Consider the following 56,208-nt stretch of genomic DNA (forward strand, 5'->3'; position numbering starts at 1 on the left):
TCAAGCGTCACTCGCAGGCCGGGATGGTGATGGTCAATTTGCCGACCGCTGGCGTCGATTACCACGTTCCGTTCGGTGGCCGTAAAGGTTCATCCTATGGCTCACGTGAGCAAGGCCGTTATGCGCAAGAGTTCTACACGGTCGTGAAGACCAGTTACATCGGTTCCTGATAAGGCAATACCCCTGTAGGAGCAGTCTTCGGCAGCTCCTACAGGGAAGACCAAAGAAGATTCACCCGCGCATAAAAATAATCAGTGGGAGTACATCTACATGCAATCGTCCAAGCCGACTCACGTCCGCTATTTGATCCTGCTCATGCTGTTTCTGGTGACCACGATCAACTACGCCGACCGCGCCACGATCGCCATCGCCGGCTCCAGCCTGCAAAAAGATCTGGGCATTGACGCGGTTACCCTCGGCTATATCTTCTCCGCATTCGGTTGGGCCTATGTGGCCGGGCAAATCCCCGGTGGCTGGCTGCTCGATCGCTTCGGCTCGAAAAAAGTCTATGCCCTGAGCATTTTCACCTGGTCGCTGTTCACCGTGCTGCAAGGCTTTGTCGGTGAGTTCGGCATGTCCACGGCGATCGTTGCGCTGTTCATGCTGCGCTTTCTGGTCGGTCTGGCTGAAGCGCCGTCGTTCCCCGGTAATGCGCGCATCGTGGCGGCATGGTTCCCGACCGCCGAGCGCGGTACGGCTTCGGCGATCTTCAACTCGGCGCAATACTTTGCCACCGTGTTGTTCGCTCCGCTCATGGGCTGGATCGTTTACTCCTTCGGCTGGGAACACGTGTTTATCGTCATGGGCGTGTTCGGCATCGTTTTCTCTGGCATCTGGCTGAAGGTTATTCACAGCCCGCGTCAACACCCGCTGGCCAACGAAGCGGAAGTGCAGTTCATTGCCGACAACGGCGGCATGGTCGACATGGACGTCAAGCAAGGCAAAAAGGCTGATGGCCCGAAGTGGGATTACATCCGTCAGTTGCTGACCAACCGCATGATGCTCGGTGTGTATCTGGGTCAATACTGCATCAACGGCATCACCTATTTCTTCCTGACCTGGTTTCCGGTGTACCTGGTACAAGAGCGTGGCATGACCATTCTCAAGGCCGGTTTCATTGCCTCGCTACCGGCGATCTGCGGTTTCATCGGCGGCGTGCTCGGCGGGGTGATTTCCGATTACCTGCTGCGCAAAGGCCACTCGCTGACCTTCGCCCGCAAGGCACCGATCATCGCTGGCCTGCTGGTTTCCAGCAGTATCGTCGCCTGCAACTATGTTGATGTGGAATGGATGGTGGTTGGCTTCATGGCTCTGGCCTTCTTCGGCAAAGGCGTTGGCGCACTCGGTTGGGCAGTGGTCTCCGACACTTCGCCAAAACAGATCGCCGGCCTGAGCGGTGGCCTGTTCAACACTTTCGGCAACATCGCTTCGATTACCACGCCGATCGTGATTGGCTACATCATCAGCTCCACTGGCTCGTTCAAATGGGCGCTGGTGTTTGTCGGTGCCAACGCACTGGTGGCGGTGTTCAGCTACCTGGTCATCGTTGGCCCGATCAAACGCGTGGTCCTCAAAGAGCCGCCAACCAATGGCGGTACTGAAGCCACCGGTAAATTGTCTCAAGCGCATTCCTGAGGAGCGGTGTCATGCAGTTGATTGAACATTCCGACTCGCCGCGCCACATTCGCCTGCACGAGCGGGACAATGTGGTGGTCGTGGTCAACGACCAGGGCGCACCGGCCGGCACTGAATTTGCCGATGGCCTGGTGACGCTGGAATTTGTGCCGCAGAGCCACAAGGTCACCCTCGAAGATATTCCCGAGGGCGGCCAGGTGATTCGCTACGGTCAGGTGATTGGCTACGCGTTGCAGCCGATTCGCCGTGGCAGTTGGGTCAAGGAAGATCAACTGCGCATGCCGACCGCGCCGCCGCTGGACAGCCTGCCGCTGTCCACCGAGGTGCCGGACGCGCAGGCACCGCTGGAAGGCTTCACGTTCGAGGGTTATCGCAACGCTGACGGTACCGTCGGCACGCGCAATATTCTCGGCATTACCACCACGGTGCAGTGCGTCACCGGCGTGCTCGATCACGCGGTGAAACGCATCAAGGAAGAACTGCTGCCGAAGTACCCGCATGTCGATGACGTGGTGGCGCTGACTCACAGTTATGGCTGCGGCGTGGCGATCACTGCCACTGACGCCTACATCCCGATTCGTACCGTGCGCAACCTGGCGCGCAACCCGAACCTCGGTGGTGAAGCGCTGGTGATCAGTCTGGGCTGCGAGAAGTTGCAGGCCGGGCAGGTGATGCACGAGGACGACGCTTCGGTCGATCTCAGCGATCCGTGGCTGTATCGCTTGCAGGATTCCAGTCACGGTTTCACCGAGATGATCGAGCAGATCATGGCGCTGGCCGAAGTCCGACTGAAGAAGCTCGACCAGCGCCGTCGCGAAACCGTGCCGGCGTCCGAGCTGATCCTGGGTATGCAGTGCGGCGGCAGCGATGCGTTTTCCGGCATCACCGCCAACCCGGCGCTGGGTTACGCCTCGGATTTGCTGTTGCGGGCGGGGGCGACGGTGATGTTTTCCGAAGTCACCGAAGTGCGCGATGCGATTTACCTGCTGACATCGCGCGCCGAAAGCAAAACCGTCGCCGAGGAATTGGTGCGTGAGATGGACTGGTACGACCGTTATCTGGCCAAGGGTGAAGCGGATCGTAGCGCCAATACCACGCCCGGTAACAAGAAGGGTGGGCTGTCGAACATTGTCGAGAAGTCGCTGGGGTCGATCGTCAAATCCGGCAGCAGCGCAATCAATGGCGTGCTTGGCCCTGGCGAGCGCTTCAAGCAGAAGGGGCTGATTTTCTGCGCGACGCCGGCCAGTGATTTTGTCTGCGGGACGTTGCAGTTGGCGGCGGGGATGAACCTGCATGTGTTCACCACCGGGCGGGGTACGCCGTATGGGTTGGCGATGGCGCCAGTGGTGAAGGTTTCGACGCGGACGGAGTTGGCGCAGCGTTGGCCGGATCTGATCGACATTGATGCCGGGCGGATTGCTACCGGGCGGGCGACCATCGAGGAGTTGGGTTGGGAGTTGTTTCACTATTACCTGGATGTGGCGAGCGGCAAGCAGCAGACGTGGGCGGAGAAGCACAAGTTGCATAACGACATTACGTTGTTCAATCCGGCGCCGATTACTTGATGGTTTGGGGGGAGGGCAAAGCTACCCTCACCCCAGCCCTCTCCCGGAGGGAGAGGGGGCCGATCCGGGAATATTTAAGAAGTACATCGACCTGAAAGTGCTTTGCCGAATCCATAATCGACTCGGTCTTGCAGGTCGATGTATGACACAAGACACCTCGGTCAGTCCCCTCTCCCTCGGGGAGAGGGTTAGGGTGAGGGGCTTTTCAAGCTTTTGGCTTATCATTAGCCCCCTAACGACGCTCACCCAAGGCTCCCCGGCATGCTGGCAATCTTCCTCGAAACCCTGAACATCACCGCGCCGGTGTTTGCCATGCTGTTTCTCGGTGTGCTGCTCAAGCGCATCGACTGGATCAACGACAACTTCATCCACACGGCCTCGTCGCTGGTGTTCAACGTCACCATGCCGGCGCTGCTGTTCCTCGGCATTCTGCATGCCGACCTGCACGCCGCGTTGCAACCGTCCCTGCTGATCTACTTTTCTCTCGCCACGCTGGTGAGTTTTGCCCTGGCCTGGGGCTGGGCGATTTTCAAATGCCCGCGCGAAGATCGCGGCATCTACACCCAGGGCGCGTTTCGCGGCAACAACGGCGTGATCGGTCTGGCACTGGCGGCGAGCATGTACGGCGATTACGGGATTTCCCTCGGGGCGATTCTCGCGGCGCTGGTGATCCTTTTCTACAACACCCTGTCGACCATCGTGCTGGCGGTATACAGCCCGGTGATCAAGTCCGATCCGTGGAGCATCTGCAAAAGCGTGTTCAGCAATCCGCTGATCATCAGCGTGATTGCGGCGGCGCCGTTTGCCTATTTCAAGATCGGTTTGCCGGGCTGGCTGGAAACTTCCGGCCAGTATCTGGCGCAGACTACCTTGCCATTGGCGCTGATCTGCATTGGCGGCACGTTGTCGCTGGCGGCATTGCGCAAGAGCGGTAGCATGGCGCTCAGTTCCAGCCTGGTGAAGATGATCGGTCTACCGGTGCTGGCGACGCTGGGGGCGTGGTTGTGGGGCTTTCGTGGGGCGGAGTTGGGGATTCTGTTTCTGTACTTCGGCAGCCCGACGGCGGCGGCGAGTTTTGTCATGGCCCGGGCGGCGCAGGGCAATCATGAGCTGGCGGCGGCGATCATTGTGTTGACCACGTTGATGGCGGCTATTACCACCAATATCGGGATCTTTGTTTTGCAGTGGGGTGGGTGGATCTGATTTTGATGTTGTGGTGTTGCTCAGGGCCTCTTCGCGAGCAGGCTCGCTCCCACAGGTGAAATGCATTCCAATGTGGGAGCGAGCCTGCTCGCGAAAGCTGTTTCACGGGCGCTGAATCACTCTGGCTTTTGGTAGGTATCAATCACTTCCTGAGCTGCACGAAACGCATCGATCGCCGCCGGCACGCCGGCATACACTGCGCAATGCAGCAGCGCCTCACGAATCTCGTCGACCGTGCAGCCATTGTTCAGCGCGCCGCGCACATGGCCTTTCAACTCTTGCGGGCACTTCAACGCGGTCAGCGCGGCGAGGGTGATCAGGCTGCGGGTTTTCAGCGGCAGACCTTCGCGATTCCACACGCCGCCCCAGGCATGTTCATTGACGAAATCCTGCAACGGCTGGGTGAACTCGGTGGCGTTGCCTAGCGCGCGATCAACAAACGCATCGCCCATTACCTGGCGACGTACTTCTACCCCGGACTTCTTCGATTCGGTCATGGCGTATCACTCTTGTGGTGTTGGCGGCGCCAAGCGCGGATCGACGTGAACAGCAGAAACGTCAACAGCGTCGGCAAGACATAAAACAGCATCAGCCGCTCAAGCTTGCCGGCCAGCGGCATGCCGGTGGTGAACGACACCACGTGCAGCCCGTACGCCAGGTACAAACCGAGCAACAGCAAACCTTCGGCGCGCGTCACGCGGTAGCCGGAATAGAACACCGGCAGGCACAGTGCGGCGACGCCGAGCATCACCGGCAGGTCGAAATCCAGCGCGTTCGGGGACACCGACAGCGGCGTCGGTGCGATCAATGCGGTCAGGCCGAGCACCCCGAGCAGGTTGAACAGGTTGGCGCCGATCACGTTGCCGACGGCGATGTCGCGTTGTCCGCGCAAGGCTGCGATCAATGACGTAGCCAGTTCCGGCAGCGACGTGCCGACGGCGACCACAGTCAGGCCAATCACTCGCTCGGAGAATCCCAGGTCGGTGGCCACCACGACAGCGGCGCCCAGCAGCAGATGCCCGGCAAACACCAGCATCGCCAGACCGATAACGATCATCAACAGGCTGCTGAACCACGAGGCATGCGCCGTTTCAGGATGTTCCGAATGCGGTCGCGTCGAATGCCGTGACTGGCGCAGCAGTAAACCGAGATACAGCGCCAAAGCCGCTAACAACAGGATGCCGTCGAAGCGCCCGATCTCTTCATTCCATGCCAGCACGAATACCAGCAGGCTGGCACCGATCATCAGCGGAATATCCAGGCGCACCAGTTGCCGCGAGACGCGCAGAGGAATGATCAGCGCGGAAAGCCCTAGGGTGACAAGGATGTTGAAGATGCTGCTGCCGACCACACTGCCGACGGCGATGTCCGGGTTATGCGCCAGCGCCGCTTGCAGGCTGACGGCCATTTGCGGTGCGCTGCTGCCGAGGGCGACGATGGTCAGGCCGATGATCAGCGGTCGCACATGCAGGCGTGCTGCCAGACGTACCGCTGCGCGCACCATCAGTTCGGCGCCGAAGATCAGCAGGCACAGGCCAGCGAGCAGTTCGATCACGCTGATCAGGGGTAAATCGGCTAATCCGAAAATGGTCAGCGCTCCATCAGTCGTCGAGGGCCTGCACGCGAACCCGCGCGGTGCCGCTGCGCAGCATGCCGAGTTGTTCGGCGGCCTCGCGGGACACATCGATCAGGCGCCCACGGGTATGCGGGCCACGGTCGTTGATGCGGACCACAACGGATTCATCGTTTTTCAGGTTAGTGACCTTCACCCGTGTGCCAAAGGGTAGCTGGCGGTGGGCGGCGGTCAGGGAATTCTGGTTGAACGGCTCGCCACTGGCGGTCCGTTTACCGTGGTGCTTGGCACCGTAATAAGAGGCGACACCGGTCTGGTCGTAACCGTGCGGGTCGATGATATCGGTACTGGCGCAACCGGCCAGCAAGGAGAGCAGGGCGAAAAGGCTGAGCAGTCGCTTCATTCAAGGTTTCCCAAAAACAAATGTAGGAGTGAGCCTGCTCGCGATAGCGCAATGTCAGACACCGGAAAAGTGACTGTCAAATCGCTATCGCGAGCAGGCTCACTCCTACAGGGGATGGAGCCAGGCTGTTTGTCTGGCTCCATTTTCATCAGCCTTCGAGCTTGCTTTTCAGCAGTTCGTTCACTTGCTGCGGGTTGGCTTTGCCTTTCGACGCTTTCATCGCCTGACCGACAAAGAAGCCGAACATCTTGCCGCGTTTGGCTTCATCCGCCGCACGATACTGTTCAACCTGCTCGGCGTTGGCCGCGAGCATTTCGTCGAGCACTGCAGAGATCGCGCCGCTGTCGGTAACCTGTTTCAGGCCACGTTTCTCGATGATTTCGTCCGCGCTGCCTTCACCGTTGGCCATCGCTTCGAACACCACTTTGGCGATCTTGCCGGAGATGGTGTTGTCCTTGATGCGCTGCAGCATGCCGCCCAGCAGTTCAGCGGAAACCGGCGACTCGTCGATGTCCACGCCTTGCTTGTTGAGCAGGCTGCCCAACTCGACCATCACCCAGTTCGCCGCCAGTTTCGCGTCGCCGCCGATGGCTGCAACTTTCTCGAAGTAGTCCGCTTGCTCACGGCTGGTGGCCAGCACGTTGGCGTCGTAGGCCGACAGACCGAACTGGCTCTGGAAGCGCTCGCGTTTCTGCGGTGGCAGTTCCGGCAGGGTGGCGCGCACCTCGCCGAGGAACGACTCTTCGATGACTACGGGCAGCAGGTCCGGATCGGGGAAGTAACGGTAGTCGTTGGCTTCCTCTTTCGAACGCATCGGACGGGTCTCGTCCTTGTTTGGATCGTACAGACGGGTCTGCTGGATCACTTTGCCGCCGTCTTCGATCAGCTCGATCTGACGCTGGATCTCGGTGTTGATCGCCTTCTCGATGAAGCGGAACGAGTTGACGTTCTTGATCTCGCAGCGCGTGCCGAACTCAACCTGACCTTTCGGGCGTACCGATACGTTGCAGTCGCAACGCAGCGAACCTTCGGCCATGTTGCCGTCGCAAATACCCAGGTAACGCACCAGTGCGTGGATCGCCTTGACGTAAGCCACGGCTTCCTTGGCGCTGCGCATGTCCGGCTCGGAGACGATTTCCAGCAGCGGTGTGCCGGCACGGTTCAGGTCGATGCCGGTGGCACCGTTGAATTCTTCGTGCAGGCTCTTGCCGGCGTCTTCTTCCAGGTGCGCGCGGGTGATGCCAACACGCTTGACCGTGCCGTCTTCCAGGGCGATGTCCAGGTGGCCCTTGCCGACGATCGGCAACTCCATCTGGCTGATCTGGTAGCCCTTCGGCAGGTCCGGGTAGAAGTAGTTTTTACGGGCGAACACGTTGTGCTGACCGATCTCGGCGTCAATCGCCAGACCGAACATCACCGCCATGCGCACCGCTTCCTGGTTCAGCACCGGCAGAACGCCGGGCATGCCCAGGTCGATCAGGCTGGCCTGGGTGTTCGGCTCAGAGCCGAACGTGGTGGAACTACCGGAAAAGATTTTCGACCGGGTAGTGAGCTGAGTGTGAATCTCCAGCCCGATCACGACTTCCCATTGCATGTGTGTCTCCTCAGAAGCCGGTTGGGGTGCGGGTGTGCCAGTCAGTGTTGAGCTGATACTGGTGGGCAACGTTCAACAGGCGACCTTCCTGGAAATACGGCGCGAGCAACTGCACGCCCACCGGCAGACCGTCGACAAAACCGGCCGGCATCGACAGGCCCGGCAGGCCCGCGAGGTTGGCGGTGATGGTGTAGACGTCTTCCAGATAGGCAGCGACCGGGTCGCTGTTCTTGGCGCCGAGTTTCCAGGCCGGGTTCGGCGTGGTTGGGCCGAGGATGATGTCGACCTCATTAAAGGCAGCCATGAAGTCGTTCTTCACCAGGCGACGGATCTTCTGCGCTTTCAGGTAGTAGGCGTCGTAGTAACCGGCGGACAGCGCGTAGGCACCGACCATGATCCGGCGCTGCACTTCCGCGCCGAAGCCTTCGCCACGGGAACGCTTGTACAGGTCGATCAGGTTTTCCGGGTTCTCGCAGCGATGGCCGAAGCGCACGCCGTCGAAACGCGACAGGTTCGAGGAAGCCTCTGCCGGGGCGATCACGTAGTACGCAGGAATTGCGTGCTGCATGTTCGGCAGGCTGATTTCCTTGATCACCGCACCGAGCTTCTGCAGCTCTTTAATGCTGTTCTGGATCAGCTCGGCGATGCGTGGGTCGAGACCGGCGCTGAAGTATTCCTTCGGCACGCCGATGCGCAGGCCTTGCAGCGAGTCGCCCAGGCTGGCGGAGTAATCCGGAACCGGCTCATCGATGCTGGTGGAGTCGTTCTGATCGAAGCCAGCCATACCTTGCAACAAAATTGCGCAGTCTTCGGCGGTGCGCGCCAACGGCCCGCCCTGATCGAGGCTGGAGGCGTAAGCGATCATGCCCCAGCGCGAAACACGACCGTAGGTCGGTTTCAGGCCGGTGAGGTTGGTGAAGGCTGCCGGCTGACGGATCGAACCGCCAGTGTCGGTGGCCGTGGCCGCAGGCAACAGACGAGCGGCTACTGCCGCCGCCGAACCGCCGGACGAACCGCCCGGCACGTGTTCCAGGTTCCACGGGTTTTTCACCGCGCCGTACCAGCTCGACTCGTTGGCCGAACCCATGGCGAATTCGTCCATGTTGGTCTTGCCCAGGGTCACCGCGCCGGCAGCCGCCAGCTTCGCGACCACGGTGGCGTCGTACGGGGCTTTGAAGTTGTCGAGCATCTTCGAGCCGCAGCTGGTGCGAATGCCCTGGGTGCAGAACAGGTCTTTGTGAGCGATCGGCGCACCGAGCAGGGCGCCGCTCTCACCGTTGGCGCGGCGTGCATCGGCGGCTTTCGCCTGCTCGAGCGCCAGCTCTTCGGTGAGGCTGATGAAACTGTTGAGCTGCGGATCGAGCTGGGTGATGCGCGCCAGCAGGACTTTGGTCAGCTCTTCGGAGGAAAACTTTTTATCGGCGAGACCGCGGGCGATCTCGGCCAGAGTCATTTGATGCATTGCAGGCTCTTTCCCTTTAGTCGATGACTTTCGGAACCAGATACAGGCCGTTTTCGACCGCTGGTGCGATGGACTGGTAGGCCTCGCGGTGATTGGTCTCGGTCACAACGTCGGCGCGCAGGCGCTGACTGGCTTCCAGCGGGTGGGCCAGAGGCTCGATTCCGTCGGTATTAACAGCCTGCATTTCGTCGACCAGACCGAGAATGCTGTTGAGAGCGGAAGTAATGTGTGGAAGATCGGCATCATTGAGGCCAAGGCAGGCCAGATGAGCGATTTTTTCCACGTCGGAGCGTTCTAGCGCCATCGGGATTCTCCTGTGGAAAACAGAACGGACGGCGTCCGTGTGTTAGATTGTCGGAACACTACCGCACTTCTACGGTCATAAGGCCGCGATTGTGGGGCTTGGTGCACAGAAAAGCGGCCAATTTAACATATTGGCGCCTTGCCCAAAATCCCTGTCGTTGTTAGAGTTTGCCGCACTTTTTTACCCACGCGTTGCCTAGGGTCCCTTTCCCATGTTCAAGAAACTGCGTGGCATGTTTTCCAGCGATCTTTCCATTGACCTGGGCACTGCCAACACCCTTATTTACGTGCGCGAGCGCGGTATCGTCCTGAATGAGCCATCGGTTGTGGCCATTCGGACACACGGTAACCAGAAAAGTGTCGTTGCTGTCGGCACCGAGGCCAAGCGCATGCTCGGCCGTACGCCGGGCAACATTGCTGCCATTCGTCCGATGAAAGACGGCGTGATCGCCGACTTCAGCGTCTGCGAAAAGATGCTGCAATACTTTATTAACAAGGTTCACGAAAACAGCTTTCTGCAGCCTAGCCCTCGTGTGCTGATCTGCGTTCCATGCAAATCCACCCAGGTTGAGCGTCGCGCCATCCGTGAATCGGCCCTTGGTGCCGGTGCCCGTGAAGTATTCCTGATCGAAGAGCCAATGGCCGCTGCGATCGGTGCCGGCCTGCCGGTCGAAGAAGCGCGCGGTTCGATGGTCGTGGATATCGGTGGTGGTACCACTGAAATCGCGCTGATCTCCCTGAACGGTGTGGTCTACGCCGAATCCGTCCGCGTTGGCGGCGACCGCTTCGACGAAGCGATCATCACTTACGTGCGTCGTAACTACGGCAGCCTGATCGGTGAATCCACCGCTGAGCGCATCAAACAGGAAATCGGCACGGCCTACCCGGGCGGCGAAGTTCGCGAAGTCGACGTTCGCGGTCGCAACCTGGCCGAAGGCGTTCCACGCGCATTCACCCTGAACTCCAACGAAGTGCTGGAAGCTCTGCAAGAGTCCCTGGCAACCATCGTTCAGGCTGTGAAAAGTGCTCTGGAGCAATCGCCGCCGGAACTGGCTTCCGACATCGCCGAGCGTGGCCTGGTGCTGACCGGTGGTGGCGCGCTGCTGCGTGATCTCGACAAGTTGCTGGCCCAGGAAACCGGTCTGCCAGTGATCGTTGCCGAAGATCCGCTGACCTGTGTGGCTCGCGGCGGTGGCCGTGCATTGGAAATGATGGATAAGCACACCATGGACCTGCTCTCGAGCGAATAAGTCGCCGAGTGCAATACGTGGGTGAGCGCGCAGGCAGCACTTTGCAGTGCTGCCTGTTGGCGTTTATCTTCTGTCAGTCTTCATCCAGGCCGGTTTGATGCCGTATGAATAAACAGAACATTTGCCTGGGAGGAGCGGCTTATTAAACCGCTTTTCGCCAAGGGCCCTTCGTTGGGCGTGCGCCTGTTGGTGCTGGCCGTGCTATCGATCGCGCTGATGGTGGTCGATGCCCGCTTTGACCTGCTCAAGCCTGCGCGCAAGCAAGCGTCGCTGGTGCTGATGGATGCCTACTGGATCACAGACCTGCCGGGTCGCTTGTGGGAAGGTGTCGCCAGCCAGTTCGGCAGCCGCACCGAGCTTGTCGCCGAAAACGAAAAACTCAAGACCGAAAACCTGCTGTTGCAGGGCCGCATGCAAAAGCTTGCCGCCCTTACCGAGCAGAACGTTCGGCTGCGCGAGTTGCTCAATTCTTCTGCACTGGTCAACGAAAAGGTCGAAGTGGCCGAGTTGATCGGTATGGACCCCAACCCGTTCACCCATCGCATCATCATCAATAAAGGTGAGCGCGACGGCGTGGTGCTCGGTCAGCCGGTGCTCGATGCGCGCGGTCTGATGGGCCAGGTGGTCGAGTTGATGCCTTACACCTCGCGTGTCTTGCTGCTCACTGACAGCACACACAGCATTCCGGTACAGGTCAATCGCAACGGGCTGCGGGCCATTGCCAGCGGCACCGGCAACCCTGAACGCCTGGAATTGCGCCACGTCGCCGACACTGCCGATATCAAGGAAGGCGACCTGTTGGTCAGTTCCGGCCTTGGCCAGCGTTTCCCGGCAGGCTATCCGGTCGCGACCGTGAAGGAAGTGATCCACGATTCCGGTCAGCCGTTCGCCATCGTCCGCGCCGTGCCGACCGCCGCGCTGAATCGCAGCCGTTACATGTTGCTGGTGTTCAGCGACAACCGCACCGCCGAAGAACGTGCCAACGATGCGGCGCAAGCGCAGGAAAATCTTGATGCCTTTGGCGGCGGTCCGATTATTCCGGCCACTGTACCGAAAACCGTGACCCCGCCTGCCGCAGCGGCTACGACGCCCGCGACGCCTGCCGCACCGACCGCCGCCGCTAGCGCCACACCGGCCAAACCCGCGGCAAGCAAACCGCCAGCGGCTGCCAAACCACCGGCAGCGACGCCAGCGGCGGCCAAACCTCCAGCTGCCCAGCCGGCTGCGCGACCTGCGGCCAAACCGCCAGTCAACGCACCAGCGACAACCGGGAGACAAGAATAATGGTCGGGGCTACCGCATCGCGTAACGGCTGGATTGTCTGGCTGACGTTTGTTGTCGGCATACTCCTGAGCGTGTCGCCATTGCCGATTTTCATGGAAATCCTGCGCCCGCTATGGCTGGCCTTGCTCCTGACATTCTGGGCTTTGTATATGCCGCACACAGTGGGCATGGTCACGGCGTTTTGCCTGGGCCTGGCCGAAGACGTGCTGCAGGGCGATCTGCTCGGTCAGAACGCGCTGATCCTGACACTGATCACCTTCCTCGTATTGTCATTGCAGCAACGCCTGCGGATGTTCCCGATGTGGCAGCAGTGCCTGGTAATTCTGGTGATTTTCGGCCTCGCGCAACTGGTGCAATTGTGGCTCAGTGCCTTGACCGGTAACCGTCAACCAACCCTGGCGCTGGTACTTCCGGCGCTGGTCAGCGCCTTGCTCTGGCCTTGGGTCAGCTTTGCCCTACGCGGATTGCGCCGACGTTACAAAATCAATTGAGCCGGTGAAGCAGGGCACTGAACAGGGAGATGTTTTGATGAAGCCGCTTTACCTCGCCTCCGGATCGCCGCGTCGCCGTGAATTGCTCACGCAGATCGGCGTTCCGTTCTCCGCCATCAGTGCGGATATCGACGAAACCCCATCACCCGAAGAGTTGCCCTCGGCCTATGTCGAACGCTTGGCGCGCGGCAAAGCCGAGGCCGGACGCCGCACGGTCGTGTCCACTCAGCCATTCTGCGTGCTGGGTGCTGACACTGCCGTGGTGCTGGACGGCAAAATTCTGGGCAAACCGGTGGACGAAGCCGATGCATGCGCCATGCTGATGATGTTGTCCGGCAAGGAGCATGAAGTGCTGACCGCCATCGCCGTGCTTGAAGACGAGCGCTGCGAGTCGCGGGTGGTGCGCAGTCTGGTGCGGTTTCGCGCGATCAGCATTGAGGAAGCGGCCGCTTACTGGGCCAGTGGCGAGCCACGGGACAAGGCCGGTGGTTATGGCATTCAGGGGCTCGGCGCGGTGTTTGTCGCGGGCCTCAATGGCAGTTACTCGGCGGTGGTCGGGTTGCCGATTTGCGAAACCGCAGAACTGTTAGGCCATTTCGGCATACCCTGTTGGCAAAACCTGAACGCGCAATAAGCGTCGTACGAATCCAGATGCGGCCATTATCGTGAACACGCCTGAACGAGATCCTGCCATGAGTGAAGAGATTCTGATCAACATCACGCCGATGGAGTCGCGCGTGGCGGTGGTCGAAAACGGTGTGCTGCAAGAAGTCCACGTTGAGCGCACACAAAAGCGCGGGATTGTCGGCAACATCTATAAAGGCAAGATCGTCCGCGTGCTGCCGGGTATGCAGGCAGCGTTTGTCGACATCGGCCTGGACCGCGCGGCATTCATTCACGCCGCCGAAATTTCTCTACGTGAAGGTCCTGCGGTCGAAAGTATCAGCGCGCTGGTGCACGAAGGCCAAAGCCTGGTGGTGCAAGTCACCAAGGACCCGATCGGTTCCAAAGGCGCGCGCTTGACCACGCAACTGTCGATACCTTCGCGTTATCTGGTCTACATGCCGCGCACCGCCCACGTCGGCATCTCGTTGAAGATCGAAGACGAAGCCGAGCGCGAACGCCTCAAGCAGGTGGTCAGCGATTGCGTGGCCAAAGAAGGCATCAAGGAGGCCGGTGGTTTCATTCTGCGCACCGCCGCCGAAGGCGCTGGCGCCGATGAAATCCTCATGGACATCCGTTACCTGCGGCGCCTGTGGGACCAGATCAACGAACAGATCAAAACCATCTCCGCGCCTAGCGTGATTTACGAGGACCTCGGTCTGGCGCTGCGTACGCTGCGTGACCTGGTCAACCCGAAGATCGAGAAGATTCGCATCGATTCCCGGGAAACCTTCCAGAAAACCACACAATTCGTCGCCGAACTGATGCCGGAAATCGCCGATCGTCTGGAACACTACCCGGGTGAGCGACCGATTTTCGACCTCTATGGCGTCGAAGACGAAATCCAGAAAGCCCTCGAACGCAAGGTGCCGCTGAAATCCGGTGGCTATCTGGTGGTGGATCCGGCGGAAGCCATGACCACCATCGATGTGAACACCGGAGCTTTCGTCGGCCATCGCAACCTCGAAGAAACCATCTTCAAGACCAATCTCGAAGCGGCTACCGCGATCGCCCGGCAAATGCGCCTGCGCAATCTGGGCGGGATCATCATCATCGACTTCATCGACATGGAAGATGAAGAGCATCAACGCCAAGTGTTGCGCACCCTGGAAAAACAGCTGGAGCGTGATCACGCCAAGACCAACATCATCGGCATCACCGAGTTGGGCCTGGTGCAGATGACCCGCAAGCGTACCCGCGAAAGTCTCGAGCAAGTGCTGTGTGAACCGTGCAGCAGTTGCCAGGGGCGCGGCAAGTTGAAGACTGCGGAAACCATCTGTTACGAGATCTTCCGCGAGATCCTCCGTGAAGCCCGCGCCTATCAGGCCGAGGGTTATCGGGTGTTGGCTAACCAGAAAGTGGTGGATCGCTTGCTTGACGAAGAATCCGGTAACGTCGCCGAGCTTGAAGGGTTTATCGGTCGCACCATACGCTTCCAGGTGGAAACCATGTATTCCCAGGAACAATATGACGTGGTGCTGCTCTGATCCCCTGCGTCACTTTTTTTCCACCGCGGCTGGCCTCAGCTTTTCGCAGTATTTTTGCCATGGGAGCCAACTGACATGGAGCGTCTGACACGCATTCTGGCCACACTCACCCGCTGGGGGCTGGGCCTGTGCGCGTTGGTTCTGGTGTTGATGGCGTTGTACGTCAGTCTCGGTCGTGAGCTGACCCCGCTGGTGGCCGAATATCGCGCCGACATCGAAGACAAGGCGAGTGCCGCCCTTGGCATGCCGTTGCAGATCGGCGAACTTGAAGGCAACTGGAGCGGTTTTGCGCCGATCCTGCTGGCCCATGATGTGATGGTCGGCGCTGGCGCCAATGCGTTGCGTCTGGATCGAGTGCGCGCGGTACCGGATCTTTGGGCCAGCCTGTTGGCGCGCGAAGTGCGCATTGCCCATCTTGAACTCAACGGCCTGAAAATCAGCCTCAAGGAGGCCGAGGACGGCAGTTGGGCGCTGGAAGGTCTGCCGGTGCAGAACGATCAGCCGCTCGACCCGCAGCAACTGTTCAATCGCTCGCAAATGATTCAGCAACTGTCGGTGCTCGACAGTCAGGTGACCCTGCAACCGCTGGATCATGCGCCGCTGACTCTCACCTATGTCGGCCTCAATCTGAAAACCGGCGCCAGCCGTCAACGGCTCGATGCGCGTTTGACCTTGCCGGATGGCCAGCCCGTTGCACTGAGCCTGCGCACGCGGATTCGCCCGGAGCAATGGCAGGACAGTGTGGTGGACGGTTATGCCAGCCTGCCGCAAAGCGACTGGTCGAAGTGGCTGCCAGAACGTCTGACCCAGCAGTGGAATTTTTCCGAAATCAAAGCCGGCGGCGAACTTTGGGTCAATTGGGCCAAGGGCACGCTGCAGAGTGCCGCGTTACGCTTGAATGCTCCGCAACTGACCGGCGCCTATGCCGATCGCAAGCCGATCCAGATCAATAATCTGGCGCTTAACGCCTACTACGAGAACAGTGATGAGGGTGCGACCATTACCCTTGATTCACTGGCGATGAGTTTTGGCGAAAACCGTTGGGAGTCTCATGTCCAACTGAAGCAGACGCGCGCGACCGACAAGGTGGACGAGCTCTGGCACTTGCAGGCGGATCGTCTCGATCTGACTCCGATCACCCCGTTGCTCAATGCGTTGGGGCCGTTGCCGCAAGGTTTCGCCACGGCCGTTGACCATCTGAAAGTCACCGGTGGCCTGCGTAACGTGTTGCTGGATTTTCGCCCCAATGCCACCGATGGCAACAAATTCAGTTTCGCCAGCAATCTGGACAATGTTGGTTTCGATGCCTATCACGGCGCTCCGGCAGCACGAAACGTCAGTGGTAGCCTCAGCGGTAACCTGGACGGTGGCGAGTTGCGCATGGACAGCAAGGATTTTGTCCTGCACCTCGACCCGATTTTCGCCAAGCCATGGCAGTACATTCAGGCCAATGCGCGGCTGACCTGGAAGCTCGACAAAGACGGCTTCACCCTGATCGCTCCGTACCTGAAGGTGCTTGGCGAGGAAGGCAAGATTGCCGGCGATTTCCTGATACGCCTGCATTTCGACCATAGCCAGGAAGACTACATGGACCTGCGGGTCGGTCTGGTCGATGGCGACGGTCGCTACACGGCCAAGTACCTGCCTCAAGTGCTCAGCCCGGCGCTCGACGAGTGGCTGCGTACGGCCATCCTCAAAGGTGCAGTCGATCAGGGCTTCTTCCAGTATCAGGGTTCGCTGAGCAAAAATGCCGGGGAGGCCGATCGCAGCATCAGTCTGTTCTTCAAAGTGCACGACGCTGAACTGGCGTTCCAGCCGGGCTGGCCGCACGTGAGCAAGGTCAGTGGCGACGTGTTCATCGAAGACAGTGGTGTGCGGATCGTGGCCGACAAGGGCCAGTTGCTTGACACTCAAGTCAGCGATGTCTTCGTCAATATTCCCCATGTGCCGGCCGGACAACATACGCATATGTTCCTCGATGGCGCCTTTGCCGGTGGGTTGGGGGATGGCTTGAAGATTCTTCAGGAAGCGCCGATCGGCACCGGTGAGACCTTTGCCGGATGGGAAGGGACGGGTGATCTGCAAGGCAAGCTCAAACTGGACATCCCGCTGGACAAGGGCGGCGACCTGCCGAAGATTCTGGTCGACTTCAAAACCGCCAATGCGCGCCTGAAACTCGCCGAGCCGAAGCTGGAGCTGACCCAACTCAAGGGAGATTTCCGCTTCGACAGCGCCAAAGGACTCAGCGGGCAGAACATCGCCGCGCGGGCGTTCGACAAACCGGTGACCGCGCAGATCTTCGCTGATGGCAGCCCCGGCAAGCTCAAGACCCGGGTTGCCGCATCCGGTCAGGTCGAAGTGAAGAAACTCACCGACTGGCTGGGCGTGACGCAACCATTGCCGGTTTCCGGGACCATTCCTTATCAGTTGCAATTGAATCTGGACGGCTCCGACAGCCAGTTGATGGTCAGTTCCAGCATGAAGGGTGTGGCGGTGGATCTGCCGGCACCGTTCGGTATGGCGGCAGATGTCGGACGCGATACCGTGTTCCGCATGACTTTGCAGGGGCAGGAGCGGCGTTATTGGGTCAACTACGACCAACTGGCCAATTTTACCTTCGCAGCACCGCCGAGCAATTTTGCCGAGGGCCGTGGCGAATTGTTCCTCGGTGCCGGCGAAGCGGTGCTGCCGGGCGCCAAAGGCTTGCGGGTTCGCGGGGTGCTCTCGGAACTGGACGTCGCGCCGTGGCAGGATCTGGTGAACAAATATGCCGGGCAGGATCCGGGCGGCAGCGCCAAGCAATTGCTCAACAGTGCTGATTTCAAAGTCGGCAAGCTCACGGCACTCGGGACCACGCTGGATCAGGCATCGGTGCAGGTCAATCGCAAACCAGGCGCATGGAATCTGGCTCTCGATAGCCAGCAGGCCAAGGGCTCGGCGAGCCTGCCGGACGCCAAGGGCGTGCCGATTGCGGTCAATCTGCAATACGTGAAACTGCCAGCACCAGACCCGACGGTGCAGGCTGACGAGAATTCGCCAGACCCTTTGGTTTCGGTGGATCCGACGAAGATTCCGGCGCTGGATATCACGATCAATCAACTGTTTCTCGGGCCGGATCTGGTCGGCGGCTGGTCGCTCAAAGTACGACCGACCGCGAAAGGCATCGCCCTGAACAACCTCGACATGGGCCTCAAAGGCATCTTGTTGCAGGGCAATGGCGGCTGGGAAGGTGCGCCGGGGGCGACCAATAGCTGGTTCAAGGGCCGGATTGGCGGCAAGAATCTCGCCGATGTCCTCAAGGGTTGGGGCTTTGCGCCGAGCGTGACCAGCGAAGAATTTCATATGGACGTCGATGGCCGTTGGCCGGGCTCGCCGGCCTGGCTGGCGACCAAGCGCTTCTCCGGCACCCTTGATGCGTCGTTGAACAAAGGTCAGTTTGTTGAAGTGGAGGGCGGCGCGCAGGCGTTGCGAGTGTTTGGCCTGCTTAACTTCAACTCCATCGGCCGGCGTCTGCGTCTGGACTTCTCCGATCTGTTCGGCAAAGGCTTGAGCTACGACCGGGTCAAAGGCCTGTTGGTGGCAAATAACGGTGTGTATGTCACCCGTGAACCGATTCGCCTGACCGGTCCTTCGAGCAACATTGAGCTGGACGGTACGCTGGATCTGGTCGGTGATCAGGTGGACGCCAAGTTGCTGGTGACCTTGCCGGTGACCAACAACCTGCCGATTGCGGCGCTGATCGTCGGCGCACCGGCGGTCGGCGGCGCGTTGTTCCTGATCGACAAGCTGATCGGTGACCGCGTGGCGCGCTTTGCCAGTGTGAAATACACCGTCAAAGGCCCATGGAAAGAGCCGAAAATCACCTTCGACAAGCCTTTTTGAACAGCCAGCCCCTGAACCGATGGAGTAGCATGGCCGCATATCTCTTGCGGAGTTCGCCATGTCTTTAGCGGTGATTCAAATGGTCAGCCAGAGCGATGTGCTGGCCAATCTGGCTCAGGCCCGGCGCCTGCTCGAACAGGCAGCGGCCGGTGGCGCGAAGCTGGCGGTGCTGCCGGAAAACTTCGCCGCCATGGGCCGTCGCGACATCGCTGATATCGGCCGCGCCGAAGCATTGGGCGAAGGGCCGATCCTGCCGTGGTTGAAACAGACCGCCCGCGACCTCAAGTTATGGATAGTTGCCGGCACCTTGCCGTTGCCTCCAGTGGATCAGCCGACGGCCAAAGCCAACGCCTGCTCGCTGCTGGTCAATGAGCATGGCGAAATCGTTGCCCGCTATGACAAGTTGCATCTGTTCGATGTGGATGTGGCGGACAATCGCGGCCGTTATCGCGAATCCGATGACTATGCTTATGGCAGTGGCGTTGTCGTTGCCGATACGCCCGTGGGGCGAGTCGGTCTGACCGTGTGTTACGACTTGCGCTTTCCCGAGCTGTACAGCGAATTACGTGCCGCCGGTGCCGAGTTGATTACCGCACCGTCAGCCTTTACTGCGGTGACCGGCGCAGCGCATTGGGATGTGCTGATTCGCGCTCGCGCCATCGAGACACAGTGTTATGTGCTTGCCGCAGCACAAGGCGGAACCCATCCGGGACCGCGAGAAACGTTCGGCCATGCGGCAATCATCGACCCGTGGGGCCGGGTGCTGGCGAGTCAGGATCAAGGCGAAGCGGTGTTGTTGGCCGAGCGCGATAGCAATGAACAAGCGTCCATCAGGGCGCGAATGCCGGTGACGCGTCATCGGCGGTTTTTCTCGCAGGGCGCACAGCGGCCTGCCTCAGAACACGAATTTAAGGCGTAAACCTATGAGCGAGTTGTTGTCCTCAGTCAGTGATCACCTGTTGGCGCCCGGCGGCGTGACGATCGAGAGCCTGCAAGGCGTGCTCGGCGACCTGGCCGGCCCCGGCATCGACGCCGCCGACCTGTATTTCCAAGGCCAGATTTCCGAATCCTGGGCGCTGGAAGACGGCATCGTCAAGGAAGGCAGCTTCAACCTTGATCAGGGTGTCGGCGTCCGCGCGCAGTCCGGTGAGAAAACCGGTTTTGCCTACAGCAACGCGATCACCCTCGAAGCCCTCGGCGCAGCGGCCCGTGCCGCGCGTTCGATCTCCCGGGCCGGGCAGAACGGCACAGTCCAGGCGTTTACCACTCAAGATGTTGCACAGTTATACGCGCCGGATAACCCGCTGGAAGTGTTGAGCCGCGCCGAGAAAGTCGAGCTGCTCAAGCGCATCGATGTCGCCACCCGCGCACTTGACCCGCGTATCCAGCAGGTCAGCGTCAGCATGGCGGGTGTGTGGGAGCGGATTCTGGTGGCGTCCACCGACGGTGGTCTGGCCGCCGATGTGCGTCCACTGGTGCGTTTCAACGTCAGTGTGATCGTCGAACAGAATGGCCGTCGCGAGCGTGGCGGGCATGGCGGCGGTGGGCGTACCGACTACCGTTATTTCCTCGCCGAAGACCGCGCCATGGGCTACGCCCGTGAAGCGCTGCGTCAGGCGCTGGTAAATCTGGAAGCGATTCCTGCACCGGCCGGTACGTTGCCGGTGGTGTTGGGTTCGGGCTGGTCCGGTGTGCTGTTGCACGAAGCCGTCGGCCACGGTCTCGAAGGCGACTTCAACCGCAAGGGCAGTTCGGCCTACAGCGGCCGCATGGGCGAAATGGTTGCCTCGAAACTTTGCACTATCGTCGATGACGGCACCTTGAGCGGCCGTCGCGGTTCGCTGAGCGTCGACGACGAAGGCACGCCAACAGAGTGCACCACGCTGATCGAAAACGGCGTACTCAAGGGCTATATGCAAGACAAGCTCAACGCGCGGTTGATGGGCGTGGCCCGCACCGGTAATGGTCGTCGTGAATCCTACGCGCATCTGCCGATGCCACGCATGACCAACACTTACATGCTCGGTGGCGAAAGCGATCCGGCAGAAATCATCGCGTCGGTGAAGAAGGGCATCTACTGCGCCAACCTCGGCGGCGGTCAGGTCGATATCACCAGCGGCAAGTTCGTGTTCTCCACCAGCGAGGCGTACCTGATCGAAGACGGCAAGATCACTGCGCCGGTCAAAGGCGCGACGTTGATCGGCAACGGCCCCGAGGCGATGAGCCGGGTGTCGATGGTCGGTAACGATCTGGCGCTGGACAGCGGTGTGGGCACGTGCGGCAAGGATGGGCAATCGGTGCCGGTAGGTGTCGGTCAGCCGACGCTGAAAATCGATGCGATCACCGTGGGTGGCACGGGCGCATAAGAGGAGGTGGAGCTTCGGGTGGCGCGCAGGGCGACCACCCGGTGGCGAATATCAACGCAGACCGCGTTGAGTCTCGTCCAGCTCACGGATGTACTTGAAGATTTTGCGGCTGGAAGCAGGAGGTTTGTTTTGCGCAACCTCGTGCTGAGCCTGACGGATCAGGGAACGCAGTTGCTGGCGATCGGCGTCCGGGTACTCGACGACGAATTTCTCCAGCACGGCATCGTCGCCCGCGATCAGGCGATCACGCCAGCGTTCGAGGTTATGGAAACGCTCGTTGTACTGACGAGTCGAGGCATCGAGTTGATCGAGCAGCGTGAGAATCGCGTCAGTGTCCTGATCGCGCATCAGTTTGCCGATGAACTGCAAGTGCCGTTTACGCGCGATGTTCGCGGTGTGCTTGGGCGCATCGGCCAACGCCCGGCGCATAGCGTCGGTCAGCGGCAGTTTTGCGATCAAGTCTGGCTTGAGTGTTGTCAGGCGCTCGCCGAGGTCAACCAGAGCATGCAGCTCGCGTTTGACCTGAGATTTGCTTTTTTCTCCCGTATCGAGGGAGTCGTCGTAAGAATCAACCATGGTGGCAGTCCGCAAAGAAACGCCGCCATGATAACCAGTCGGGGGCCGCTTGTCCGGCCCGGTCGCTCGATGACCCCAGCCGAAAGCAGAATTTGAGTGGAGATGAGCATGAGTGCAGTTCAAAGCGTCGGCCCGCAGGCATTGCCGGCACTGCAGGAACAAGTCGAGCAGATCATCGCCGAAGCCAAGCGTCAGGGCGCCAGTGCCTGCGAAGTCGCGGTGTCGCTGGAGCAGGGACTGTCGACGTCGGTGCGCCAGCGCGAAGTCGAAACGGTCGAATTCAACCGCGATCAGGGCTTTGGCATCACCCTGTATGTGGGCCAGCGCAAAGGCTCGGCCAGCACGTCGGCGACCGGTCCGGATGCGATTCGCGAGACCGTCGCGGCGGCACTGGCCATTGCTAAGCACACCTCCGAAGACGAGGCCTCGGGCCTGGCCGATGCGGCGTTGATGGCCAAGGAACAACACGATTTCGACCTGTTCCACGAGTGGGACATCACCCCGGAGCAGGCCATCGAGAAGGCCTTGCTCTGTGAAGCGGCGGCATTCGACGCCGATGCGCGGATCAAGAACGCCGACGGCACTACCCTTAGCACTCATCAGGGCTGCCGCGTGTACGGCAACAGCCACGGTTTCATTGGTGGCTACGCATCGACGCGGCACAGCCTGAGTTGCGTGATGATTGCCGAGGCCGATGGCCAGATGCAGCGCGATTACTGGTATGACGTAAACCGTCAGGGCACTTTGCTCGCGGATCCGGTAAGCATCGGCCAGCGTGCTGCGCAACGGGCGGCGAGCCGTCTGGGCGCACGTCCGGTGCCGACTTGCGAAGTGCCGGTGCTGTTTTCCGCAGAACTGGCGGGTGGTCTGTTTGGCAGTTTCCTCTCGGCGGTGTCCGGCGGCAGCCTGTATCGCAAGTCGTCCTTCCTTGAAGGCACTCTGGGGCAAAAGCTGTTCCCGGAATGGCTGACCATCGATGAGCGTCCGCACCTGATGCGCGCGATGGGCAGTGCTTCCTACGACGGTGATGGTCTGGCGACGTATGCCAAACCGTTCGTCGAAAAGGGCGAGTTGGTGTCGTACATCCTCGGCACGTACTCCGGACGTAAACTCGGTATGCCGAGCACGGCCAACGCAGGCGGCGTACACAACCTGTTCGTCACCCATGGCGATGAAGACCAGGCTGCACTGTTGAAGCGCATGGGCCGTGGCTTGCTGGTCACCGAATTGATGGGCCATGGCTTGAACATGGTCACCGGCGACTATTCGCGCGGGGCGGCGGGTTTCTGGGTCGAGAATGGCGAAATCCAGTTCGCCGTGCAGGAGGTGACCATCGCCGGCAACATGCGCGACATGTTCAAGCAGATCGTCGCGGTCGGTAATGATCTGGAGCTGCGCAGCAACATTCGCACCGGTTCGGTGTTGATCGAGCGGATGACTGTCGCGGGCAGCTAAACCCCGGCCGTCAGACACAAAAGGCGCGCCACCTCATCGGGTGGCGCGCCTTTTTTATTGGCTCCATACAAAACCAATGTGGGAGCGAGCCTGCTCGCGAAAGCGATTTCACGGCCGACCGCAGTGGTGATCGGCACGACGCCTTCGCGAGCAAGCTCGCTCCCACAAAGGCTGCTCTTGTTTTGGTTCTCATTATCATCTAATAATAAATCTCATTATCGGATGAGCCCCGGATCATGAGTTCTGCCTTGCACGAGCAGCCGTACCTCGAAAGCTGGCGCTGGATGAGTCGCCAGATCCGTTGCGCGATGGATCCCGACGAACCGCGCCTGATCGAACACTATCTGGCCGAGGGCCGGTATCTGGCCTGTTGTACGGCGACTTCTCCCTGGACCATCGCTGAAACTTCCTTCCGTCTGCTGCTCGACACGGCCACCGATATCGCCTTGCCGTGGCACTGGCGCAGCTTCTGTCTCGATCAAGCCTGGCGTCCGCTGCGTGAAATGGAGCGCCTGTCCCTGTGCAAATGCCGGCTCCAACGTTGGCAACGCTATACCTGGCAGCTCGCCACCTGCGAACTGCTGCCCTCGATTCCTCTTATTGAACTGGTGCAAGGATTTTCAGATGACCAAGACACGTATTGAGCGCGACAGCATGGGCGAACTGCAGGTGCCGGTGGACGCTCTCTACGGCGCGCAAACCCAGCGCGCGGTGGATAACTTCCCGATTAGCGGCAAACCGATGCCGCCGCAATTCATCCGCGCGCTGATCCTCGCCAAAGCCGCCGCCGCCCGCGCCAACGTTGAACTCAACCAGATCAGCGCCGCCCAGGGCAAAGCCATCAGCGATGCCGCGCAAGGCTTGCTCGAAGGCGACTTCATGCCGCATTTCCCGGTGGACATCTTCCAGACCGGTTCCGGCACCAGTTCCAACATGAACGCCAACGAAGTGATCGCCACCCTGGCCAGCCGTCTGCTCGGCGAGCCGGTCAACGCCAACGATCACGTCAACTGCGGGCAGAGCAGCAACGACATCATCCCGACCACCATTCACGTCAGTGCTGCGCTGGCCCTGCACGAACAACTGCTGCCGGCGCTGCTGCACCTGGTGCAAGTGATCGAGCACAAAGCCACGCACGTACATCGCCACGTCAAAACCGGCCGCACGCATTTGATGGACGCGATGCCGGTGCGCATGAGCCAGGTACTGAACGGTTGGGCGCAGCAGCTCAAGGCCAACATCAGTCATCTGCAGGATTTGCTGCCAAGCCTGCAATCCCTGGCGCAGGGTGGCACGGCGGTCGGCACCGGGATCAACGCGCATCCTGAATTCGCCGCACGTTTCAGCCGCCAGTTGAGTCAATTGACCGACGTGGAATTCACCCCGGGCAAGGATCTGTTCGCGCTGATCGGCTCGCAGGACACCGCCGTCGCCGTCTCCGGCCAGCTCAAGGCCACTGCGGTGTCGCTGATGAAAATCGCCAACGACCTGCGCTGGATGAACTCAGGCCCGCTTGCCGGCCTCGGTGAAATCGAACTCGAAGCCCTGCAACCGGGCTCGTCGATCATGCCGGGCAAAGTCAATCCGGTGATCCCGGAAGCCACCGCCATGGTCGCCGCACAAGTGATCGGCAACGACTCGGTGATCACCATTGCCGGTCAGTCGGGCAATTTCGAACTGAACGTGATGCTGCCGATCATCGCGCAGAACCTGCTGAGCAGCATCGAGCTGCTGGCCAATTCCAGCCGCTTGCTCGGCGACAAAGCCATCGCCAGCTTCAAGGTGAACGAGTCGCGCCTTAAAGAAGCGTTGTCGCGCAACCCGATTCTGGTGACCGCGCTCAACCCGATCATCGGTTACCAGAAAGCCGCCGAAATCGCCAAGCAGGCCTACAAGGAAGGCCGTGCGGTAATCGACGTCGCCCTGGAACACACCGACCTGTCGCGCAGCCAACTGGAAGAGTTGCTCAACCCCGAGAAACTCACCGCCGGCGGCGTGTAAACCCCGCAACCGCTTTGGAGGCTCACCATGGAGCACTGGAAACGCACGATCGAACGGGCCAATCGCTGCTTCATGCTCGGCGAACTGATCGACGCCCGTGAGGCTTACCTGCAAGCCCTGGCCCTGGCGCAAGTGTTGTTCGAACGCTGGGCGGATGCCGACGAAGCGGTGGCGGCTTGCGTCATCTCCCACCACAACCTGGCCGATCTGCACTTGCGCCTGAATCAGCCGGAGGAGAGCGCCGAATACCTCTGCGCCATCCATCAACGCTTGTTGCAGACCATGCAGGACGAACGTCAGCGCCTGGCCTTGCGTGAAGCGGCGCTGCGCCAGAGCAGCAAGACTTACGTCGAGCTGTTGAATTTCATCAGCGAGCACGGTGAATACCCGCGCACCCAACGCCTGCTGCATCCGGATACCGGCAATGCGCGCTGCGCGCCGGCCCCCCATCACCATGGAGTCCATTGAAATGGCTTTTACCTTGCCTGCCTTGCCTTACGCCTACGACGCGCTCGAACCGCACATCGATGCGCAGACTATGGAGATTCACTACACCAAGCATCACCAGACCTACATCAACAACCTCAACGCCGCCGTAGAAGGCACTGAATACGCCGAATGGCCGGTAGAAAAACTGGTCGCCAGCGTCAAGGATCTGCCGGAAAAACTCCGTGCGGCAGTGATCAATCAGGGCGGCGGTCACGCCAATCACTCGCTGTTCTGGGAAGTCATGGTGCCAAGCGGCGGCGGCAAACCGGACGGCGCGTTGGCCAAAGCCATCGATGAACAATTGGGCGGCCTCGACAGTTTCAAGGAAGCCTTCACCAAAGCCGCACTGACCCGTTTCGGCAGTGGCTGGGCCTGGCTGAGCGTGACCCCGGAGAAAAAACTGCTGGTGGAAAGCAGCGGCAACCAGGACAGCCCCTTGATGAACGGCAACACGCCGATTCTCGGTCTCGATGTCTGGGAGCACGCCTACTACCTGCGGTATCAGAACCGTCGGCCGGAATACATCAACGCCTTTTATAACGTGATCAATTGGCCTGAAGTCGCTGCGCGTTATCAGGCTGCGCTGGTTTAAGTCTTCTATAAAAACAATCCAAGGCTGACTATGGGCACTGAAACGCTGGCGATCGGAAGTGGGCGTATGTTTCGTTACGCAGTGGGATCGCTGTTGCTGTTGGCGGGCATGACTTTGCTGGTCGCCCACGGACTGGAATGGCTGAATCTTGAGCCGAGGCTGTTGCGCGCGTTGCAGGGCGGCGCGATCTGCGCCCTCGGCACGGCGCTCGGGGCTGTGCCAGTGCTGGTGATCCGGCGGATGCCGCAGACACTCAGTGATACCTTGCTGGGTTTTGGTGCCGGGGTGATGCTCGCGGCGACGGCGTTTTCGCTGATCGTGCCGGGCATTGCTGCCGCCGAAAGCCTCGGACTGACACCGTGGGGGGCCAGCGGCCTGATCTGCTTCGGCATCATGCTGGGTGCGTTCGGGCTGTATCTGGTCGATCGCAAGGTTTCCGGCGCGTCCCCGGAAATGCTCGTCGGCACCGTCGAGCATCCGGTGATTCCACCACGGATCTGGCTGTTCGTGTTCGCCATCATTGCCCATAACATCCCTGAAGGCATGGCCGTCGGCGTTTCTGCTGGCGGCGGCATGCCGGATGCGGACAGCCTGGCCATGGGTATCGCTTTGCAGGATGTCCCGGAAGGTCTGGTGATTGCGCTGGTGTTGGCCGGGGCGGGGATGTCGCGGGTCAGGGCGTTTCTGATCGGCGCGGCGTCAGGTCTGGTCGAACCGGTGTTTGCGTTGTTATGTGCGTGGCTGGTCAGTCTTGCGCAGGTGCTGTTGCCATTAGGACTAGCTCTGGCGGCGGGGGCGATGTTGCTTGTGGTGACCCATGAAGTGATTCCCGAGTCGCGACGCAATGGTCATGACAAACTGGCCAGTCTTGGCCTGTTGATCGGGTTTTGTCTGATGATGGTGATGGATACGGCGTTGGGTTGAAGCAGAGCAAAAGACCGCAGCCTGCGGCAGTTCCTGCAGGGAACGTATTCCAATGCAGGCGCTGCAGCAGGCTGCGATGTTTTGACTTTGGCTGTCAGCCGCCTTCGTCGAAGTAGTTGTTGATCAACGCCACCAGTGCATCCAGCGCTTCCTGATCCTTTTCACCTTCGGTGCTCAGATAGATCTTGGTGCCCTTGCCAGCCGCTAGCATCATCATCGCCATGATGCTTTTGCCATCAACCGTGGTCTCTGGTGTACGACCCACTCTGATCGTGCAATCCGGATACTGCCCGGCCACTCCAACAAACTTGGCCGATGCGCGGGCATGCAGGCCCAGCTTGTTGATGATTTCGATTTCCAGAGCAGGCATCGCGGTGTGAATCCTTTAAGTGAGGTCGCGGTGGCGAACCTGGACGTTCTTCAGGGTTTTCTGCAGGGCCTGACCCAGACGTTCGGTCAGGTAGACGGAGCGGTGATGCCCGCCGGTGCAGCCAATGGCAATGGTGACGTAAGCGCGGTTGCTCGCGGCGAAGCGTGGCAGCCACTTGTGCAGGTAGGTGAAGATGTCCTGAAACATTTCTTCGACCTCCGGCTGTGCCGCCAGGTATTCAGCCACCGGCGCATCGAGACCCGATTGCGCGCGCAGTTCCGGCTTCCAGTACGGATTGGGCAGGCAGCGCACATCGAACACCAGGTCCGCATCCACCGGCATGCCGCGCTTGAAGCCGAAGGACTCGACCAGAAATGCGGTCCCCGGCTCCGGCTGGTTCAGCAGACGCAGCTTGATGGAGTCGCGCAACTGGTACAGGTTCAGATTGGTGGTGTTGATCTTCAGGTCCGCGAGGTCGGCAATCGGGCCGAGCAGGGCGGTTTCATCCTGGATCGCCTCGGCCAGTGAGCGGTTGGCGTTGCTCAGCGGGTGACGACGGCGGGTTTCGGAGAAACGCTTGAGCAGGGTTTCTTCGTCGGCATCCAGATACAGGACGTCGCACTGGATGTGTTTGGCCCGGACATCTTCAAGCAGTTCGGGAAAGCGTGTCAGGTGGCTCGGCAGGTTGCGCGCATCGATGGACACGGCTACCAGCGGCTGCGCCAGTTCCGTGTGAATCAGCGCGCGTTCGGCCAGTTCCGGCAGCAAGCCTGCGGGTAGGTTGTCGATGCAGTAATAGCCGTTGTCCTCAAGGACATCCAGAGCCGTACTTTTACCCGAGCCGGAACGGCCACTGACGATGATCAAGCGCATGATTAGTGCCCGTTCTGCTCGTCCAGGACAACCTGATACAACGCTTCATTGCTTGGAGCGCTGCGCAGTTTTTCACGCACTTCCTTGCGATCGAGCATGCTGGCGATCTGGCGCAGCAGCTCCAGGTGCGCATCGGTGGCAGCCTCCGGGACCAGCAAAACAAACAGCAGGTCAACCGGTGCGCCGTCAATGGCGTCGAAATCAATCGGAGCATCAAGGTGCATCAGCGCACTGATCGGTGCAGTGCAACCCTTGAGGCGGCAATGGGGAATGGCGATGCCGTTACCAAAACCGGTGGAACCGAGTTTTTCACGGGCAATCAACGCCTCGAAGACATCTTGCATCTCCAGATCCGGCACTTCGCGGGCGATCAGGTTGGCAATTTGTTCGAGGGCTTTCTTTTTACTGCCGCCCGGCACGTTCACGAGGGAACGGCCGGGGGTCAGGATACTTTCAAGTCGGATCATGGGGTGGGGGGTTATCGACCGGTAGCGCCCTGGAGCAGGCTCTGGGTCTTTTCCTTATGCTTTTTGAGTTGTTTATCCAGCTTGTCGGTCAAGGCGTCGATCGCCGCGTACATATCGGTATGTTCCGCGTTGGCGACCACTTCGCTGCCGGGTATATGCAAGGTGGCTTCGATTTTCTGCTTCAGCTTTTCGACGCACATCGTGACTTGCACGTTGGTGATCTTGTCGAAATGGCGCTCCAGTCGTTGGAGTTTTTCCTCAATGTAGGAACGCAGAGGTTGGGTCACTTCCAGTTGGTGTCCACTGATGTTGACTTGCATACAGCTTCTCCTTCGTTGCCAGTGCATAAAGCGGCAGGCTGGATAGCCTGCCACTGGAACGCTGTAACGTGGCTTACATCAACCGCTTGCGTTCGCTCGAAGGCGCGATCCCGAGGGATTCGCGGTACTTGGCGACGGTGCGGCGAGCCACCTGAATGCCTTGTGCCTCCAGTAAACCAGCGATCTTGCTGTCACTCAACGGCTTTTTCTGATTTTCCGCGGCAACCAGTTTTTTGATGATCGCGCGGATCGCCGTGGACGAGCATTCGCCGCCTTCGGAGGTGCTGACGTGGCTGGAGAAAAAGTATTTCAGTTCATAAATACCGCGCGGGGTATGCATGAATTTCTGCGTTGTCACCCGGGAAATGGTCGATTCGTGCATGCCGACCGCTTCAGCGATGTCGTGCAGGACCAACGGCTTCATGGCCTCGTCGCCGTACTCCAGAAAACCGCGCTGATGCTCGACGATCTGGGTGGCTACTTTCATCAGGGTTTCGTTGCGGCTCTGCAGGCTCTTGATGAACCAGCGGGCTTCCTGCAACTGATTGCGCATGAAGGTGTTGTCGGCGCTGGTGTCGGCACGGCGGACGAAACCGGCGTACTGGGCGTTGACGCGCAGACGCGGCACCGATTCCTGATTCAGCTCGACCAGCCAGCGCTCGTTATCCTTGCGCACGATGACGTCAGGGACAACGTATTCGGCTTCAGTGGATTCGATTTGCGAGCCAGGGCGCGGATTGAGGCTTTGTACCAGTTCGATGACCTGGCGCAGCTCGTCTTCCTTGAGCTTCATGCGGCGCATCAACTGGCTGTAATCGCGGCTGCCGAGCAGGTCGATATAATCGCTGACCAAACGTTTCGCTTCAGCCAGCCAAGGCGTCTTGGCGGGTAGCTGACGCAATTGCAGTAGCAGGCATTCACTAAGGTTGCGCGCGCCGATACCAGCAGGTTCGAATTGCTGAATGCGGTGCAGGACGGCTTCGATTTCATCGAGTTCGATGTCGAGTTCCGGATCGAACGCCTCGAGGATTTCTTCGAGGGTTTCGTCCAGGTAGCCCTGATTGTTGATGCAATCGATCAGGGTCACGGCGATCAGGCGATCGGTGTCGGACATCGGTGCCAGGTTCAGTTGCCACAACAGGTGGCTTTGCAGGCTCTCGCCGGCGGACGTGCGGGTGGTGAAGTCCCATTCGTCGTCATCGCTGCTGGGCAGGCTGCTGGCGCTGGTCTGATAGACGTCTTCCCAGGCGGTATCGACCGGCAGTTCGTTGGGGATACGCTCGCTCCAGTCACCTTCCTCCAGGTTGTCCACCGTCGGCGCGGTTTCCTGATACGAGGGTTCCTGGATCTCGGTGTTGGGCTTCTGTTCGGCGTTGTCGGCCATGGGGTCGGAATTGTCGAAGTCGTCGCCTTCTTCCTGGCGTTCGAGCATCGGATTGGATTCCAGAGCCTCCTGGATTTCCTGTTGCAGATCCAGGGTCGACAATTGGAGCAGGCGGATGGCCTGTTGCAGCTGCGGTGTCATCGTCAGCTGCTGGCCCATTCTCAAGACTAGCGATGGTTTCATGGCAGGGGCTTAACACCTTATTCGCCGGCGCTATGCGCCATCCACTACAGGGCGCCGAAGCGCCAAACTTAAGCAAATTATATGCCTGAAACTGAAGTGTTTGCCTAGAGCGCTGTAACAATTAAAGCGTATTAATTCCTGCTTGAATCGATACAGCGCCCGGGCGGCGCACCGGGCACTGTTACGCTTACAAGCGGAACTCGTGGCCCAGATACACTTCCTTGACCAGATCGTTGGCCAGGATGGTTTCTGCATCGCCTTCGGCGATCAGTTGACCATCGTTGACGATGTAAGCGGTTTCGCAGATGTCCAGCGTCTCACGGACGTTGTGGTCGGTGATCAATACACCGATGCCCTTGGCCTTGAGGTGGTGGATGATCTGCTTGATGTCGCCGACCGAGATCGGATCGACACCGGCGAACGGTTCGTCGAGCAGGATGAATTTCGGTGCCGTTGCCAGCGCGCGAGCGATTTCCACCCGGCGACGTTCACCACCGGACAGGCTCATGCCAAGGTTGTCGCGGATGTGGCTGATGTGGAATTCCTGCAGCAGGCTTTCCAGCTCCTTGCGACGGCCGGCCTTGTCGAGCTCCTGACGGGTCTCGAGGATGGCCATGATGTTGTCGGCCACCGACAGTTTGCGGAAGATCGACGCTTCTTGCGGCAGATAGCCGATACCGGCCTTGGCGCGACCGTGCATCGGCTGGTGGCTGACGTCCAGATCGTCGATCAGCACGCGACCCTGATCGGCCTGTACCAGGCCGACGATCATGTAGAAGCACGTAGTCTTGCCAGCGCCGTTCGGGCCGAGCAGGCCGACGATCTGGCCGCTGTCGATCGACAGGCTGACGTCACGCACGACCTGGCGGCTTTTATAGGCCTTGGCCAGGTGCTGAGCTTTCAGAGTTGCCATTACTGGGGTTTCTCGTCGGTTTTCTTCTTCGGCTGGATCACCATGTCGATGCGTGGACGCGCCTCGGTGACCTTGCTGCCGGTAGCGCGACCAGCGCTGGCCAGTTTCTTCACGGTGTCGTAGACGATTTTCTCGCCCTGAGTGACGTTGCCGTCTTTGTCGACGACCTTGGCCTTGTCGATCAGCACGACGCGGTTTTGCTGGGCATGATATTGAATCGTCACGCCGTAGCCTTGAACCGGTTTGGTGTCGCCCTGGGTTTGCAACTGCTCGAAATAAGCCAGGTTGCCCACGGAGGTCACCACGTCGATATCTCCATTCGGCGCGCGAGTCATAGTGACGGTGTTGCCTTTAACGATCATCGAACCTTGGGTGATGATCACATCACCTTTATAGGTGGCGATGCCGTTCTTGTCGTCCAGTTGGGCGTCGTCGGCCTGAATGCGGATAGGTTGCTGCTGATCGTTCGGCAGAGCCCAGGCGCTCACGCTTCCCAGTGCTGCGCCCAGACTGAGCAAAATAGGGAGGGTTTTAACGAGCCTCATACTGTCCTCTTACGTTCGATAGCAGGTGTATCCTGCTTTCCTTCAGGTACGCTTTCATTCCAACGCCAGTCGATACACCGCCAGCGCCGTCGATTCTAACGGGTTGCTCGGTCTGCGCATATTCCTGCTGCGGGAACACGGTCATGCGAGTGGACGTGATCAGGATGTCACGCTTCTTTTCATCGGTGCGCGCAACGCGTACCGAGTCGATCAGTTCGACTTCGGTGCCGCCTGAGTTCACTTCACCGCGCTCACTGGTCACGTGCCACGGAAATTCTGTTCCGCGATACATGTTCAGGTCGGGTTTGGTCACGAGCGTGACGTCGGTTGCCTTCACGTGCTCGGCTTTTTCGGACGTCATCTCATACTGCACCTTGCCATCCGGCAGGTATTGCAGGGTATGCGTGTTGGTTGCATACCAGTCGATAGGCGTTTCAACCGAGGTGACCGGTGGTTTGTCGAGAAAGCGTTCCGGGCTGATATTCCAATAGCCGACCGCTGCGAAAATCGCAGCGATGCAGCCGAACAGCAGGAAGTTACGAAATTTTTTGCTGAACATGGTTTGGCTCACAGGTACGCGGCGTTGGCCGCATCGAGGCGGCCCTGGGCGCGCAGGATCAATTCGCAGAATTCGCGAGCGGCACCTTCGCCACCACGGGCGCGGGTAACGCCATGGGCGTGTTCGCGGACGAAATCGGCAGCGTTGGCCACGGCCATGCCCAAGCCTACCCGGCGAATCACCGGCAGGTCGGGCAGATCGTCACCGAGGTAGGCGACTTCTTCATAGCTTAGGCCCAGTTGCGCAAGCAGGCCGTCGAGCACGACCAGTTTGTCTTCTCGGCCCTGAAACAGGTGGGGAATCCCCAGGTTTTTCGCTCGACGTTCAACGACGGGTGTCTTGCGACCGCTGATGATAGCGGTCTGCACGCCGGCGTTCATCAGCATTTTGATACCTTGGCCATCGAGGGTGTTGAAGGTCTTGAATTCGCTGCCGTCTTCAAGGAAGTACAGGCGCCCGTCGGTGAGGACGCCGTCGACGTCGAAAACCGCCAGTTTGATCGCTTTGCCGCGTTGCAGCAGATCGTTGCTCATTACATGACTCCTGCGCGTAGCAGATCGGAGAGGTTGAAGGCGCCGACCGGGCGATCTTCCTCGTCTACGACTACCAATGCGTTGATTCGGTGATCTTCCATGATTTTCAGGGCTTCGGCGGCCAGCATTTCCGGGCGGGCAGTCTTGCCGTGGGCCGTCATTACCTGGTCGATGGTGGCGCTGCGGATGTCGATGCTGCGATCCAGCGTGCGGCGCAAGTCGCCGTCGGTGAAGATCCCGGCGAGTTTACCGTCGGTTTCAAGGATGACGGTCATGCCCAGACCTTTACGGGTCATTTCCATCAGTGCGTCCTTGAGCAGCGTGCCGCGTTGGACTTGCGGCAACTCTTGTCCGGCGTGCATGACGTTTTCCACTTTCAGCAGCAGGCGACGGCCGAGGGCGCCACCCGGGTGCGAGAAAGCGAAATCTTCGGCGGTGAAGCCGCGTGCCTCCAGCAGTGCCACGGCCAGCGCATCGCCCATGACCAGTGCTGCGGTCGTCGACGAGGTCGGCGCAAGGTTCAGCGGGCAGGCTTCATGCTCGACATGAACATTGAGATTGACCTCGGCAGCCTTGGCCAGCGGCGATTGCGGGTTGCCGGTGACGCTGATCAACTGGATGCCCAGACGTTTGATCAACGGCAGCAGGGTTACGATTTCATTGGTCGAGCCGGAGTTCGACAGGGCCAGAATCACATCCTCACGAGTGATCATGCCCATGTCGCCATGACTGGCTTCGGCCGGATGGACAAAAAAGGCCGGGGTGCCGGTGCTGGCCAGGGTGGCGGCAATCTTGTTGCCGATGTGCCCGGACTTGCCCATGCCAACCACGACTACACGGCCTTTACTGGCCAGAATCATCTCGCAAGCGCGTACGAAATCGGCGTCGATATGGGGCAACAAGCCTTGTACGGCTTCCACTTCGAGTTGGATGGTGCGTTGTGCCGATTGAATCAGGTCGCTGGATTGGCTCATGTCAGAAATCGTATAGCCCGATGAAAAGGCGGCGATTATAGCGGTTATGTTGCAAAGCCTCACGCAAGTTCGTCGTGCTTTGTCATTACTCGTTACCAAAACCCGGGAAAAGAGCCCGCGCACCTGTCATATCGCCGAACACAGGCTGGTACAAGCCTTGGGCGCGTAGCCTTTGCAGTGATATAGTTCGCCGCCAGTTCGGCCTGCCCGGGATGTACGTACTTTTTAAGTAAAGACAGGCGTCCGAGTGAGAGGCTGCATCGCAAGGAGTTTAGATGAGTGCCGATAACGCCTACGCGGTCGAGCTGAAGGGAGTCTCCTTCAAGCGCGGTGCGCGCAGCATTTTCAATAACGTCGATATTCGCATCCCGCGCGGCAAGGTCACCGGCATCATGGGACCTTCCGGGTGTGGCAAGACCACGCTGCTGCGATTGATGGGGGCACAACTGCGCCCTGCCAGCGGCGAAGTCTGGGTCAACGGCCAGAACCTGCCTGCGCTTTCGCGCAGCGATCTGTTCGATGCGCGAAAGCACATGGGTGTGCTGTTTCAAAGCGGCGCACTGTTCACCGATCTCGATGTTTTCGAGAACGTGGCTTTCCCCCTGCGTGTTCATACCGATTTGCCGGAAGAAATGATCCGCGACATCGTCCTGCTCAAATTGCAGGCGGTCGGTCTGCGCGGTGCCATCGAGTTGATGCCGGACGAACTGTCCGGTGGCATGAAGCGCCGCGTCGCACTGGCGCGAGCGATTGCGCTCGATCCGCAGATTCTCATGTACGACGAGCCGTTCGTCGGGCAGGACCCTATCGCCATGGGCGTGCTGGTCCGCCTGATCCGCCTGCTCAACGATGCACTGGGGATCACCAGTATCGTGGTGTCCCACGATCTGGCCGAAACCGCGAGCATTGCCGACTACATCTATGTCGTCGGTGATGGTCAGGTGCTGGGGCAGGGTACGCCGGACGAGTTGATGAACTCGGACGAGCCGCGTATCCGTCAGTTCATGACCGGCGATCCCGATGGCCCGGTGCCGTACCATTTTCCAGCGACGGATTACCGCGCAGATCTTCTGGGGAAGCGCTGATGCGCAGAATTTCATTAATAGAACGCGTACGCCGGTTCGGCGAGGCGGCGATCGATGCCGTCGCGGTGTTCGGTCGTGCGACGCTGTTTCTGTTTCACGCGTTGTTGGGTCGCGGTGGCATCAGCGGTGGCTTCGGCCTGCTGGTCAAACAGCTGCACTCGGTCGGCGTGATGTCGCTGGTGATCATCGTCGTTTCGGGTATTTTCATCGGCATGGTGCTGGCGCTGCAGGGCTTCAGCATTCTGTCGAGTTACGGTTCGGAGCAGGCGGTGGGGCAGATGGTTGCGCTGACCCTGCTGCGTGAACTCGGCCCGGTGGTGACGGCGCTGTTGTTCGCTGGTCGTGCCGGTTCGGCACTGACCGCCGAGATCGGCAACATGAAGTCCACCGAACAGCTGTCCAGCTTGGAAATGATCGGTGTCGATCCGCTCAAGTACATCATTGCTCCGCGCCTGTGGGCCGGCTTCATTTCCCTGCCAGTGCTGGCGATGATTTTCAGCGTGGTAGGCATCTGGGGTGGCTCGTGGGTGGCTGTCGACTGGCTGGGTGTGTATGAAGGCTCTTATTGGGCGAACATGCAGAACAGCGTGAATTTCACCAGTGACGTGCTCAATGGCGTGATCAAAAGTATTGTTTTCGCCTTTGTAGTGACCTGGATTGCCGTATTCCAAGGCTATGACTGTGAGCCCACTTCCGAGGGCATCAGTCGTGCTACCACCAAGACCGTGGTGTTTGCCTCGCTGGCAGTGCTCGGCCTGGACTTTATTCTGACCGCTTTGATGTTTGGAGATTTCTGATGCAAAACCGCACCCTGGAAATCGGTGTCGGCCTGTTCCTGCTGGCAGGGATCCTGGCTTTGTTGCTGCTTGCTTTGCGGGTCAGTGGTCTGTCTCCGACGTCGACCACCGACACCTATAAACTTTATGCCTACTTTGACAATATCGCCGGTTTGACGGTCAGAGCCAAAGTGACCATGGCCGGTGTAACCATCGGCAAGGTCACGGCAATCGATCTGGATCGCGACAGCTTCACCGGTCGGGTCACCCTGCAAGTGGATAAAAAGGTCGACAATCTTCCGACCGACTCCACAGCGTCTATCCTGACCGCTGGTCTGCTGGGCGAGAAGTACATCGGTATCAGCGTTGGCGGAGAAGACAAGCCGCTGAAGGATGGTGGAACCATCCACGACACGCAGTCGTCACTGGTACTGGAAGACCTTATCGGTAAATTCCTGCTCAATACCGTTAGCAAAGACGCCAAATGAGGAGCTTTTGAATGATCTCTATCTTGCGACGCAGCCTGTTGGTGTTACTGGCGGCCCTGCCGTTGATGGGTAACGCCGTGGCTGCTGCGACTTCGGCACATGATCTGGTTCAGGACACAACCACCCGGTTGCTGGCTGACCTGGCTGCCAACAAAGAGAAATACAAGAAGGATCCGACGGATTTCTACGCGGCACTCAACAACATCGTCGGGCCCGTGGTAGATGCCGAAGGCATTTCCAAGAGCATCATGACGGTCAAGTACTCGCGCAAGGCCACGCCGGCGCAGATGAAGACCTTCGAAGAAAACTTCAAGAAAGGCCTGTTCCAGTTCTACGGTAACGCCTTGCTCGAGTACAACAACCAGGGCATCACCGTCGACCCTGCCAAGGACGAATCGGGCGATCGCACCAGCGTAAACATGACCGTCAAGGGCAGCAGCGGCGCAATCTATCCTGTGCAGTACACGCTGGAGAAGATCAACGGCGAGTGGAAACTGCGCAACGTGATCATCAACGGCATCAACATCGGCAAACTGTTCCGTGACCAGTTCGCCGACGCGATGCAGCGCAATGGCAACGATCTGGACAAGACCATCAATGGTTGGGCCGGTGAAGTGGCCAAGGCCAAAGAAGCCACCGAAAAGAAACCCGCGCAATGAACGAGGCCGCAGTTCGTATGAGTGATGTCGACGAGCTACTGCTCAGCGGAGTGCTGGACTATCGCACCGGCGCTGACCTGCGCAAGCAAGGCCAGGCGCTGATCAAGTCCAGCAAGGCCTCTTCGCTGGTGATCGATTGCTCGGCGGTGAAGAAGTCCAGCAGCGTCGGTTTATCGTTGCTGCTGTGCTTCATGCGCGATGCGAATGCGGCCGGCAAGGCTGTCAGCATCCGTGCGATGCCCGAAGACATGCGCGAAATTGCTCAGGTCAGTGAACTGACCGAACTGTTGGCGCACCCCTGAACCCACATCTATAAAGAAGCCCCCCGTCAGAGTCCTGCCATGCGGGGTTCGCAGGCGCGGGGCTTTTTTGTATGATGTCCGACCCGTGCGCACAGGGCGCCGATTGAGGTTGAGCATGCAGGCCGTAGAAGTGAAGAGCTTCCTTGAAGGAAAGCTGCCCGGAACGTTGGTAGAAGTTGAGGGCGAAGGCTGCAATTTCCTGCTGAACGTGATTAGCGATGAACTGGCGGCGTTGAGCCCGGTGAAGCGTCAGCAGCAGGTCTATGCCCATTTGAACCCATGGATCACCGATGGCAGCATCCATGCGGTCACTATGAAATTTTTCAGCAGCGCGGCCTGGGCCGAGCGCACCTGAGCCTAAGGGCGTCGAGATTCTTATGGATAAATTGATTATTACCGGTGGCGCTCGTCTTGATGGCGAGATCCGCATTTCCGGCGCAAAAAACTCCGCCCTGCCGATCCTGGCCGCCACCCTGCTGTGCGATGGCCCGGTGACCGTTGGCAACCTGCCGCACCTGCACGACATCACCACCATGATCGAGCTGTTCGGTCGCATGGGCATCGAGCCGGTGATCGACGAAAAACTCAGCGTCGAAATCGACCCGCGCACCATCAAGACCCTGATCGCCCCGTACGAACTGGTGAAAACCATGCGTGCGTCGATCCTGGTACTGGGCCCGATGGTTGCTCGTTTCGGTGAAGCCGAAGTGGCACTGCCTGGCGGTTGCGCCATCGGTTCGCGTCCGGTTGACCTGCACATCCGTGGCCTCGAAGCCATGGGCGCGGTGATCGACGTTGAAGGCGGCTACATCAAGGCCAAGGCGCCTGAAGGTGGCCTGCGCGGTGCGCACTTCTTCTTCGATACCGTCAGTGTGACCGGTACCGAGAACATCATGATGGCCGCTGCTCTGGCCAAGGGCCGCAGCGTGTTGCAGAACGCCGCCCGTGAACCAGAAGTGGTTGACCTGGCGAACTTCCTCAACGCCATGGGCGCCAAGGTGTCCGGCGCTGGTACTGACACCATCACCATTGATGGCGTCGAGCGTCTGGGTTCGGCTTTCTATAAGGTCATGCCTGACCGTATCGAAACCGGCACCTATCTGGTCGCCGCTGCCGTGACCGGCGGTCGCGTCAAGGTCAAGGACACTGATCCGACCATCCTCGAAGCCGTTCTGGAAAAACTCCGTGAAGCCGGCGCAGAAATCACCTGCGGTGAAGACTGGATCGAGCTGAACATGCACGGCAAGCGTCCGAAAGCGGTCAACGTGCGCACCGCGCCGTACCCGGCGTTCCCGACTGACATGCAAGCGCAGTTCATCTCGCTCAACGCCATTGCCGAAGGCACCGGTGCCGTGATCGAGACGATCTTCGAAAACCGTTTCATGCACGTGTACGAACTGCACCGCATGGGCGCCAAGATCCAGGTCGAAGGCAACACCGCTATCGTCACCGGTACTGAAGTTCTGAAAGGCGCGCCAGTCATGGCGACCGACCTGCGCGCTTCGGCCAGCCTGGTAATCTCGGCACTGGTTGCCGAAGGCGATACTTTGATCGACCGCATCTACCACATAGACCGTGGTTACGAGTGCATCGAAGAAAAACTGCAGATGCTGGGCGCCAAGATCCGTCGCGTTCCGGGCTGATTGCTGCATTGGGACACAGGGACGTGTCCGTTGAATTCGTTTTGAGTCGAGCCGGTTTCCGGCTCGATGTGTGTCCGGCGCCGATTGCGACCGGACATGAGTACCTTGATAAGGACTGACGTTTCCCATGTTGACCATCGCACTGTCCAAGGGCCGCATCCTTGACGACACCCTGCCGCTTCTTGCCGAAGCGGGCATCGTGCCGACCGAGAATCCGGACAAGAGCCGCAAGCTGATCATTCCCACGACCCAGGACGACGTTCGTCTGCTGATCGTGCGTGCCACCGATGTGCCGACTTACGTCGAGCATGGCGCGGCCGACCTCGGCGTTGCCGGCAAAGACGTGTTGATGGAATACACCGGCCAGGGCCTCTACGAGCCACTGGATCTGCAGATCGCCCAGTGCAAGCTGATGACCGCCGGCAAGATCGGCGCGCCGGAGCCAAAAGGCCGTCTGCGCGTGGCGACCAAATTCGTCAATGTGGCCAAGCGTTACTACGCCGAGCAGGGCCGTCAGGTCGACATCATCAAGCTCTACGGCTCGATGGAACTGGCACCGCTGATCGGTCTCGCTGACAAGATCATCGACGTGGTCGACACCGGCAACACCCTGCGCGCCAACGGTCTGGAACCTCAGGAACTGATCGCCACGATCAGCTCGCGCCTGGTGGTCAACAAGGCTTCGATGAAAATGCAACACGCCCGAATCCAGGCGTTGATCGATACCCTGCGCAACGCAGTGGAATCGCGACACCGCGGCTGATTCACCTGCGCGACGTTAAGTCGCGCCCGTCTATCCGCCTCATAGCCAGAATCTCAGGTGCCCAAGCGGAAACGACTGCTAAGTTAGGGCGCCTGAGTTTTTGCCATTCCTATGAGGCTCTCGCTATGACCGCAACGACTGCAATTCGCCGACTCAACGCTGCTGACCCGGATTTCGCGCATCATCTGGATCATCTGCTGAGCTGGGAAAGTGTGTCTGACGACTCGGTCAATCAGCGAGTGCTGGACATCATCAAGGCTGTGCGCGAACGCGGTGACGCGGCGCTGGTCGAGTTCACCCAGAAGTTTGATGGCCTTGAAGTCGCTTCGATGGCTGACCTGATCCTGCCGCGTGAGCGTCTGGAACTGGCTTTGACCCGCATCACCGTGCCCCAGCGCGAAGCCCTGGAAAAAGCCGCGGCCCGTGTGCGCAGCTATCACGAAAAACAGAAGCAGGATTCCTGGAGCTACACCGAAGCCGACGGCACCGTGCTGGGCCAGAAGGTCACGCCGCTGGATCGCGCAGGCCTGTATGTGCCGGGTGGCAAGGCGTCGTACCCGTCGTCGGTGCTGATGAACGCGATTCCGGCCAAGGTCGCCGGCGTGACCGAAGTGGTCATGGTCGTGCCGACCCCGCGCGGTGAAATCAATGAGCTGGTGTTGGCTGCTGCGTGCATCGCCGGCGTCGATCGGGTGTTCACCATCGGTGGCGCACAAGCGGTTGCCGCGTTGGCCTACGGCACCGAAAGCGTGCCGAAAGTAGACAAGGTTGTTGGCCCGGGCAACATCTATGTCGCCACTGCCAAGCGCCACGTGTTCGGTCAGGTCGGCATCGACATGATCGCCGGCCCTTCGGAAATCCTCGTGGTGTGCGATGGCCAGACCGATCCGGACTGGATCGCCATGGACTTGTTCTCGCAAGCCGAGCACGACGAAGACGCCCAGGCGATTCTGGTCAGCCCGGATGCCGAGTTCCTCGACAAGGTCGCTGCGAGCATCGACAAGCTGCTGCCGACCATGGATCGCGCAACGATCATCGAAACCTCGATCAATGGCCGTGGCGCGCTGATTCATGTGAAAGACATGGCGCAAGCGATCAAAGTCGCCAACCGCATCGCTCCGGAACACCTGGAATTGTCGGTCGCCGATCCGCAAGCCTGGCTGCCGCAGATCCGCCACGCCGGCGCGATCTTCATGGGCCGTCACACCTCCGAAGCGTTGGGCGATTACTGCGCTGGCCCGAACCACGTGCTGCCGACCTCCGGCACCGCGCGGTTTTCTTCGCCGCTGGGCGTGTACGACTTCCAGAAGCGTTCGTCGATCATCTTCTGCTCCGAGGCCGGTGCTTCCGAGCTGGGTAAAACGGCGTCGGTATTGGCCCGTGGCGAGTCGCTGAGCGCCCACGCGCGCAGTGCTGAATACCGCATCAAAGACGAAGACTTTCTACAAGGGCAGGGGAACTGAGCGATGAGCAAATTCTGGAGCCCGTTCGTTAAAGATCTGGTGCCGTACGTGCCGGGCGAACAGCCGAAGCTGACCAAACTGGTCAAGCTCAACACCAACGAAAATCCGTACGGCCCGTCGCCAAAAGCTTTGGCGGCGATGCAGGTCGAACTCAACGACAACCTGCGCCTGTACCCGGATCCGAACAGCGACCTGCTGAAAACCGCCGTCGCCCAGTATTACGGTGTGCAGAGCAATCAGGTTTTCCTCGGCAACGGTTCGGACGAAGTGCTCGCGCACATTTTCCACGGATTGCTGCAACACGATAAGCCACTGTTGTTCCCGGACATCAGTTACAGCTTCTATCCGGTTTACTGCGGTTTGTACGGCATCGAGTTTGATGCGGTGCCGCTGGACGCGCAGTTCCAGATCGATCCGGCCGACTATGCCAAGCCGAATGGCGGGATCATCTTCCCTAACCCGAACGCGCCAACCGGCTGCCTGCTGGCGCTGGACGCGGTTGAGCAGATCCTCAAGGCCAGCCCGGATTCGGTAGTGGTTGTGGATGAGGCGTACATCGACTTCGGCGGCGAGACGACGATCAGTCTGGTGGACCGTTATCCGAACCTGCTGGTTACACAGACCCTGTCCAAGTCGCGCTCTTTGGCGGGTTTGCGCGTTGGTCTGGCGGTCGGCCATCCCGATCTCATCGAGGCGCTGGAGCGGATCAAGAACAGCTTCAACTCCTATCCGCTGGATCGTCTGGCGATTGTCGGTGCGGCTGCCGCATTTGAGGATCGTGAGTATTTCGACAAGACTTGCCGTCTGGTCATCGAGAGCCGTGAGTGGGTGATTGCACAGTTGCAGGCCAAGGGTTTTGAAGTGCTGCCGTCGGCGGCTAACTTCATTTTTGCCCGGCATCCGCAGCATGATGCGGCGGGGCTGGCGGCCAAGCTGCGTGAGCAGGGCGTGATCGTGCGGCACTTCAAGCAGGCGCGGATTGCGCAGTTCCTGCGGGTTTCGATTGGCACGCCGGAGCAGAATCAGGCGTTGATCGACGGGCTTGGCGACCTCTAAAAGCAAAAGCCCCTCACCCTAGCCCTCTCCCAGAGGGAGAGGGGACTGATTGGGGGATGCTCCCGAGTTGCACCGACCTGAACTTGCTTTACCGAATCCATAATCGACTCGGTAATTCAGGTCGATGCATGACGCCTTACACCTCGGTCGGCTCCCTCTCCCTCCGGGAGAGGGCTGGGGTGAGGGTCTGCTCTTATTCGTGATGCGCTTCGCCGAGGAAGGTCAGCGAGCTAAACAAGCCGCGACTGTTCACATCCACACTGTCCTTCACCGGCACTTCAATCTGCGCCGCAATCACATTCAACCCTTCATTCCTCACCAACACCTGCGCCCGACCATCCTTGTCAGTCTCGGTGCTCAACGTGTTCGGCGCACTGCGATAATCGCCAATCAACTTCACCCCCGCCGCCGGTTTGCCATCGAGCAGCACCTGCACCGGTAATGATTTCCCTGGCCCCACGGTGAGCGGATCAACCTCCGGAAGAATCAACAATTTGATCTGATCCAGTTTTGGCAACTTCGCTCCCGGCTGATAAATCGCCAGGCTGTATTTGAACGTCTGCGTCGCTTCGACAGCGCCCGGCACTTTGCTCCGGCCTTCGTTGACCCACTTTTTGTCAGCAGTCTGCGACCACATGCCGTTGTTCAGCGCCACGGCCAGGACGGCCGGAGCTTTCAGTGGTTTCAGTCGTGCGTGATCCGCCAGGCGCTCGACGCTCACCGGAATCATTTTCCCGCTCGCGTCGTAAGCCCACGCGCCGCTGATTTTCTGCGCCTTGAACGCGTTGTCCTCAGCGCCATGACCGTAGACCACTTCGATATTGCCGCGCCGTTGCTCAGTCCACAGGCCATGGGCCGAGACCTGACCGGCGAACAGCGCGGCGATAAGTACAAGGGATTTGCCGTATTGCATGGTGACGTCCTTTTACAGGTTGAGAGTCAGGCTGACGGTGAAATTGCGCGGCTCACCGGGGTTGACCCAGTAGTTGCTGTAGGAGCGCTCGTAATACTTCTCGTCGAAGAGGTTATTCAGGTTCAGGCCGACAGTGACGTTGTCGCTGGCCTTGTAATGCGCGAGCAGGTCGACGGTGTGATACGCCGGCAATTCGAAGTCGCTGCCGGATTCTCCCGAGCGATCGCCGACATAAGTGAACGCCGCGCCAACGTCCGAGCCACGCAAATGGCCATCCTGAAACTCATAAACCCCTAGCAGACTGCCGCTGCGTTTGGCCACGCCGAGAATGCGGCTGCCGGTGGGAATCACCGCGTCGCCCTTGGTCACTTCGGCGTCGATGTAGGCGAAGGCGCCGATGACTCGCACCGCATCGGTGACTTGCCCGGTGACCTGCCAATCGAAGCCGCGACTGCGTGCCTTGCCCATGGCGCGGCTGGTGTCGGTGGCCGGGTCGAGGGCGAGAACGTTTTCTTTGTCGATGTGGAAGAAGGCGAGGGTGCTGCTCAGGCGTTCGTCGAACAGCTCGTTCTTGATCCCGACTTCGTAGCCGACGCCTTCTTCCGGGTCGAAGGATTTGCCGGCGGCGTCGAGGCCATTGTTCGGTTTGAAAGAGGTCGAGGCGTTGGCGAACAACCCGGTTTCCGGCGTCAATTGATAGAGCAGGCCGACCCGCTGGGTGAGCGCGTCGTGGCGTTGGTTGCTGGTGGCGTTGCGGCTGTGATCGTCGATGTGCTGATCGAAATGCTCGAAGCGTGCGCCGATCATCCCGCGCAGTTTGTCGGTGAAGACGATCTGGTCCTGCAGGTTCAGTGCATGACTTTCGACCTGTTCGAAGAAGTCAGTGCCCGACCGCGCGCCGTTGGGTTTCGGCTGGCCGTAGATCGGCTTGTAGATGTCGATGGCGTAGGGGCCGCCAGCAATAGTGGTGACGCGCTCGTTCTTGCGGAAGTTTTCGTATTCGGTGCCAATCAGCAATTCGTGTTGCCACGGGCCGAGATCGAACAGTCCGCGCAGTTCCAGTTGGGTGATGCTGTCGTGCCAATTGGTGTCGCGCTCGCGATAGCGGCGGTTGACGGTGTGGCCGTTGGCGTTCAATGGACGACTTTCCGAAGCATCGCCCCAGAGTTTGCCTTCCTTGTAATGACTGGCCAGACGCAGCTTCCAGTTGTCGTTGAGGTGATGTTCCAGCGTGGCCTGAAACAGATTGTTGTGATTATCGATGTTGCCGTCGTTGGGTTCGCCAAGGAAAGTCGAGCGCGAAACACCGCTCCATTTATTGTTGGGCGCGACGATACCGCGATCAAAGGTCGAGCTGTGGCGGACGATTTCACTTTCCGCCAGCAACGACGTGTCCGGGTTCAATTGCCAACTGATCGAGGGCGCGACGAATACGCGCTGGCTGTCGACGTGATCGCGAAAACTGTTGTTGTCCTCAACCGCGAGGTTGATTCGCGACAGCACATCACCCTCATCATCCAGCGGTGTGTTGACGTCCAGCGCGGTGCGATAGCGATCCCAACTGCCGGCGCTGGTTTGCAGAGTGGTGAAGGCTTCGGCCTGCGGTTTTTTGGTGACGATGTTCACCGTGCCGCCGGGATCGCCTCGACCATACAGACTGGCGGCCGGGCCTTTGAGCACTTCGATGCGCTCGATATTCGCCGCGTCCGGCGTGCTCGGATAACCCCGGTTGGCACTGAAGCCGTCCTTGTAGAACTCCGAGGTGGTGAAGCCGCGCACGCTGTATTCGTAAAGCGTCAGGCCGCCGAAGTTGTTTTGCTTGGATACGCCGCCGGCGAAATCCAGCGCGCGCTCGACACTGCTGCTGCCCAGATCCTTGAGCACGCTGGCGGGCACTACGCTGATCGCCTGCGGGATATCACGGATCGCCGTGTCGGTTTTGGTCGCGCTGGACGAGCGCATGGCGCGGTAGCCTTTGACCGGGCCAGTCGGCGATTCGTAGTCGGAGATGACGCTGATGGCGTCGAGTTCAAGCGGCTTGGGTTCTTCGGCGAAGGCTGGATCGACCAGCAGACCAAGGCTCAGGCCGAGCAGGGAAGCCTTTGTTCGAGACGACATGTTATGTTGTTCCAATTCTTAGAATTGAAACAATATAACATGCCTGTTGAGAATGTCTTTTATTAGCGCGCTTGGCGCGAACGAAGTTTTATTCTTCTTTTTCTTTCACCGGCGCCGGTGGCGGACGCAGGCCGATTTCTGCGGTGAGCTTCAGTTCTTTGCCGTTGCGCATCACCTGGATCGTCACTTTGTCGGTCGGCTTGATCCGCGCGACCTGGTTCATCGACTTGCGACCATCTCCGGCCGGCTCGCCATCGATGCTCAAAATAACGTCACCCAGTTGCAGGCCGGCCTTCTGCGCCGGGCCATCGCGGAAGATCCCCGCGACGACAATCCCCGGACGCCCGGACAAGCCGAACGACTCGGCCAGTTCCTGGGTCAGCGGCTGCACCTCGATGCCCAGCCAGCCACGAATTACCTGACCGTGCTCGATGATCGACTTCATCACTTCCATTGCCAGCTTCACTGGAATCGCAAAGCCGATGCCTTGCGAGCCGCCGGATTTGGAGAAGATTGCCGTGTTGATGCCGGTGAGGTTGCCATTGGCATCGACCAGCGCTCCGCCGGAGTTACCCGGGTTGATCGCCGCGTCGGTCTGGATGAAGTCTTCGTAGTTGTTCAGGCCCAACTGGTTACGCCCGGTGGCGCTGATGATGCCCATGGTCACGGTCTGGCCAACGCCGAACGGGTTGCCGATGGCCAATGCAACGTCGCCGATGCGAATGTTGTCGGAGCGGCCGACAGTGATGGCCGGCAGGGTTTTCAGATCGATTTTCAACACCGCGAGATCGGTTTCCGGGTCGCTGCCGATGACGCGGGCGAGGGTTTCGCGGCCATCTTTCAGGGCGACCACAATCTGATCCGCGCCGCTGGTCACGTGATTGTTGGTCAGAATGTAGCCTTCCGGGCTCATGATCACGCCGGAACCGAGGCTCGATTCCATGCGTTTCTGCTTTGGCGAGTTGTCACCGAAGAAGCGCCGAAACTGCGGATCCTCAAACAGCGGATGCGCCGGTTTGTTGATGACTTTGGTGGTGTAGAGGTTGACCACCGAAGGCGCGGCAATGGTCACCGCGTCGGCATAGGACACCGGGCCCTGTTGCACGCTGGTGGTTTGCGGGGCCTGTTGCAGGTTGACGTCGAGGCTCGGAAGCCCGACCCACTGCGGGTAACGCTGAATAATCAACAGAGCGATAAGCACACCGGCCAACAACGGCCAGCCGAAAAAACGCAGCGCCTTGAGCATTAAGCACGTCCTGGAAAAGTTGCAGGCGGGGTCAGACCGCCCATAATGTCGCGCATTATACGAGGCCGCGCGCGCCTCTGAACGGGATATTTAGGAGTCTTTCATGGCCGTTGCCCTCAGCACCCTCGTCGAAGAAGCCGACCGTTACCTCAGCAGCTCGAAAATTGCCGATTATTGCCCCAACGGCTTGCAGGTCGAAGGCCGGCCGCAAGTGATGCGCATCGTCAGCGGCGTCACCGCCAGTCAGGCGTTGCTGGATGCCGCCGTCGAAGCCGAGGCGGATCTGGTGCTGGTGCACCACGGTTACTTCTGGAAGGGCGAGAACCCGTGCATCACTGGCATGAAGCAGCGTCGACTGAAGACGTTGCTCAAGCACGACATCAGTCTGCTCGCTTACCATTTGCCGCTGGATCTGCATCCGGATGTTGGCAATAACGTGCAGCTTGCTCGCCAACTGGACATCACCGTTGAAGGTCCGCTGGATCCGGACAATCTGAAAATTGTCGGTCTGGTCGGGTCTTTGAAGGATCCGATGACCGCGCGCGATTTCGCCCGCAAGGTGCAAGAAGTCATGGGCCGCGAACCGCTGTTGATCGAGGGCAGCCCGATGATTCGCCGAGTAGGCTGGTGCACCGGTGGCGGTCAGGGCTATATCGATCAGGCCGTCGCGGCAGGCGTTGATCTGTACCTGAGCGGAGAAGCCTCCGAGCAGACCTTTCACAGCGCCCGCGAAAACGACATCAGCTTCATCGCCGCCGGCCACCACGCCACCGAACGCTACGGCGTACAGGCCCTGGGCGACTATCTGGCGAAGCGCTTTGCTGTCGAACACATCTTCATCGACTGTCCAAATCCGATCTGATCATCACCACTAGATCCTGTGGGAGCGAGCCTGCTCGCGAAGGCGGCGTTCGCTTTAATACATCTGCGCCTGACGCGGCGCTTTCGCGAGCAAGCTCGCTCCCACATTGATCCCCATCGGCCGAACTGGTGGGCATATTCATATGCCCTTTCGTTCTAGCTGGCGTCCTGATTAGAAGAGGCCGCTGTGCTAGGATTTCCCGCTCGAACACGGCCCGCTGGCCGTTCATAAGAAAGTTTTCGTGAGTAGCCATGGTCGACAAACTGACGCATCTGAAACAGCTGGAGGCGGAAAGCATCCACATCATCCGCGAGGTGGCCGCCGAGTTCGATAACCCGGTGATGCTGTACTCCATCGGTAAAGACTCCGCCGTGATGCTGCACCTGGCACGCAAGGCGTTCTTCCCGGGCAAACTGCCGTTTCCGGTGATGCACGTCGACACCCGCTGGAAATTCCAGGAAATGTACAAGTTCCGCGACAAGATGGTCGAAGAACTGGGCCTGGACCTGATCACCCATATCAACCCCGATGGCGTGGCGCAGAACATCAACCCGTTCACCCACGGCAGCGCCAAGCACACCGACATCATGAAAACCGAAGGCCTGAAACAGGCGCTCGACAAACATGGTTTCGACGCAGCGTTCGGCGGCGCCCGTCGCGATGAAGAGAAATCCCGCGCCAAAGAGCGCGTGTACTCGTTCCGCGACAGCAAGCACCGCTGGGACCCGAAAAACCAGCGCCCGGAGCTATGGAACGTCTACAACGGCAAGGTCAACAAGGGCGAATCCATTCGTGTGTTCCCTCTGTCGAACTGGACCGAACTGGACATCTGGCAGTACATCTACCTCGAAGGCATCCCGATTGTGCCGCTGTACTTCGCCGCTGAACGCGAAGTGATCGAGAAGAACGGCACGCTGATCATGATCGACGACGAGCGCATCCTCGAGCACCTGTCCGATGAGGACAAGGCTCGCATCGTCAAAAAGAAAGTGCGTTTCCGTACCCTTGGCTGCTACCCGTTGACGGGCGCGGTGGAGTCCGAGGCCGAAAGCCTCACGGACATCATTCAGGAAATGCTCCTGACGCGAACTTCCGAGCGCCAGGGCCGTGTCATCGACCACGATGGCGCCGGCTCGATGGAAGACAAAAAACGTCAAGGCTATTTCTAAGGGGCTGTCATGTCGCATGTTTCTGATTTGATCAGCGAGGACATCCTCGCCTACCTGGGCCAGCACGAACGTAAAGAACTGCTGCGCTTTTTGACCTGCGGTAACGTCGATGACGGCAAGAGCACCCTGATCGGGCGCCTGCTGCACGACTCGAAGATGATCTACGAAGATCACCTCGAAGCGATCACCCGCGACTCGAAGAAAGTCGGCACCACCGGTGACGACATCGATCTGGCGTTGCTGGTTGACGGTCTGCAGGCCGAGCGTGAGCAGGGCATCACCATCGATGTCGCCTACCGCTATTTCTCCACCGCCAAACGCAAATTCATCATCGCCGACACCCCCGGCCATGAGCAGTACACCCGCAACATGGCCACCGGTGCGTCCACCTGTGACCTGGCGATCATTCTGGTCGACGCGCGTTACGGCGTGCAGACCCAGACCCGTCGCCACAGCTTCATCGCGTCCTTGCTGGGGATCAAACACATCGTCGTCGCCATCAACAAGATGGACTTGAAGGACTTCGATGAAGGCGTGTTCGAGTCGATCAAGGCTGACTACCTGAAGTTCGCCGAAGGCTTGAAGATGAAGCCGACCAGCATGCACTTCGTGCCGATGTCTGCCCTCAAGGGCGACAACGTGGTGAACAAGTCCGAGCGCTCGCCGTGGTACACCGGCCAGTCGCTGATGGAAATCCTCGAGACCGTGGAAGTCGCGGGCGATCGCAACTTCACCGATCTGCGTTTCCCGGTGCAGTACGTCAACCGTCCGAACCTGAACTTCCGTGGTTTCGCCGGCACCCTGGCCAGCGGCATCGTGCACAAGGGTGACGAAGTCGTGGTGCTGCCGTCGGGCAAAAGCAGCCGGGTGAAATCCATCGTCACCTTCGAAGGTGAGCTGGAGCACGCCGGTCCAGGTCAAGCGGTGACGCTGACCATGGAAGACGAAATCGACATCTCCCGTGGCGACCTGTTGGTGCATGCCGACAACGTGCCGCCGGTCACCGACAGCTTCGAAGCGATGCTGGTGTGGATGGCTGAAGAGCCGATGCTGCCGGGCAAGAAATACGACATCAAACGCGCCACCAGTTACGTGCCGGGCTCGATTGCCAGCATCGTCAACAAGGTCGACGTGAACACGTTGGAAGAAGGCCCGGCGAGCGCGTTGCAGCTCAACGAAATCGGCAAGGTGAAAATCGCGCTGGACGCGCCGATCGCCCTCGACGGTTACGAAAGCAACCGCACCACCGGCGCGTTCATCGTCATTGATCGCTTGACCAACGGCACCGTCGGCGCCGGCATGATCGTCGCGCAACCGGTGACGCATGGCACTGCCACGCATCACGGCAAACTGGCGCACGTGGCCACTGAAGAACGTGCCCAGCGCTTCGGCCAGCAACCGGCGACCGTGCTGTTCAGCGGCCTGTCGGGCGCGGGCAAGAGCACGCTGGCTTACGCCGTCGAGCGCAAGTTGTTCGACATGGGTCGTGCGGTGTTTGTACTGGATGGTCAGAACCTGCGTCATGACTTGAACAAAGGTCTGCCACAGGATCGCGCCGGCCGTACCGAAAACTGGCGTCGTGCCGCGCACGTCGCGCGTCAGTTCAACGAAGCCGGTTTGCTGACGTTGGCGGCGTTCGTCGCGCCAAGCGCTGAAGGTCGCGAGCAGGCCAAGGACCTGATCGGCAAGGATCGTCTGTTGACGGTCTACGTGCAGGCCTCGCCGGCCGTGTGCGCCGAGCGTGATCCGCAAGGTCTGTATGCTGCCGCTGGCGATAACATCCCGGGCGAATCCTTCCCGTACGACGTGCCGCTGAATGCCGATCTGGTGATCGACACGCAGACACTGAGTCTGGAAGACAGCGTCAAGCAAGTGCTGGATCTGCTGCGCAAGCGTGGCGCGATCTAAGCGTTAGCTACCAAATAAAAAGCCCGCCGATGAGCAATCATCGGCGGGCTTTTTTATTGGGGCCAACTCGGTCAATTGTAGGAGTGAGCCTGCTCGCGATAGCGGTGTGTCATTCAACATTGTTGGTGGCTGATCCACCGCTATCGCGAGCAGGCTCACTCCTACAGGGGGTTAGTGTTTGGCTGGAAATTCGCGGTGCATCTGTTCGAGCAGCGCATCCTTGTCCAGCCACAGTTGATTGATCCAGCCTTGGAACTGCAGGCGATACTCGCCGTCCTGATCGTAATTCTTGCCAATGAACTGCTGGGGAATCTTCAGCTCTTCAAAGTGCACTACCACATCGCGCACATTGCCGCAGAGCAAATCCCAGAACCCCGGACGCCCGGCCGGGTAGTGGATGGTCACGTTGACGATCGACTCCAGTTGCTCGCCCATTGCATCCAGCACAAAGGCGATCCCGCCAGCCTTGGGCTTGAGCAGATATTTGAACGGCGACTGCTGCTGCGCATGCTTGCCTTCGGTGAAGCGTGTGCCTTCGACGAAGTTGAAAATCCCCACCGGGTTATCGCGAAACTTCGCACACGTCTTGCGGGTGGTTTCGAGGTCTTTGCCTTTCTTCTCCGGATGCTTGGCCAGGTAGGCCTTGGAGTAGCGCTTCATGAACGGAAAGCCCAGTGCCCACCAAGCCAGACCGATCACCGGCACCCAGATCAGCTCCTGCTTGAGGAAGAACTTCAGCGGCTGGATCTTTCGGTTGAGCACGTATTGCAGCACCAGAATATCCACCCAGCTCTGGTGATTGCTGGTGATCAGGTACGAGTGCTGGTAGTCGAGACCTTGCAGGCCGCTGATGTGCCAGCGGGTGCGGCGCACCAGGTTCATCCAGCCCTTGTTATTGCTGATCCACGCTTCATGGGTGTGGCTCATCAGCCACAGCGAGGCACGCCGGGCAAGGTCGAACGGCAGCACTTTGATCAGCGCTACGCAGAACAGAAACGAGCACAGCAGGATCGTATTGAGTGCCAACAGCAGCGAAGCGATCACGCCGCGCACGGGTGCAGGTAGAAAATCCAGCATTTACACATCCATAGGTCGGTTGGCGGCTTGAATCGCGGTGAGGGCGATGGTGTAGACGATGTCATCGACTTGTGCGCCGCGTGGCAAGTCATTCACCGGTTTGCGCAAGCCTTGCAGCATCGGCCCGAGGCTGACGCAATCGGCGCTGCGTTGTACGGCTTTGTGCGTGGTGTTGCCGGTGTTCAGATCGGGGAAGACGAACACCGTGGCGCGACCAGCCACCTGACTGTTTGGTGCCAGTTGCCGGGCGACTTCTGCGTTGGCGGCGGCGTCGTATTGCAGCGGGCCGTCGATCAGCAGCGAGTGCTGTTGTTCGTGGGCGAGGAGGGTGGCCTCGCGGACTTTCTCGACCTCTTCGCCCGTGGCCGATTCGCCGCTGGAGTAACTGATCATTGCCACGCGCGGGGTGATGCCGAAGGCCGCTGCCGAGTCGGCGCTTTGCAGGGCAATCTCGGCCAGCTCGGTGGCACTCGGGTGCGGGTTCATCACGCAGTCGCCGTAAACCAGCACTTCCTCAGGGAAGAGCATGAAGAACACCGACGACACCAGCGTGCAGCCCGGCGCAGTCTTGATCAACTGAAGGGCCGGACGAATGGTGTTGGCAGTGGTGTTGATCACGCCCGAGACCAGGCCGTCGACCTCGTCCAGCGCCAGCATCATGGTGCCGATCACTACGGTGTCTTCCAGTTGCTGTTCGGCCATCGGCGCGTTGAGGCTTTTGGTTTTGCGCAGGGCGACCATCGGTTCGACGTAGCGCTCGCGGATCAGGTCTGGATCAAGAATCTCCAGCCCTGGCGGCAAGGCGATGCCTTGGGCGCGGGCCACGGCTTCGACATCTTCCGGCTTGGCCAGCAACACGCAACGGGCGATCCCGCGTTCCTGGCAGATCGCCGCCGCTTGCACAGTGAAAGGCTCGCTGCCTTCGGGCAGGACGATGCGTTTGTTCGCCGCTTGCGCACGCTGAATCAACTGATAGCGGAACACCGCCGGCGACAGGCGCATTTCCCGTGGCGTGCCACAGCGCTGGTGCAGCCATTTGGCGTCGAGATGGCTGGCGACGAAATCGGTGATGATCTCCGCACGCTCGCGGTCGTCAATCGGGATTTCCTTGTTCAGGCCGTTGAGCAGGTTGGCGGTGTCGTAGGAACCGGTGCTCACCGACAGCACCGGCAAACCGGCCTGCAACGCACCACGGCACAGATCCATGATGCGCGGATCGGGCAGGGTGTCGCTGGTCAGCAGCAGGCCGGCCAGCGGCACGCCGTTGATCGCGGCCAGACTGACGGCGAGGATGATGTCGTCGCGATCGCCCGGCGTCACCACCAGCACGCCGGGCTTGAGCAGCTCGACGGTGTTGCGCATGGTCCGTGCGCAGATGATGATTTTGGTCATTCGGCGGGTTTCGTAATCACCGGCATTAAGCACTTGTGCACCCATCAGGTCGGCAACGTCACGGGTACGTGGTGCGTTGAGTTCCGGCTGATAGGGAATGCAGCCGAGCAGGCGGAAATCACCGCTGCGCAGCAACGGCGAATGCTCCTTCAGGCGCGCAGCGAAGGAGTCCATGCTCTCGTCGGTCTTGACCTTGTTGAGGATCACCCCGAGGACTTTCGGGTCTTTCGGGCCGCCGAACAATTGCGCCTGCAATTCGACACGGCCGGAGAGTTCGGCGAGTACTTCGTTTTCCGGCGCCGAGACCAGAATCACCTCGGCATCCAGGCTCTTGGCCAGGTGCAGGTTGACCCGGGCGGCGTAACTGGCGCTGCGGGTCGGCACCATGCCTTCGACGACCAGCACGTCTTTGCCAATGGCGGCTTGCTGATACAGCGTGATGATTTCTTCGAGCAGCTCATCGAGCTGACCGTCGCCGAGCATCCGCTCGACGTGCGCCAGGCCCAACGGTTGTGGCGGTTTCAACCCGTGGGTGCGCGCCACCAGTTCGGTGGAACGCTCGGGGCCGGTGTCACCCGGATGCGGCTGCGCAATCGGTTTGAAGAAACCGACTTTCAGCCCGGCTCGCTCAAGCGTGCGCACCAGCCCGAGGCTGATGGAGGTCAGACCCACACCAAAATCGGTGGGCGCGATAAAAAAAGTTTGCATGCGAATTCTCTAAAGTTGCATGGCAATGGCGATCGCCTATAGCTGACGACCTACCGAAATTCAGTCGCCAAGGTTATCGCTAACCGAGCCTTGTGCGCACCAACCGCAGGCAAAGGGTTGGCCTATTTTTTCAATACGTTGCGCCGGGTCCAGCACCCAGGCGCGCGATTGCCAGGGCGGCTGATGGCGCAGGTGCTGGGTGTGGCCACAGGAAAGCTCGACGACCCAGTGACCGTCCTCGTCCTGATGAAAGCCTGCGATCGTCGAAACCCGTTTGTCCGGGTTGTGTTCGCTTTCGCGCGATTGCTTCGCTAAACTTGGCCTTTCTATATTCTTATGCAAAAGGTCTCGCCCCATGCTGATCGCCGCCAATAAGGCTGTCTCCATCGACTATACCCTGACCAACGACGCTGGTGAGGTCATCGACAGCTCCGCCGGCGGCGCTCCGCTGGTCTACCTGCAAGGCGCAGGCAACATCATCCCGGGCCTGGAAAAAGCTCTGGATGGCAAAGCTGTTGGTGACGAGCTGGAAGTTTCCGTTGAGCCGGAAGACGCTTACGGCGAATACGCCGCTGAGCTGGTCAGCACCCTGAGCCGCAGCATGTTTGAAGGCGTTGACGAGCTGGAAGTCGGCATGCAGTTCCACGCTTCGGCGCCGGACGGCCAGATGCAAATCGTCACCATCCGTGACCTCGACGGCGATGACGTGACCGTTGATGGCAACCACCCACTGGCCGGTCAGCGCCTGAACTTCAAAGTGAAGATCGTTGACATCCGTGATGCCAGCCAGGAAGAAATCGCTCATGGCCACGTCCATGGCGAAGGTGGCCATCACCACTGATTTTCTGCGCTAAGCTTCGAGTACTGGAGAGGCGCCTGCGGGCGCCTTTTTAGTCCGCGGCTGTCCTTGGTGACCTCGCCAAGTGGCTGTTTCGAGTAGAACACGGGAATCTTGGAGTTCGTCATGAGTGCTTTTCACGACCTTAAGTTGACAGCCCTGGATGGTCAGGAGCTACCGCTGGCGCCGTTCAAGGGCCAAGTCGTGCTGGTGGTCAACGTCGCCTCCAAATGCGGCTTGACCCCACAGTACGCGGCGCTGGAAAACCTCTATCAGCTATACAAAGACAAAGGTTTCAGCGTGCTGGGCCTGCCGTGCAACCAGTTTGCCGGCCAGGAACCAGGCAGCGAAAAGGAAATTCAGGATTTCTGCAGCCTCAACTATGGCGTGACATTCCCGTTGTCGAGCAAGCTCGAAGTCAACGGCCATGATCGTCACCAGCTCTACCGTCTGCTGGCGGGCGAGGGCGCGGAGTTTCCTGGGGACATCACCTGGAATTTCGAGAAGTTTCTGCTCGGCAAGGACGGCCGGGTGCTGGCGCGGTTCTCGCCGCGCACGGCGCCGGATGATCCGACCATTGTGCATGCGATTGAAAAAGCGCTGAGCTGAAACAGCAAGATCAAAAGGTCGCAGCCTTCGGCAGCTCCTACAGGGCCTGCCGGTGCTGCGATCTTTTCGTTTCTGATCCTTGATCATTCAAATCAATAGTGCTGTTCAAAGCTTTTGACTGTCCATATTATCGCCGTCATAAAGCCATTCCCTGTGGAGCCTTCCTATGCCGGTTCAAGCCTTGTTCAAACCGTTCCAACTCGGTGCCCTCGAACTGCCGACCCGCGTGGTCATGGCGCCGATGACTCGCTCCTTTTCCCCGGGCGGCGTGCCTAATTCCAAAGTCATTGAGTACTACCGTCGTCGCGCGGCCGCCGGCGTTGGCCTGATCATCACCGAAGGCACTACCGTCGGCCACATTGCCTCCAATGGCTATCCGAACGTACCGCAGTTCTTTGGCGACGCGCCATTGGCCGGCTGGAAGAAAGTCGTCGACGCGGTTCACACCGAAGGCGGCAAAATCGTTCCGCAACTGTGGCATGTGGGCAGCGTACGTCGCATCGGCACCGAGCCGGACGCCAGCGTGCCGGGTTACGGCCCGTCGGAAAAAATCAAGGACGGTCAGGTCGTGGTGCACGGCATGACTAAACAAGACATTCAGGATGTGATCGCAGCCTTCGCCCAAGCGGCCAAAGATGCACAGAGCATCGGCATGGACGGCGTGGAAATCCACGGCGCCCACGGTTACCTGATCGACCAGTTTTTCTGGGAGGGCAGCAACCAGCGCACCGACGAATACGGTGGCAGCCTGGCCAACCGTTCGCGTTTCGCCATTGAATTGATTCAAGCCGTGCGTGCGGCGGTCGGTGAAGGC

General features: G+C 59.7%; 57 protein-coding genes (2 of these 57 running past the window's edge). 34 read left to right on the forward strand and 23 right to left on the reverse strand.

Going from position 1 to position 56,208, the window contains the following annotated elements:
* The 4 genes from HU754_RS05595 to HU754_RS05610 form a co-directional block, all read left to right on the forward strand.
* Window positions 1-170 carry the end of an aldehyde dehydrogenase family protein gene (locus HU754_RS05595; protein ID WP_186624813.1) on the forward strand. 1,276 nt of this gene lie to the left of the window's left edge, so only the last 170 of its 1,446 coding nucleotides appear in the window; its start codon lies off the left edge, out of view; its stop codon occupies window positions 168-170.
* Window positions 171-270: 100 nt separating this feature from the next.
* Complete coding sequence (locus HU754_RS05600; RefSeq protein WP_034154459.1) at window positions 271-1,635, forward strand: MFS transporter; 1,365 nt, start codon at window positions 271-273, stop codon at window positions 1,633-1,635.
* 11 nt (window positions 1,636-1,646) lie between these two features.
* Window positions 1,647-3,200 (forward strand): galactarate dehydratase, encoded by a 1,554-nt coding sequence (gene garD, locus HU754_RS05605; protein WP_034154460.1) that lies wholly within the window; start codon window positions 1,647-1,649, stop codon window positions 3,198-3,200.
* Between the two features lie 261 nt (window positions 3,201-3,461).
* Window positions 3,462-4,403 (forward strand): AEC family transporter, encoded by a 942-nt coding sequence (locus tag HU754_RS05610; RefSeq protein ID WP_186624814.1) that lies wholly within the window; start codon window positions 3,462-3,464, stop codon window positions 4,401-4,403.
* A 116-nt stretch (window positions 4,404-4,519) separates the two neighbouring features.
* On the opposite strand, the gene HU754_RS05615 is transcribed toward HU754_RS05610, so the two are convergent.
* The 6 genes from HU754_RS05615 to gatC form a co-directional block, all read right to left on the reverse strand.
* Window positions 4,520-4,900: a carboxymuconolactone decarboxylase family protein gene (locus HU754_RS05615; RefSeq protein WP_016984177.1), complete on the reverse strand. Its 381-nt coding sequence runs from the start codon at window positions 4,898-4,900 to the stop codon at window positions 4,520-4,522.
* Window positions 4,897-5,958, reverse strand: coding sequence for a calcium/sodium antiporter (locus HU754_RS05620; RefSeq protein ID WP_093435915.1), 1,062 nt, complete (start codon window positions 5,956-5,958; stop codon window positions 4,897-4,899). The genes HU754_RS05615 and HU754_RS05620 overlap by 4 nt, the downstream gene beginning before the upstream one ends.
* A 46-nt stretch (window positions 5,959-6,004) precedes the next feature.
* Complete coding sequence (locus HU754_RS05625; RefSeq protein ID WP_093435918.1) at window positions 6,005-6,379, reverse strand: septal ring lytic transglycosylase RlpA family protein; 375 nt, start codon at window positions 6,377-6,379, stop codon at window positions 6,005-6,007.
* A 148-nt stretch (window positions 6,380-6,527) separates the two neighbouring features.
* Window positions 6,528-7,973: an Asp-tRNA(Asn)/Glu-tRNA(Gln) amidotransferase subunit GatB gene (gatB, locus tag HU754_RS05630; protein ID WP_099757997.1), complete on the reverse strand. Its 1,446-nt coding sequence runs from the start codon at window positions 7,971-7,973 to the stop codon at window positions 6,528-6,530.
* 10 nt (window positions 7,974-7,983) lie between these two features.
* Window positions 7,984-9,435, reverse strand: coding sequence for an Asp-tRNA(Asn)/Glu-tRNA(Gln) amidotransferase subunit GatA (gatA, locus tag HU754_RS05635; protein WP_093435926.1), 1,452 nt, complete (start codon window positions 9,433-9,435; stop codon window positions 7,984-7,986).
* Between the two features lie 16 nt (window positions 9,436-9,451).
* Complete coding sequence (gene gatC, locus HU754_RS05640) at window positions 9,452-9,739, reverse strand: Asp-tRNA(Asn)/Glu-tRNA(Gln) amidotransferase subunit GatC (protein WP_007901429.1); 288 nt, start codon at window positions 9,737-9,739, stop codon at window positions 9,452-9,454.
* Window positions 9,740-9,950: 211 nt separating this feature from the next.
* On the opposite strand from gatC, the gene mreB reads away from it, so the two are divergent.
* The 8 genes from mreB (at window position 9,951) to tldD (ending at window position 21,161) form a co-directional block, all read left to right on the forward strand.
* Window positions 9,951-10,988: a rod shape-determining protein MreB gene (mreB, locus tag HU754_RS05645; protein ID WP_002555108.1), complete on the forward strand. Its 1,038-nt coding sequence runs from the start codon at window positions 9,951-9,953 to the stop codon at window positions 10,986-10,988.
* A gap of 141 nt (window positions 10,989-11,129) precedes the next feature.
* Window positions 11,130-12,272 carry a rod shape-determining protein MreC gene (gene mreC, locus HU754_RS05650; RefSeq protein ID WP_093435930.1) on the forward strand — a complete coding sequence of 381 codons (1,143 nt, stop codon included), beginning with the start codon at window positions 11,130-11,132 and terminating at the stop codon, window positions 12,270-12,272.
* Entirely contained in the window at window positions 12,272-12,763 is a 492-nt protein-coding gene (gene mreD / locus HU754_RS05655; protein ID WP_034154468.1) for a rod shape-determining protein MreD, read from the forward strand. The genes mreC and mreD overlap by 1 nt, the downstream gene beginning before the upstream one ends.
* Before the next feature lie 37 nt (window positions 12,764-12,800).
* Window positions 12,801-13,397, forward strand: coding sequence for a Maf family protein (locus tag HU754_RS05660; RefSeq protein WP_186624815.1), 597 nt, complete (start codon window positions 12,801-12,803; stop codon window positions 13,395-13,397).
* Between the two features lie 58 nt (window positions 13,398-13,455).
* Window positions 13,456-14,913 carry a ribonuclease G gene (rng, locus tag HU754_RS05665; RefSeq protein ID WP_034154470.1) on the forward strand — a complete coding sequence of 486 codons (1,458 nt, stop codon included), beginning with the start codon at window positions 13,456-13,458 and terminating at the stop codon, window positions 14,911-14,913.
* A gap of 75 nt (window positions 14,914-14,988) precedes the next feature.
* Window positions 14,989-18,795, forward strand: coding sequence for a YhdP family protein (locus tag HU754_RS05670; protein WP_186624816.1), 3,807 nt, complete (start codon window positions 14,989-14,991; stop codon window positions 18,793-18,795).
* 58 nt (window positions 18,796-18,853) lie between these two features.
* Window positions 18,854-19,714 carry a carbon-nitrogen hydrolase family protein gene (locus HU754_RS05675; RefSeq protein ID WP_099758001.1) on the forward strand — a complete coding sequence of 287 codons (861 nt, stop codon included), beginning with the start codon at window positions 18,854-18,856 and terminating at the stop codon, window positions 19,712-19,714.
* Between the two features lie 4 nt (window positions 19,715-19,718).
* Complete coding sequence (gene tldD, locus HU754_RS05680) at window positions 19,719-21,161, forward strand: metalloprotease TldD (RefSeq protein ID WP_034154473.1); 1,443 nt, start codon at window positions 19,719-19,721, stop codon at window positions 21,159-21,161.
* Window positions 21,162-21,212: 51 nt separating this feature from the next.
* Here tldD and yjgA read toward each other — a convergent pair whose 3' ends face one another.
* Entirely contained in the window at window positions 21,213-21,737 is a 525-nt protein-coding gene (gene yjgA / locus HU754_RS05685; protein ID WP_007915377.1) for a ribosome biogenesis factor YjgA, read from the reverse strand.
* Window positions 21,738-21,845: 108 nt separating this feature from the next.
* On the opposite strand from yjgA, the gene pmbA reads away from it, so the two are divergent.
* The 6 genes from pmbA (at window position 21,846) to HU754_RS05715 (ending at window position 27,198) form a co-directional block, all read left to right on the forward strand.
* Entirely contained in the window at window positions 21,846-23,192 is a 1,347-nt protein-coding gene (gene pmbA, locus HU754_RS05690; RefSeq protein ID WP_093435945.1) for a metalloprotease PmbA, read from the forward strand.
* A gap of 236 nt (window positions 23,193-23,428) precedes the next feature.
* Window positions 23,429-23,836 (forward strand): FagA protein, encoded by a 408-nt coding sequence (locus HU754_RS05695; RefSeq protein ID WP_095049750.1) that lies wholly within the window; start codon window positions 23,429-23,431, stop codon window positions 23,834-23,836.
* The gene (locus HU754_RS05700; protein WP_186624817.1) at window positions 23,817-25,193 is read left to right on the forward strand and encodes a class II fumarate hydratase; all 1,377 of its coding nucleotides are present in this window, start codon (window positions 23,817-23,819) and stop codon (window positions 25,191-25,193) included. The genes HU754_RS05695 and HU754_RS05700 overlap by 20 nt, the downstream gene beginning before the upstream one ends.
* A 27-nt stretch (window positions 25,194-25,220) precedes the next feature.
* Entirely contained in the window at window positions 25,221-25,661 is a 441-nt protein-coding gene (locus HU754_RS05705) for a DUF2753 family protein (protein ID WP_186624818.1), read from the forward strand.
* Window position 25,662: 1 nt separating this feature from the next.
* A complete protein-coding gene (locus tag HU754_RS05710) occupies window positions 25,663-26,274 on the forward strand; it encodes a superoxide dismutase (protein ID WP_116254665.1) in 612 nt (203 codons plus the stop codon).
* 30 nt (window positions 26,275-26,304) lie between these two features.
* Window positions 26,305-27,198, forward strand: a complete 894-nt coding sequence (locus HU754_RS05715; RefSeq protein ID WP_186624819.1) for a ZIP family metal transporter — start codon at window positions 26,305-26,307, stop codon at window positions 27,196-27,198.
* A gap of 94 nt (window positions 27,199-27,292) precedes the next feature.
* Here the strand turns inward: HU754_RS05715 and HU754_RS05720 are convergent, their stop codons facing one another.
* From HU754_RS05720 to HU754_RS05765, 10 genes are all read right to left on the reverse strand, one after another.
* Window positions 27,293-27,568, reverse strand: a complete 276-nt coding sequence (locus HU754_RS05720) for an HPr family phosphocarrier protein (RefSeq protein WP_186624820.1) — start codon at window positions 27,566-27,568, stop codon at window positions 27,293-27,295.
* Window positions 27,569-27,583: 15 nt separating this feature from the next.
* On the reverse strand, window positions 27,584-28,441 hold the full coding sequence (rapZ, locus tag HU754_RS05725; RefSeq protein WP_038357533.1) for an RNase adapter RapZ: 858 nt from the start codon (window positions 28,439-28,441) through the stop codon (window positions 27,584-27,586).
* A 2-nt stretch (window positions 28,442-28,443) separates the two neighbouring features.
* Window positions 28,444-28,908, reverse strand: coding sequence for a PTS IIA-like nitrogen regulatory protein PtsN (ptsN, locus tag HU754_RS05730; protein ID WP_186624821.1), 465 nt, complete (start codon window positions 28,906-28,908; stop codon window positions 28,444-28,446).
* Between the two features lie 11 nt (window positions 28,909-28,919).
* Window positions 28,920-29,228, reverse strand: coding sequence for a ribosome hibernation-promoting factor, HPF/YfiA family (hpf, locus tag HU754_RS05735; RefSeq protein ID WP_008085073.1), 309 nt, complete (start codon window positions 29,226-29,228; stop codon window positions 28,920-28,922).
* Between the two features lie 73 nt (window positions 29,229-29,301).
* On the reverse strand, window positions 29,302-30,795 hold the full coding sequence (locus HU754_RS05740) for an RNA polymerase factor sigma-54 (protein ID WP_186624822.1): 1,494 nt from the start codon (window positions 30,793-30,795) through the stop codon (window positions 29,302-29,304).
* A gap of 187 nt (window positions 30,796-30,982) precedes the next feature.
* Window positions 30,983-31,708 (reverse strand): LPS export ABC transporter ATP-binding protein, encoded by a 726-nt coding sequence (gene lptB, locus HU754_RS05745; RefSeq protein ID WP_008085069.1) that lies wholly within the window; start codon window positions 31,706-31,708, stop codon window positions 30,983-30,985.
* Window positions 31,708-32,253, reverse strand: coding sequence for a lipopolysaccharide transport periplasmic protein LptA (lptA, locus tag HU754_RS05750; RefSeq protein WP_150650087.1), 546 nt, complete (start codon window positions 32,251-32,253; stop codon window positions 31,708-31,710). Before lptA ends, lptB begins: the two co-directional genes overlap by 1 nt.
* A complete protein-coding gene (gene lptC / locus HU754_RS05755; protein ID WP_038357537.1) occupies window positions 32,240-32,812 on the reverse strand; it encodes an LPS export ABC transporter periplasmic protein LptC in 573 nt (190 codons plus the stop codon). The genes lptA and lptC overlap by 14 nt, the downstream gene beginning before the upstream one ends.
* Before the next feature lie 8 nt (window positions 32,813-32,820).
* Entirely contained in the window at window positions 32,821-33,345 is a 525-nt protein-coding gene (locus HU754_RS05760; protein ID WP_095049755.1) for a KdsC family phosphatase, read from the reverse strand.
* The gene (locus HU754_RS05765) at window positions 33,345-34,319 is read right to left on the reverse strand and encodes a KpsF/GutQ family sugar-phosphate isomerase (protein ID WP_186624823.1); all 975 of its coding nucleotides are present in this window, start codon (window positions 34,317-34,319) and stop codon (window positions 33,345-33,347) included. Before HU754_RS05765 ends, HU754_RS05760 begins: the two co-directional genes overlap by 1 nt.
* Before the next feature lie 275 nt (window positions 34,320-34,594).
* Between HU754_RS05765 and HU754_RS05770 the strand changes: the two genes are divergently transcribed.
* From HU754_RS05770 to hisC, 10 genes are all read left to right on the forward strand, one after another.
* Window positions 34,595-35,404: an ATP-binding cassette domain-containing protein gene (locus HU754_RS05770; RefSeq protein WP_007912403.1), complete on the forward strand. Its 810-nt coding sequence runs from the start codon at window positions 34,595-34,597 to the stop codon at window positions 35,402-35,404.
* Window positions 35,404-36,201 (forward strand): lipid asymmetry maintenance ABC transporter permease subunit MlaE, encoded by a 798-nt coding sequence (gene mlaE, locus HU754_RS05775; protein ID WP_003221704.1) that lies wholly within the window; start codon window positions 35,404-35,406, stop codon window positions 36,199-36,201. Before HU754_RS05770 ends, mlaE begins: the two co-directional genes overlap by 1 nt.
* Window positions 36,201-36,668 carry an outer membrane lipid asymmetry maintenance protein MlaD gene (gene mlaD, locus HU754_RS05780; protein ID WP_007912400.1) on the forward strand — a complete coding sequence of 156 codons (468 nt, stop codon included), beginning with the start codon at window positions 36,201-36,203 and terminating at the stop codon, window positions 36,666-36,668. The genes mlaE and mlaD overlap by 1 nt, the downstream gene beginning before the upstream one ends.
* 11 nt (window positions 36,669-36,679) lie before the next feature.
* Entirely contained in the window at window positions 36,680-37,327 is a 648-nt protein-coding gene (locus HU754_RS05785) for an MlaC/ttg2D family ABC transporter substrate-binding protein (protein WP_186624824.1), read from the forward strand.
* Window positions 37,324-37,629, forward strand: coding sequence for an STAS domain-containing protein (locus HU754_RS05790; RefSeq protein WP_034154488.1), 306 nt, complete (start codon window positions 37,324-37,326; stop codon window positions 37,627-37,629). The genes HU754_RS05785 and HU754_RS05790 overlap by 4 nt, the downstream gene beginning before the upstream one ends.
* A gap of 115 nt (window positions 37,630-37,744) precedes the next feature.
* On the forward strand, window positions 37,745-37,984 hold the full coding sequence (locus tag HU754_RS05795; protein WP_093435986.1) for a BolA family protein: 240 nt from the start codon (window positions 37,745-37,747) through the stop codon (window positions 37,982-37,984).
* A 22-nt stretch (window positions 37,985-38,006) separates the two neighbouring features.
* The gene (gene murA / locus HU754_RS05800) at window positions 38,007-39,272 is read left to right on the forward strand and encodes a UDP-N-acetylglucosamine 1-carboxyvinyltransferase (protein ID WP_007912385.1); all 1,266 of its coding nucleotides are present in this window, start codon (window positions 38,007-38,009) and stop codon (window positions 39,270-39,272) included.
* Between the two features lie 127 nt (window positions 39,273-39,399).
* Complete coding sequence (gene hisG / locus HU754_RS05805; protein ID WP_007912384.1) at window positions 39,400-40,035, forward strand: ATP phosphoribosyltransferase; 636 nt, start codon at window positions 39,400-39,402, stop codon at window positions 40,033-40,035.
* Window positions 40,036-40,160: 125 nt separating this feature from the next.
* The gene (gene hisD / locus HU754_RS05810) at window positions 40,161-41,498 is read left to right on the forward strand and encodes a histidinol dehydrogenase (protein WP_186624825.1); all 1,338 of its coding nucleotides are present in this window, start codon (window positions 40,161-40,163) and stop codon (window positions 41,496-41,498) included.
* 3 nt (window positions 41,499-41,501) lie between these two features.
* On the forward strand, window positions 41,502-42,554 hold the full coding sequence (gene hisC / locus HU754_RS05815; RefSeq protein WP_186624826.1) for a histidinol-phosphate transaminase: 1,053 nt from the start codon (window positions 41,502-41,504) through the stop codon (window positions 42,552-42,554).
* Window positions 42,555-42,747: 193 nt separating this feature from the next.
* Here the strand turns inward: hisC and HU754_RS05820 are convergent, their stop codons facing one another.
* The 3 genes from HU754_RS05820 to algW form a co-directional block, all read right to left on the reverse strand.
* Complete coding sequence (locus HU754_RS05820; RefSeq protein ID WP_186624827.1) at window positions 42,748-43,467, reverse strand: DUF4198 domain-containing protein; 720 nt, start codon at window positions 43,465-43,467, stop codon at window positions 42,748-42,750.
* 12 nt (window positions 43,468-43,479) lie between these two features.
* Window positions 43,480-45,585, reverse strand: a complete 2,106-nt coding sequence (locus HU754_RS05825) for a TonB-dependent siderophore receptor (protein ID WP_186624828.1) — start codon at window positions 45,583-45,585, stop codon at window positions 43,480-43,482.
* 88 nt (window positions 45,586-45,673) lie between these two features.
* Complete coding sequence (algW, locus tag HU754_RS05830; protein WP_093436001.1) at window positions 45,674-46,831, reverse strand: Do family serine endopeptidase AlgW; 1,158 nt, start codon at window positions 46,829-46,831, stop codon at window positions 45,674-45,676.
* Window positions 46,832-46,934: 103 nt separating this feature from the next.
* Between algW and HU754_RS05835 the strand changes: the two genes are divergently transcribed.
* The 3 genes from HU754_RS05835 to cysN all read left to right on the forward strand — a co-directional run bounded on the left by HU754_RS05835 (window position 46,935) and on the right by cysN (window position 50,770).
* The gene (locus HU754_RS05835) at window positions 46,935-47,693 is read left to right on the forward strand and encodes a Nif3-like dinuclear metal center hexameric protein (protein ID WP_099758011.1); all 759 of its coding nucleotides are present in this window, start codon (window positions 46,935-46,937) and stop codon (window positions 47,691-47,693) included.
* 251 nt (window positions 47,694-47,944) lie between these two features.
* On the forward strand, window positions 47,945-48,862 hold the full coding sequence (gene cysD / locus HU754_RS05840; RefSeq protein ID WP_007912374.1) for a sulfate adenylyltransferase subunit CysD: 918 nt from the start codon (window positions 47,945-47,947) through the stop codon (window positions 48,860-48,862).
* Window positions 48,863-48,871: 9 nt separating this feature from the next.
* Window positions 48,872-50,770, forward strand: a complete 1,899-nt coding sequence (cysN, locus tag HU754_RS05845) for a sulfate adenylyltransferase subunit CysN (RefSeq protein ID WP_186624829.1) — start codon at window positions 48,872-48,874, stop codon at window positions 50,768-50,770.
* A gap of 171 nt (window positions 50,771-50,941) precedes the next feature.
* Here cysN and yihG read toward each other — a convergent pair whose 3' ends face one another.
* Genes yihG through HU754_RS05860 form a run of 3 tightly spaced genes read right to left on the reverse strand, consistent with a single transcriptional unit; the run spans window position 50,942 to window position 54,334 of the window.
* Complete coding sequence (gene yihG, locus HU754_RS05850; protein ID WP_186624830.1) at window positions 50,942-51,847, reverse strand: 1-acylglycerol-3-phosphate O-acyltransferase, YihG family; 906 nt, start codon at window positions 51,845-51,847, stop codon at window positions 50,942-50,944.
* The gene (pta, locus tag HU754_RS05855; RefSeq protein WP_186624831.1) at window positions 51,848-53,947 is read right to left on the reverse strand and encodes a phosphate acetyltransferase; all 2,100 of its coding nucleotides are present in this window, start codon (window positions 53,945-53,947) and stop codon (window positions 51,848-51,850) included. It lies immediately after the preceding gene.
* A 60-nt stretch (window positions 53,948-54,007) separates the two neighbouring features.
* On the reverse strand, window positions 54,008-54,334 hold the full coding sequence (locus HU754_RS05860; RefSeq protein WP_093436299.1) for a DUF3565 domain-containing protein: 327 nt from the start codon (window positions 54,332-54,334) through the stop codon (window positions 54,008-54,010).
* Here HU754_RS05860 and HU754_RS05865 point away from each other — a divergent pair.
* The 3 genes from HU754_RS05865 to HU754_RS05875 form a co-directional block, all read left to right on the forward strand.
* A complete protein-coding gene (locus HU754_RS05865; protein WP_008085027.1) occupies window positions 54,303-54,788 on the forward strand; it encodes an FKBP-type peptidyl-prolyl cis-trans isomerase in 486 nt (161 codons plus the stop codon). The two genes, HU754_RS05860 and HU754_RS05865, sit on opposite strands and share 32 nt — an antisense overlap.
* 123 nt (window positions 54,789-54,911) lie before the next feature.
* The gene (locus HU754_RS05870; RefSeq protein ID WP_186624832.1) at window positions 54,912-55,394 is read left to right on the forward strand and encodes a glutathione peroxidase; all 483 of its coding nucleotides are present in this window, start codon (window positions 54,912-54,914) and stop codon (window positions 55,392-55,394) included.
* A gap of 166 nt (window positions 55,395-55,560) precedes the next feature.
* Window positions 55,561-56,208: the 5' portion of an NADH:flavin oxidoreductase gene (locus tag HU754_RS05875; RefSeq protein WP_186624833.1), read on the forward strand. 456 nt of this gene lie beyond the right edge of the window; only the first 648 of its 1,104 coding nucleotides appear in the window; it begins with the start codon at window positions 55,561-55,563; its stop codon lies beyond the right edge, outside the window.

The sequence above is a fragment of the Pseudomonas zeae genome (genome assembly GCF_014268485.2).
Classification (GTDB): Bacteria; Pseudomonadota; Gammaproteobacteria; order Pseudomonadales; family Pseudomonadaceae; genus Aquipseudomonas; species Aquipseudomonas neuropathica.

Bases quoted from the DNA above. Each gene is read 5' to 3' on its own strand.
- HU754_RS05600 (WP_034154459.1), top strand. From the start codon at position 271: ATGCAATCGTCCAAGCCGACTCACGTCCGCTATTTGATCCTGCTCATG.
- garD (WP_034154460.1), top strand. From the start codon at position 1,647: ATGCAGTTGATTGAACATTCCGACTCGCCGCGCCACATTCGCCTGCAC.
- HU754_RS05610 (WP_186624814.1), top strand. From the start codon at position 3,462: ATGCTGGCAATCTTCCTCGAAACCCTGAACATCACCGCGCCGGTGTTT.
- HU754_RS05615 (WP_016984177.1), bottom strand. From the start codon at position 4,900: ATGACCGAATCGAAGAAGTCCGGGGTAGAAGTACGTCGCCAGGTAATG.
- HU754_RS05625 (WP_093435918.1), bottom strand. From the start codon at position 6,379: ATGAAGCGACTGCTCAGCCTTTTCGCCCTGCTCTCCTTGCTGGCCGGT.
- gatB (WP_099757997.1), bottom strand. From the start codon at position 7,973: ATGCAATGGGAAGTCGTGATCGGGCTGGAGATTCACACTCAGCTCACT.
- gatA (WP_093435926.1), bottom strand. From the start codon at position 9,435: ATGCATCAAATGACTCTGGCCGAGATCGCCCGCGGTCTCGCCGATAAA.
- gatC (WP_007901429.1), bottom strand. From the start codon at position 9,739: ATGGCGCTAGAACGCTCCGACGTGGAAAAAATCGCTCATCTGGCCTGC.
- mreB (WP_002555108.1), top strand. From the start codon at position 9,951: ATGTTCAAGAAACTGCGTGGCATGTTTTCCAGCGATCTTTCCATTGAC.
- mreD (WP_034154468.1), top strand. From the start codon at position 12,272: ATGGTCGGGGCTACCGCATCGCGTAACGGCTGGATTGTCTGGCTGACG.
- HU754_RS05660 (WP_186624815.1), top strand. From the start codon at position 12,801: ATGAAGCCGCTTTACCTCGCCTCCGGATCGCCGCGTCGCCGTGAATTG.
- rng (WP_034154470.1), top strand. From the start codon at position 13,456: ATGAGTGAAGAGATTCTGATCAACATCACGCCGATGGAGTCGCGCGTG.
- HU754_RS05670 (WP_186624816.1), top strand. From the start codon at position 14,989: ATGGAGCGTCTGACACGCATTCTGGCCACACTCACCCGCTGGGGGCTG.
- HU754_RS05675 (WP_099758001.1), top strand. From the start codon at position 18,854: ATGTCTTTAGCGGTGATTCAAATGGTCAGCCAGAGCGATGTGCTGGCC.
- tldD (WP_034154473.1), top strand. From the start codon at position 19,719: ATGAGCGAGTTGTTGTCCTCAGTCAGTGATCACCTGTTGGCGCCCGGC.
- yjgA (WP_007915377.1), bottom strand. From the start codon at position 21,737: ATGGTTGATTCTTACGACGACTCCCTCGATACGGGAGAAAAAAGCAAA.
- pmbA (WP_093435945.1), top strand. From the start codon at position 21,846: ATGAGTGCAGTTCAAAGCGTCGGCCCGCAGGCATTGCCGGCACTGCAG.
- HU754_RS05695 (WP_095049750.1), top strand. From the start codon at position 23,429: ATGAGTTCTGCCTTGCACGAGCAGCCGTACCTCGAAAGCTGGCGCTGG.
- HU754_RS05700 (WP_186624817.1), top strand. From the start codon at position 23,817: ATGACCAAGACACGTATTGAGCGCGACAGCATGGGCGAACTGCAGGTG.
- HU754_RS05705 (WP_186624818.1), top strand. From the start codon at position 25,221: ATGGAGCACTGGAAACGCACGATCGAACGGGCCAATCGCTGCTTCATG.
- HU754_RS05710 (WP_116254665.1), top strand. From the start codon at position 25,663: ATGGCTTTTACCTTGCCTGCCTTGCCTTACGCCTACGACGCGCTCGAA.
- HU754_RS05715 (WP_186624819.1), top strand. From the start codon at position 26,305: ATGGGCACTGAAACGCTGGCGATCGGAAGTGGGCGTATGTTTCGTTAC.
- HU754_RS05720 (WP_186624820.1), bottom strand. From the start codon at position 27,568: ATGCCTGCTCTGGAAATCGAAATCATCAACAAGCTGGGCCTGCATGCC.
- rapZ (WP_038357533.1), bottom strand. From the start codon at position 28,441: ATGCGCTTGATCATCGTCAGTGGCCGTTCCGGCTCGGGTAAAAGTACG.
- ptsN (WP_186624821.1), bottom strand. From the start codon at position 28,908: ATGATCCGACTTGAAAGTATCCTGACCCCCGGCCGTTCCCTCGTGAAC.
- hpf (WP_008085073.1), bottom strand. From the start codon at position 29,228: ATGCAAGTCAACATCAGTGGACACCAACTGGAAGTGACCCAACCTCTG.
- HU754_RS05740 (WP_186624822.1), bottom strand. From the start codon at position 30,795: ATGAAACCATCGCTAGTCTTGAGAATGGGCCAGCAGCTGACGATGACA.
- lptB (WP_008085069.1), bottom strand. From the start codon at position 31,708: ATGGCAACTCTGAAAGCTCAGCACCTGGCCAAGGCCTATAAAAGCCGC.
- lptA (WP_150650087.1), bottom strand. From the start codon at position 32,253: ATGAGGCTCGTTAAAACCCTCCCTATTTTGCTCAGTCTGGGCGCAGCA.
- lptC (WP_038357537.1), bottom strand. From the start codon at position 32,812: ATGTTCAGCAAAAAATTTCGTAACTTCCTGCTGTTCGGCTGCATCGCT.
- HU754_RS05760 (WP_095049755.1), bottom strand. From the start codon at position 33,345: ATGAGCAACGATCTGCTGCAACGCGGCAAAGCGATCAAACTGGCGGTT.
- HU754_RS05765 (WP_186624823.1), bottom strand. From the start codon at position 34,319: ATGAGCCAATCCAGCGACCTGATTCAATCGGCACAACGCACCATCCAA.
- HU754_RS05770 (WP_007912403.1), top strand. From the start codon at position 34,595: ATGAGTGCCGATAACGCCTACGCGGTCGAGCTGAAGGGAGTCTCCTTC.
- mlaE (WP_003221704.1), top strand. From the start codon at position 35,404: ATGCGCAGAATTTCATTAATAGAACGCGTACGCCGGTTCGGCGAGGCG.
- mlaD (WP_007912400.1), top strand. From the start codon at position 36,201: ATGCAAAACCGCACCCTGGAAATCGGTGTCGGCCTGTTCCTGCTGGCA.
- HU754_RS05785 (WP_186624824.1), top strand. From the start codon at position 36,680: ATGATCTCTATCTTGCGACGCAGCCTGTTGGTGTTACTGGCGGCCCTG.
- HU754_RS05790 (WP_034154488.1), top strand. From the start codon at position 37,324: ATGAACGAGGCCGCAGTTCGTATGAGTGATGTCGACGAGCTACTGCTC.
- HU754_RS05795 (WP_093435986.1), top strand. From the start codon at position 37,745: ATGCAGGCCGTAGAAGTGAAGAGCTTCCTTGAAGGAAAGCTGCCCGGA.
- murA (WP_007912385.1), top strand. From the start codon at position 38,007: ATGGATAAATTGATTATTACCGGTGGCGCTCGTCTTGATGGCGAGATC.
- hisG (WP_007912384.1), top strand. From the start codon at position 39,400: ATGTTGACCATCGCACTGTCCAAGGGCCGCATCCTTGACGACACCCTG.
- hisD (WP_186624825.1), top strand. From the start codon at position 40,161: ATGACCGCAACGACTGCAATTCGCCGACTCAACGCTGCTGACCCGGAT.
- hisC (WP_186624826.1), top strand. From the start codon at position 41,502: ATGAGCAAATTCTGGAGCCCGTTCGTTAAAGATCTGGTGCCGTACGTG.
- HU754_RS05820 (WP_186624827.1), bottom strand. From the start codon at position 43,467: ATGCAATACGGCAAATCCCTTGTACTTATCGCCGCGCTGTTCGCCGGT.
- HU754_RS05825 (WP_186624828.1), bottom strand. From the start codon at position 45,585: ATGTCGTCTCGAACAAAGGCTTCCCTGCTCGGCCTGAGCCTTGGTCTG.
- algW (WP_093436001.1), bottom strand. From the start codon at position 46,831: ATGCTCAAGGCGCTGCGTTTTTTCGGCTGGCCGTTGTTGGCCGGTGTG.
- HU754_RS05835 (WP_099758011.1), top strand. From the start codon at position 46,935: ATGGCCGTTGCCCTCAGCACCCTCGTCGAAGAAGCCGACCGTTACCTC.
- cysD (WP_007912374.1), top strand. From the start codon at position 47,945: ATGGTCGACAAACTGACGCATCTGAAACAGCTGGAGGCGGAAAGCATC.
- cysN (WP_186624829.1), top strand. From the start codon at position 48,872: ATGTCGCATGTTTCTGATTTGATCAGCGAGGACATCCTCGCCTACCTG.
- yihG (WP_186624830.1), bottom strand. From the start codon at position 51,847: ATGCTGGATTTTCTACCTGCACCCGTGCGCGGCGTGATCGCTTCGCTG.
- pta (WP_186624831.1), bottom strand. From the start codon at position 53,947: ATGCAAACTTTTTTTATCGCGCCCACCGATTTTGGTGTGGGTCTGACC.
- HU754_RS05865 (WP_008085027.1), top strand. From the start codon at position 54,303: ATGCTGATCGCCGCCAATAAGGCTGTCTCCATCGACTATACCCTGACC.
- HU754_RS05860 (WP_093436299.1), bottom strand. From the start codon at position 54,334: ATGGAGACAGCCTTATTGGCGGCGATCAGCATGGGGCGAGACCTTTTG.
- HU754_RS05870 (WP_186624832.1), top strand. From the start codon at position 54,912: ATGAGTGCTTTTCACGACCTTAAGTTGACAGCCCTGGATGGTCAGGAG.